The sequence below is a fragment of the Isoptericola chiayiensis genome (assembly GCF_013149805.1).
In the GTDB taxonomy this organism is placed as follows: Bacteria; Actinomycetota; Actinomycetes; order Actinomycetales; family Cellulomonadaceae; genus Isoptericola; species Isoptericola chiayiensis.
Genome location: NZ_JABEZT010000005.1, coordinates 81,832 through 139,502, shown reverse-complemented (window position 1 = coordinate 139,502; position 57,671 = coordinate 81,832). Strand labels below are relative to the sequence as shown.

Here is a 57,671-nt window from a genome sequence, read left to right as displayed (position 1 = left end):
GCTCATCGAGGGCCTCCTTGCTGTCGTTGTGCGTCCCCTCGGTCAGGGAATGCCTCAAGAGGGCCGACGGAGTAACAGCCCGAGCAAGTAGATCCTGCGCAAGGGCGAGCGCGACGACGTCGCAGGTACCCCGCACCCGATATCGAACGCCGTACTGCGGGCAGCACGGCGATGCAAGGGCATGACGACAGCACCGACACCCTCGGGCCGAACGTGCCAGAACGCCTACTGCGGGAAACCGATACCGAACGAGCGAGGGCCGCGTGCGATCTACTGCTCGACGGCGTGCAAGGACGCGGTAAAGTCGCGGAACTACGCGGCCCGCCGCCGAGGGCAGCGCGAGTGGGTCTTGCCCAACGCGCTGACCTGCGCGAACGGCGGTTGCGGCAGGACGATCCCGGGCGATCGGGCAAGACATCGGGCAAGGTACTGCTCGCCCGACTGTGCGCGGGCCGCGCGGTCACGACCGCCCGCTGAGCGCTCGTGCGCCCGCAAGGGTTGCGATCGCCCGGTCACCGGCGAGCGCGCTCGTCGCCGGGCGAAGTACTGCTCCGAGGAGTGCGCGCGGCTGGTTCGCCGTGGCCGGTCGTCCGCGCACACGCGTCGCGTGCGAGCGCTCGCGCGCGACCGCCGCGAGCGACGTCGCAACCGTGCGCTGACCTCCCACCTCCAGGCAGTCATCAAGGACGCCGACGAACGCATCCGCCACGTTGAGGCAGGCAGCGCCGCCATCGCGCGGGAAAACGCCGATCTCGCCGAGATCGCTGCTGGACACGAGGCTGCCGCGCGCGACCTCGCCAAGATGCTGTGGCACGTCGCCAGCAACTACGGCGACAGGATCGTCAACCAAGAGCGCGTCCGCACCTACCTCATGCACTACCTGCCTGAGCTCCGCTCGCCCGACTACGTGGAGCCCGAGCCCGCGCCGGATCCCTACGGGAATCCGTGGGGCGAGGGGTGAGCCCGGCTGCGGGCATCGATCGACACGGGTGCAAGAGGTGCGTCCTTGATTCGAGGGACGACGCTCGCCTGGGGATCAGGAGACTCGGGCGACGTCATGCGGCCATGCGTGCGCCGATGTGTCGGTGTGCGCCGATAGGGTCGGGCACATGAATCGTGAGACCCAGAGGGCCGAGCTGCACAAGACCATCTGGAGGATCGCGAACGATCTGCGCGGGTCGGTGGACGGGTGGGACTTCAAGCAGTACGTGCTCGGGTTCCTGTTCTACCGGTACATCTCGGAGAACCTCACCGCCTACCTGAACGCTGGCGAGCACGAGGCCGGCAACGAGGGCTTCGACTACGTCAAGGTCCCCAACGCCGAGGTCTCCGATCCGGACCTGGTGCGCGACATCGTGGCGGAGAAGGGGTTCTTCATCCGCCCGAGCGAGCTGTTCGCCAACGTCCGCGCCCGCGCGCCGCGCGACGCGAACCTGAACGAGACCCTGGAACGGGTCTTTCGCAATATCGAGGCCTCTGCCGTGGGCACCGACGCCGAGGACGACCTCAAGGGGCTGTTCGACGACATCGACGTCAACTCGAACAAGCTGGGCTCCACGGTGGCCAGGCGCAACGAGAAGCTCGTCAGGCTGCTCGACGCGATCGGTGAGCTGAACCTCGGCAACGGGACGTTCTCCGAGAACAAGATCGACGCGTTCGGCGACGCGTACGAGTACCTGATGCAGATGTACGCCTCGGCAGCGGGCAAGTCGGGCGGGGAGTACTACACCCCGCAGGAGGTCTCCGAGCTCCTGGCTCGCATCACCGTGGTGGGCAAGACGAGCGTGAACAAGGTCTACGACCCGGCGTGCGGATCGGGGTCGCTGCTGCTGAAGTACCGCAAGGTGCTCGGCAAGGACGGCGTCCGGCAGGGGTACTTCGGCCAGGAGATCAACCTGACCACCTACAACCTGTGCCGGATCAACATGTTCCTGCACGACGTGAACTACGAGCAGTTCGACATCGCTCATGGCGACACGCTGATCGACCCGGCGCACTGGGACGACGAGCCGTTCGAGGCGATCGTGTCCAACCCGCCCTACTCCATCAAGTGGGAGGGTGACGCGAACCCGCTGCTGATCAACGACCCGCGGTACGCCCCGGCCGGTGTGCTCGCCCCGAAGTCCAAGGCTGACCTGGCGTTCACGATGCACATGCTGTCGTGGCTGGCCGTCAACGGGACCGCGGCGATCGTCGAGTTCCCCGGGGTGCTGTACCGCGGCGGGGCTGAGCGGAAGATCCGCAAGTACCTCATCGACAACAACTACGTCGACGCCGTGATCCAGCTCCCGCCCGACCTGTTCTTCGGCACCACGATCGCGACGTGCATCATCGTGCTCAAGAAGTCCAAGAACGACAACGCGGTGCTGTTCATCGACGCGTCGGCCGAGTTCGTGCGCGGTGGCAACAAGAACAAACTGATCGACGCGAACCAGGCCAGGATCCTCGAGGCGTTCACCGCACGCGAGGACGTCGATCATTTCGCCACGCTCGTCGACAACGAGGCCATCGCCGAGAACGACTACAACATCTCCGTGTCGTCCTGGGTCGAGGCCGAGGACACCCGCGAGGTCGTCGACATCACCGAGCTCAACTCCCGCATCGAGGGGATCGTCAAGCGGCAGGCCGCGCTGCGTGAGCAGATCGACGCCATCGTTGCGGACCTGGAGGGAACGGCGTCGTGAGCATCGAAGTGTCCGTTTCGGATCTGCCCGACGACGGCGGTGGCGGCAAGCGTGTCGAGGCGCCCGACGCAGCGGCGGCCTCGGCTTTCGGTGACATCCGCGCGATCTTGGACGCGGCACGTGGTCGCGTCAAGAAGGTCGTCAACGACGAGATGCTCCTCGCCTACTGGGACGTGGGCCGCCGGATCGTCGAGACCCAGGGCGAGCGTGCCACGTACGGCAAGCAGTTCCTTCGGTACCTGGCCCAGGAGCTGACCGACGAGTTCGGCCCGGGGTTCCGTGAGTCGAACCTGCGCAACATGCGCCAGTTCCACCTGGCGTTCCCGAACCGCTACGCACTGCGTAGCGAATTGAGCTGGACGCACTATCGCGCGCTGATGAGGGTCGCCGACCAGCGCCAGCGCGAGTTCTACGAGCGTGAGGCCGCGCAGTCGGGATGGAGCGCACGCCAGCTTGACCGGCAGATCTCGACCCAGTACTACGAACGCCTGCTCTCGACGCGCAAGGACCACCGCGGTGAGGTCGAGGCTGCCGCCGTCGAACGGAACCCGGCGACGACGGCGGACGACCTGCTCAAAGACCCGTACGTCTTCGAGTTCCTGGGCATCCCCGAAAACCGCAGCGTGCACGAGCGCGATATCGAACAGGGGCTCATCGACAAGCTCCAGGAGTTCCTCCTCGAGCTTGGGCGTGGGTTCTCCTTCGTCGCACGCCAGAAGCGGGTCACCGCCGAAGGCCAGCACTACTGGGTTGACCTGGTCTTCTACAACTACATCCTCAAGTGCTTCGTGCTCGTGGACCTGAAGATCGGTCGCCTGTCCCACCAGGACGTCGGGCAGATGGACTTCTATCGGCGCATCTTCGACGACATCGTCAAGCCGCCCGAGGACAACCCGTCCATCGGCGTCGTCCTCGCCTCCGACAAGGACGAGGCCGTGGCCAAGTACTCGATCCTCGCCGACAACGTCGGCCTCTACGCCGCCAAGTACACGACCTACCTCCCGACGGAGGACGAGCTCCGCGCCGAACTCGAACGCGAACGCCACCTCATCGAGCGGGCCATCGACTGCGAGGAGGGTCAGGGATGACCGACTCAAGCACCTGGGCTGCGGGCACGGACGGCGAGAGTGGTGCGACGGCGTCGCACCACTCTCTGGCGAGCCGTCGGCTTCGTCGAGCAGTTCGATCGTGCGACGGCCGTGGTCGGCCGGCAGCTCACCAGGACGTCGTGTCGATACACATGGTGGCGGCGAGAACTCGGCCACAGGCTGTGGCCGGAACTTCCTGCAGTGCGGAGGACCGACCATGAGTCGCATCGACGACCTCATCAAGCAGCACGCGCCCGACGGCGTCGAATACAAGGCCCTTGGCGAACTGCTTGACTACGAGCAGCCGACGAAGTACCTGGTAGCAACCAAGGACTACGACGACTCATTTCCGACGCCTGTTCTAACTGCGGGGCAGACATTCCTCCTGGGGTACACGGCCGAGACAGAGGGTTTGTACCCGGCGTCGAAGAATTCGCCCGTCGTGATTTTCGATGACTTCACGACCGCGTTTAAGTGGGTAGATTTCGAGTTCAAGGCGAAGTCCTCGGCTATGAAGATGCTCACCCCGAAGATAGGTGTTGACCTGCGCTACGTCTGGTACGCGATGCAGGCGATTCGATACCTTCCCGCCGAACACTCTCGCCAGTGGATCGGAACGTATTCTGCATTCCGTATACCGCTGCCGTCTGTCGAGGTGCAGCGTGAGATCGTGAGAATGTTGGATGCCTTCACAGAGCTGGAGGCTGAGCTGGAGGCTGAGCTGGAGGCTCGGCGGGCGCAGTATGCCCACTACCGGGACTCTCTACTCTCATTCACTGAGAGAGAGAGGGTCAGGTGGGCAACCGTGAGCGAGATTGGCTCCCTCTATGGTGGGCTGACTGGCAAATCCAAGGGCGACTTCACGGATGGCAACGCTCCGTTTATCACTTACCGCAACGTCTTCAGCAACCTTGCCACGAACGTCGCTCCCGCCGCGTATGTAAAGATCGGTCCGGGCGAGCGCCAGACCGAGGTCGCCTTCGGGGATGTCCTCTTCACGGCGTCGTCCGAGTCGCGCGAGGAGGTAGGAATGGCCTCGGCTGTGACGGCTGAGCCGGCTGTTCCGACGTACTTGAACAGTTTCTGTTTCGGATTTCGCCCGAACTCAACGGACGAACTAAACCCGGAATTCGCCAAGCACTTGTTCCGTGCTCGTATTATGCGCGATCAGATCGTCAAGACGGCGAACGGTGTGACGCGCATCAATATTTCGAAAGCTCCTTTCCGCAGGATGGTTGTGCCGCTGCCGGACGCCGAGGTACAGGAGCGGATCGCCGACGTGCTCGACCGGTTCGAGGCACTTGTGAACGACCTGTCCTCCGGCCTCCCGGCCGAGATCGAGGCCCGTCGTGCGCAGTACGCGCACTACCGGGATCGTTTGTTGTCGTTCGAGGAGGCGGCCTGATGGCGCAAGTGATCCCGGTCAACGTTCAGGTTCCAGCGGCGTCGACAGCCCCGCTCGTGGCGGACTTCGTCTCGCACGCCCTCCGAGTCGCGTACGCCGCGCGACGCGACGTCGACCGACTTTCCGGCGACGAGTGGGGCGTGCCCGGCATCTACGTCCTGCTGACGGATGACGGGAGCCACCACCTGTACGTCGGCCAGGCCGTCGACCTGCGCAAGCGCCTCTTGCAGCATCGGTCGAGGCCGAAGTTGCCCTGGGTCCGGGCTGTGGCGATCAAGCGGGACACCTCCCACGGGTTCAACTCCGCCGAGATCGGCTACCTGGAAGGGCGGGTGGCTGCCGAGGTCGCCGCGATCCCGGGTGTCACCGTCATCGAGGGCAGGCGTGACCAGGACACGACGTTGCCTCCGCACATGCTGCTGTCGCTCGATGAGTTGCTCTCGAGCGTGCTCGCCGCTCTCCGCCTCGCAGGCGTGGACACGCACAAGGAGGCCGATGAGCCTGAGGGCAAGACCCTCAGCGCTAGCCGACGCAAGCGGCCGACGGCCAAATACGGCACGGTGGCTGACCTCCTGGCGCTAGGACTCCTGAGGGCAGGGGCTGAGGTGCATCTGAGCCAGGGCGGGCGTTCCGCGAACGGCACGGTGACGACCTCGGGAGAGATCGTGTACGGGGGTGTCTCCTACGCCTCGCCGAGCAAGGCTGCACAGCAGGCACTCGGTTTGCAGTCCTCGAACGGCTGGACCACCTGGCATGTCGGCAACATCAACGGGCCGACGCTCGATTCCCTGCGTGACCAGATCGCGGAGACTGTCGGGGAGGTTGTGGAGTGACGGAGTCAGTCTCGCGGTTCGAACCGATCGCGTTGTCGTCGGAGTCGACGGTGGTCGCGGAGTTTGAGACCGACCCGGCCGAAGCGACGCGGTACCAGTCGGAGGCCGAACTTGAGGCCGAACTCGTCCGGCTGCTGCAGGAGCAGGCGTACGAGTACCTGCCGATCACTTCCGAAGCGGACCTGGTCGCGAACCTGCGCACCCAGCTCGAGGCGCTCAACCGCATCACGTTCAGCGATGACGAGTGGCGGCGGTTCTTCTCGACTGTGATCGCGTCGGCGAGTGATTCGGTGCGGGAGAAGACGGTCCGTGTCCAGGAGAACCACGTCGAGGCGTTCAAGCGGGACGACGGGTCGACCAAGAACATCGCGCTGATCGACAAGGCGCACATCCACAACAACCGGCTGCAGGTGATCAACCAGTACGAGGTCCCCGCCGGTGCGCCGTCGGACGGAGTCCCGGCGCAGCGCGCGAACCGGTACGACGTGACGATCCTGGTCAATGGTCTTCCGCTGGTGCACGTCGAGCTCAAGCGGCGCGGGGTAGACATCCGGGAGGCGTTCAACCAGATCAACCGCTACCAGCGTGACTCGTTCTGGTCCGGGTCGGGTCTGTTTGAGTACGTCCAACTCTTCGTCATCTCCAACGGGACGCTGACGAAGTACTACTCCAACACCGTGCGTGCCGCGCACCTCGACGAGCAGGCGAAGCGCAAGGCGTCGGCGAGGCGCACGTCGAACTCGTTCGAGTTCACGTCGTGGTGGGCGGACGCGACCAACCGGTCGATCACCGACCTGGTCGGGTTCACCAAGACGTTCTTCGCCAAGCACTCCCTGCTGAACATCCTGACGAAGTACTGCGTGCTCACCGCCGACCGCATGTTGCTGGTGATGCGGCCGTACCAGATCGCCGCGACGGAACAGATCCTGACGAGGATCGAGACGTCGTCGAACCAGAAGCGGTTCGGAACCCTGTCGGCGGGCGGGTACGTTTGGCACACGACCGGCTCGGGCAAGACCCTCACCTCCTTCAAGACCGCGCAGCTCGCCTCGAGGCTGGAGGGGCTCGACAAGGTGCTGTTCGTCGTCGACCGCAAGGACCTCGACTACCAGACCATGCGCGAGTACGACCGGTTCGAGAAGGGTGCGGCCAACTCCAACTCCTCCACCGCCGTGCTCAAGCGGCAGTTGGAGGACCCGGGCGCGCGGATCATCATCACCACGATCCAGAAGCTGTCGACGTTCATCAAGCAGAACGCCGGGCACGCGATCTACAGCGGGCACGTGGTGATCATCTTCGACGAGTGCCACCGCTCCCAGTTCGGGGACATGCACACGGCGATCACCAGGGCGTTCAAGCGGTACCACCTCTTCGGGTTCACCGGGACGCCGATCTTCGCCGAGAACGCCGGCACGGGCGGCGCCCCGAAGCTGCGCACCACCGCGCAGGCGTTCGGCGACAAGCTGCACACATACACGATCGTGGACGCGATCAACGACAAGAATGTGCTGCCGTTCCGCATCGACTACATCAACACCGTCAAGGTGCGCGACGGGCTCAGCGACAAGGAGGTCGCGGCGATCGACACCGACGCCGCCCGCCTGGACCCCCGACGCATCCGCAACAACGTCGAATACACCCTGGACCACTTCGACCAGAAGACCCGCCGCAACACCACCTACCGGCTCAAAGATCGGCGGGTGGCGGGGTTCAACGCCCTGTTCGCGACCGAGTCGGTCCAGGCAGCGAAGATCTACTACAACATGTTCGCTCGCGTCCAGGAGGAACGCGGCCTGCCCGACGCCAAACGGCTCAAGGTCGGGCTGATCTTCTCCTACGCCGCCAACGAGTCGCCCTCCGAGGACGCCAGCGGGCTGCTGGGCGAGGAGGAGTTCGAGACCGACGGCCTCGACGCCTTGTCGCGGGACTTTCTCGAGGACGCGATCCAGGACTACAACGACATGTTCGGCACGTCGTTCGACACGTCCGCCGAGAAGTTTCAGAACTACTACAAGGACCTGTCCTTGCGGATGAAGAACCGCGAGATCGACCTGGTCATCGTCGTCAACATGTTCCTCACCGGGTTCGACGCGACCACGATGAACACGCTGTGGGTGGACAAGAACCTGCGCGCCCACGGGCTCATCCAGGCGTACTCGCGGACCAACCGCATCCTCAACTCGGTCAAGACGTACGGCAACATCGTCTCGTTCCGGAACCTCGAACAAGAGACCCAGGACGCGCTGGCGCTGTTCGGGAACAAGGACGCCACCAGCACCGTGCTCCTGGCGCCGTACGCGGAGTACTTCGGCGAGTACGCCGACAAGGTCACCGAGCTGCGCGAGCAGTTCGTTCCTGGTCAGATGCCGGTCGGGGAGCAGGCCGCGAAGGACTTCATCGCCCTGTTCGGCGCGATCCTGCGGCTACGCAACATCCTGGTGTCGTTCGACGAGTTCGCCGGGGCCGACATCCTGTCCGAGCGGGACCGGCAAGACTTCCAGTCCGTCTACCTCGAGTTGTGGAACGCCCGGCGCGGTCGGCAGGCCGCCGAGCGAGAGTCAATCAACGACGATGTGACCTTCGAGATCGAGCTGATCAAGCAGGTCGAGATCAACGTCGACTACATCCTCATGCTCGTCGAGCAGTACCGAGCCGCACGCGGCGACGGCGAGGACTCCGAGATCAAGGCAAGCATCGACCGCGCCATCGACTCCTCGCCGACCCTGCGTAACAAGAAGGACCTCATCGAGGAGTTCGTCGACCGGATCTCCCTCGACGAACACGTTGCCGACGAGTGGCGTGCGTACGTCGCGGCCAAGCGGGAGGCCGAGCTGATGAGGATCATCGCCGAAGAGAACCTCAAACCCGAACCCACGCGCGCATTCATCGACGCCGCGTTCCGTGACGGGGCAGTCCGGGCGACCGGCACCGCGATCACCAAGATCCTGCCACCCGTGTCCCGGTTCGGCCGGGGCGCCGGCGGCGGCCACGGGGCCAAGAAGCAGACCGTGATCGACAAGCTGACCGCGTTCTTCGAGCGGTTCTTCGACCTGGCGTGATGGCGGACGACATGGATCAGATACCCGACATGACGCAGGGCGAGCTCGTGCGCCTCCTCGATCGGCTCACCGCGGCGTGGGAGAACGAGGTCGTCGAGTTCAAGGACGCCAACGACGACTTCTCGACGGACAAGATCGGCAAGTATGTCTCGGCCCTGTCGAACGAAGCGAACCTTCGCGGGGCCGAGGCGGGCTGGCTCGTGTTCGGCGTACACGACAAGTCGCGCACTGTCATCGGCACGGACTACCGTCTCGACCCTGCGCACCTGGACAGCCTCAAGCGGCAGATCGAGCAGGGCGCTGAGCCGAGCCTGACGGCTCCGCCGCGCTCGGTGCGCCGGCCGGCTATCGCTGCGAGACCCCGCGCTTCGCTCGCTCCGCTCGCTGCGCGCCCCCCACCGTCAGGTCAAAGTGGGTGCGGAGGTCGGCGGCGATGGCGAGCTCGACGTCGGATGGCGTGTAGGGCGCCTGTGCGCTCATGCCGGAAGGCTAAACAGGCTCATCCGATCTGAGGGTGTAGCCGTAGTGGGGTGACCGGGTCGGGATGTGGGTCGAGGTCCCCTGATGATGGGGGTTCCTACACCAACCCATCCAGAAGACCTCGACGTGAGCGACGCTACCTTCCACAGCCCTGACCTGACCACGTTCTGCCGCCTCGACGAGCTCGGCCTGGTCGTGACCGGGCAACGTCTGGAGCCCGATCGGGCGGTGCTGGAGTGTCGCGTCGTAGCCCGCGCGAGGACGACGCGTTCTGCCGCGGGTGCGGCGCCGAGGGCGTCGTGCGTGACACCGTCTCGAGGGTGCTCGCGCACGAGCCGTTCGGGTGGCGACCCACGACGCTGCTGATCAGGGTGCGTCGCTACCGCTGCGCGACCTGCCGACGAGTGTGGCGTCAGGACACCACGAGAGCGGCCGAGCCACGGGCGAAGTTGTCGCGGGCGGCGGTGCGCTGGGCGTTGGTCGCCCTGGTGGCCCAGCATCTGACGGTCGCCAGGATCGCCGAGGCTCTGGACGTGTCGTGGGATACCGCGAACGAGGCCGTCCTCGCCGAGGGTCACCGGGTCCTGATCGATGACGACGCGCGCTTCGACGGTGCCCGCGTGATCGGCGTCGACGAGCACGGGTGGCGGCACACCCGCCGCGGGGAGAAGTACGTGACCGTGGTCATCGACCTGACCCCGATCCGTGACGGCACCGGACCCGCCCGTCTGCTCGACATGGTCGAGGGGCGCTCCAAGAGTGCGTTCAAGTCCTGGCTCGCCGCCCGCCCGAAGACCTGGCGCGACGGCATCGAGGTCGTCGCGATGGACGGCTTCACCGGGTTCAAGACCGCCGCGGCCGAAGAACTGCCCGACGCGACCGCAGTCATGGACCCGTTCCACGTCGTGAAGCTGGCCGGCGACGCCCTGGACCGCTGCCGCCGCCGAGTCCAGCTCGATCTGCACGGCCACCGCGGCCGCGCCAAGGATCCGCTCTACCGCGCCCGGCGGACCCTGCACACCGGAACCGACCTCCTCACCGACAAGCAGGCCGTCAGGATCGACGCGCTGTTCGCCAGCGAGGAGCACATCGAAGTCGAGGCGACCTGGGGCATCTACCAGCGCATGATCACCGCCTACCGACACCCCGACCGCGCCCAGGGCCGAACCCTGATGAACGCCGTGATCGACTCGGTGAGCCGCGGCGTTCCCGCCGCGCTGAGCGAACTCGTCACCCTCGGACGGACCCTGACCAAGCGCGCCGCCGACGTGCTGGCGTTCTTCGACCTGCCCGGCACCAGCAACGGCCCCACCGAGGCCATCAACGGCCGTCTCGAACACCTACGCGGCTCCGCCCTCGGCTTCCGCAACCTGACCCACTACATCGCCCGATCGCTCCTGGAAGCCGGAGGCTTCAGACCCCGGCTACACCCTCAGATCGGATGAGCCGCTAAACACGAAATCGTTCGCACATCTACGGGAGATCGCGAGTGGTGCTCTATGCGGCGAACGCCGATCCGCAGATGAGGCAGTAGATCCGCTCTGTCGAGTCCTCCGGCACCTTCAGTGGTTCATTGGGATGGCACGGCGGCTCAACCATCACCATGTCGTCCGGCTCGATCAGCGGATCGGGTGTCTCGATCTCCAAGCTGAACGACGGGTTCGGCTTGTAAGTGAGACCCTTCACGCCCTTGAACATGTCGGCCATAATGTCATTGACAGCCTCGTCGATCGCTCCTCCTGCGTTGCCGTAGCCGTACTCGAGCTGGGCAGGTGTCCACCACGAGTCGAGGCCAGACGGCACGCCGCAGAGCGGACAGAAGTACTGCGTCGCCGGTTCAGCGTTCGGATCGCCTTCATTGTGGCTGAACCACTTGAACTCGCGTTCGCAGGTTGGGCACTCGCGGCGAAGGAAGCCTTCACTGTCGAGGGGGAGGCTCACAGGCACTCGGATCTCTTCGTCCATCGTCGTCATCCGTTCAGATCGAGAAACACGTCTTGGGTGTACTGCTCACCACTATCGGTGCGAGCGGTGATCGTGATATCGAAGGCATCGTCTTTGCCGCCGTTGCCCATAAATCGTCGGTAGCTCATCACGTCGATGGTGACCGAGCGTCCGGCGCCGGGGATCTTGGGGATCGAGGGGTTGCCGCTGGCTCTCATGTCGAGAGCAGCATTTTCCGGGACGGTGAGGATGACATCGTAGGCCGTCTCCGTACCCCGGTTGATCACCTGGAGCTTGTCGATGCGGTTCCCACTCTTGTTGAAGTACTTGAGATCGAAGTCGATCGGCTTCCTGGCTGGCGCCGCGCTCGGCAGGCGTCGCCCGAGTGCGAGGCCGTCTCCAGGCGATGGCGGCGCAGTGAAGTCGCCAGTGGCGTGCCAGTCTGTGCCGGCCAGATCGACGCCACAGCCTGCGGTCTTGAGCCTGTTTGCGAGCGCCTGACGGCTGGCGGTGGAGTTACTCAGCCGGATCGCGTGGCGGCCGGCGACGTCGCTGAACGGGCGCACCTCTCCGACCTCGACGAGCACGGTGCGCTTCGCATCACGACCCAGAGCCATGCCCGCCTCGAAGAGAACGTTGGGCCGAGCCTGTGCTGCGGGCTGGGTCTCGACGTCGCCTTCGCCATTCGCGTAGCGCGGCTGCAAGTAGGCGACCTCGTCGGGAGTCATGAGCACGACGACGGCGGTGGCGTGCTCGAACGCGGCGTCGAGCACCTGGCCGATGTACGGGGACCCCTCGCCCGTCAACTCGACGGCAGCCGTCCACTCCATAGGAGACAGGTTGATACTGCGGAGGAATTCGAACATGGCCTTACGGAGCGCCTCATTGCGTCCGTGCACGACGAAGACCGACCGATTGTCACTCGGGCTGCTCACTGATGTTCTCCTTGCTGGTGGCGGGCTGGCTGCACGGGCTTCCGAGTCTCAAGATCAACGCTACGGGCGTGCTCCGACATCGCCGCTTGCGCGGCTTCTACGCGGCGACGGGCACGAGATCACGCACGAAACTCCGCACATCCTCTGGGTTGAGATCCAGCGCGACGGAGGCATCTCGAACAGTGACCTTGCTAGTCGAGCCGTACATGACCTTGCGGAGGAGCTGGGAGGTCTCGGGGATGATGCCGCCTGGCTCAGATGACCTGTAGCCCTGGTCTGACAGCGTCACGCACATCGTCCGGTACTGCCACTTGTTGAGCAAGTGCAGTTCCTGGAGACGGTGCGTAAGCGCCATCGCGGAGACGCGCCAGTATGACCGTCCGGCGAGGACACGGTCGAGGCTGGCGGCGCGCATCGACTGAGCGAGCACCGCGCTCTTGGGCATGAGGAAACCGGCGGCGAAGCGATTCGCCTCTGCCTCACGTTCCTTGGAGGTGCTCGGGTCCATCTCAATGTCGCTGTGCAAGACGAGATGTCCCAGCTCGTGCGCAGCATCGAATCGCTGGCGTTCACCCGACTTAGACGTATTGAGGAAGACGTACGGCGTTCCATCTCGGAGGAAGCAGAAGGCGTCGATGTCGCTGTACTCGTGTCGAAGCGCAGCGACGCGGACACCCTTGGACTCCAGTAGATGAACGAGATTGGAGATCGGGCGATCACCCAGGTTCCATCGCCGCCGCACGAGTTCGGCGGCTTGCTCTGGCTCGAACTTGTCGAGCGTGGGAATGTCTGCGCCTGGCAACGTAAACCGTGATGCCATGTGCTCGTAGAACTCCACCGTCAGACTTGCAGCGGCGAGCACTGCGTCTCGCCGAGTGGCGGTGGTCTTGCTGAGCTTGCGGAAGCTCGCCGCGTCAGCGGGGACAGCCTCCAGCGGTTCACGCTCAAAGAAGGACGACGGCACGGAGAGCGCACCAGCGAGTTTGGCGATTGACTCGTCACTCGGTGGCCGGTCACCGGTCTCGAAATTGGTGAGCGATCGAGGAGATACGCCGCTCTTCTCGGCAAGCGCAGTCAGCGTTAGCCCAAGGCGCTGGCGCGCCAGCTTCAGGCGTTGTGGGGAGAACATGGTGGGTCGGCCGGTAACTAACGGCGAGGCGTGACGGGCACGTCGAAGTCACCGTCGTCGGGGTTGTCGAAGATCGACAGGTCGCCATCAAGATCTAGGAAGCCGATCAGGATGCGCTCGTCCCACGCCACGACTGCACCGGCCTCCGTCATCTCGGCCGGACGGGAGAACTCCAGGTTGAGGCCACGGTCGGTTCGCTCGTGAACTAGGAACCACAGTGGCGCCTGAGTAGCAGCCGCAACCAAGGCGGAGTCCTGCTCCTCGGCGGGCTCATCGAAGATGGGCAGGACCGCGATCTGCGGGGCCGCCAACGAGTTGCGCGTCGCCTTGCCCTTCTTTCGCGTGCGCGGTGCCTTACGGCGGTCGGGATTGGCCACGTTGGTACCCGAGGCGAGGGTGAACGCGATGAGGGCGTCCGGATGTAGAAGACGAGGCTGGCGCTCGACCCACACGAGCTTCCAGCCCGCATCAGCGAGAGCCAGCGCGAGCTGTTCCATCGTGTCGTGGTAAATGTCCGTGCCCGCGGAAGATGGGAGCGCCATCGCAGTGCGGTTGGCCGCCCTTGACAAGCCAGGACGGAGTGCCGTGTGGAGCGTTTCCGTCGTCAGACCGAAGGCGCTGAGGCGACGCTCGTCACCTTCGCCAGCGGGCAGCGCGATGGTGGCGATGGCCATAGGAGCCTCCATAACTAGGTTGCGCCTTACGCTACCACACATGTGGTCGAATATTGCGCAACACTGGCCCGGCGTGACATGCCGATCGTGTCCCCAACGCGGAGCGGTCTTCACTCGCCCTGCGGTTTGATGTCAGATCGAGTCCAAGAGCGATCAGCCTCGTCTGCACGAAGTCGTAGCGTCGACCCAGGTCAGGACCGACATCGAGCTACCGCAGCGAGCAGCGTACAAGGCCGCAACCGAACCCCACCGCTACCGCCACCCGAAGGGCCCCTGACCAGGTGAGACACCGGTCCGGGGCCCTTCGTCGTTCCCCATGCTCGGTTCTACCTAGACTCGCGGCATGACCAGGAACATGGCGGCCCCGGCTCGACGGCGGAACATCCGGTGGATCTTGGGAACAATCGTCGGGGTCCTGTTCCTCGCTGCCGTTGTCGTTGTTGCACTGCCGCTGCTGCAGTCTTTCGCCTCTGACCTCTGACTCTGGCACCGGGCGAACAGAACCCCCACCCGACATCCCCGTCCCGAGACGGCGAAGGGCGGCCCCGGATCAGTTCCGGGACCGCCCTTTCATGCTCGGGGTTGCTCAGTGCGACGTCAGCTCCTGCTCGCCGTGCTGCGGGGTGTCCCGTCGAACGGCAGCGACGAGCGCGGCGAGCTCCGGGACCACGCGAGCCTCGGCGTCGAGGGCAGTGTCGACCTGGTCGAGCTCGCGAGGCGTGAGCTGGAGGACTCGGTCCCGGAGCAGGACCTCGCGGGCGTGTTCCATCGCGGCCCCGAGCACGAACGCGGACACGTCCTGCTGTTGGGCGGCAGCGGCCTCGCGGATGGTCTCGAGGGCATCGGGTGACAGGCGCATGTGTAGGCGCTCTGACCGCGCGTTTGCGGTAGGCATGGTGACTCCTCAAGTCCGTGATGTACGTCCACTGTACGCATGTGGTGCGTACGCCTCAACCTGGTTCTGTTGACGCGAACGTCGCGCGCAGTTCCTTCGTCGTGAGGAAGAGGCTGAGCTCGTGGTCGAGGAACCGGCGAAAGCCGTGCTTGAGGTAGAAGCAGGCGGCGTCCTCGTGGAGCGCGTGCACGACGACGATCTCGAAGCCGACGTTGTCGGCCGCTGCCAGCAGCCGCTGGAGGGCGTCGACGAGGAGCAGCTTGCCGACGCCCTGACCCTTGTAGTCGTTGTCGACAGCGAGCCGCGCAAGGAGCATCGCCGGCACCGGGTAGCGACGCCTGCGTCCCATCGCTGACTCGCCGTGGGCCGCTGACAGTTCGAAGGTGCGCATGGAGAAGTAGCCGGCGACGCGCTGGGCTTCCTCGTCGAGCAGCAAAGTGGTGCGGACGTTGTCCTTCTTCTCGCTCTGGCCGGCGTAGCGGGCGAGCCATTCGTTGAGCTCCGGTTCGCCGCAGTCGAACGGATGGAGCTTGATGGCTGCCGAGGTGAACGGCCGCGCGATGAGCATCGTCGGTGGTGCCTCTCTGATCGCCAGGACTCGAGCGGACGCCACCCTAGGGCGAGGGAGCGACAGAGATGGGTGAAGGTGGGAGCGGTCGTCGTCGGGTAGCGCAGTTCCTGAGGCAGGCCAGTGGAGAGACAGCAGGCGTCCCCCAGAAATCGCCGTGACGCCAGTAGATTCCCTGTATGTCCGCACCTGAGACCATCAAAGCTCAGAACACTCCACATTTGGTCAGCGCGTGCCAGCTTGCGGGCATCCGGGTCGGTTGGACTCACGGTTGCAGCGCTGGCGCTCGCTGCGTGCTCGAACGCAGGAGATGTGGGACTGATCAACGATTCCGCTGGAATCGTCACGGTCGAGTATGGGGGCGACGGACCCGAGGAAGTCCCGGGAGGCGGCGGCGTGGTCCTCCTCGGAGTTGACGAGTGCTTCGACGGTCCGATCGTCGTGACGTACGAGAGCGGCCACAGTTTCGACCTCTCCGGACCGATCTGCCCCGGCCAGGAACTCCGGATCAAGGCCGAGAGTGCCGAGATCGTGGCGGCGTCCTAGGCAGCCCTCGGAGGGACCTAAAGTGTCGGTGGCTCTGGTAGCGAAGATCTTCCAGATTCTCGGGTCCTTGCCTACGGTGGCCCGAGCACCCGACTCGTGGAGCAGGACAGATGGCAGAGCAGCCCCCGCAGGCCGAGCTGACGGCGTCGACGGCAGACCGGCCGGGCACGTCGTCGCCGCGGGCTCAGCAGGTGGCGAGCGCCGGCCTCGCCGTTCTCGTCCAGTGCGGCTTCGTGTGGATGTTCGTCGGCGAGTGGCTGGCGAACGTGCAGGCGTCCGCCGGCGACCCGGCGCGCCTCTGGCTCAGCGTGGCGACGGCAACCCTGCTCGTCGGCACGGTCGTCGGCGAGGCGGTGCTGCTGGCGCGGCGCCGGCGCGAACCGTCGCAGGTCGCCGTCGTCGCGATGGCGCTGGTGCAGATCGCCTGGTTCGCCGAGTCCTTCTGACCTCGTCCCGGCGGCAGGGTCAGAGCCCGGTGCGCCCGTCCAGGCATTCGCGGAGCAGGTCGGCGTGGCCCATGTGCCGGGCGTACTCCTCGACGAGGTGGATGACGACGTCGCGCACCTCGACGGTGCCGCCCTCGAAGGGGATCTCGCGGTCCAGCTCCTCGGACGCCATGATGTCGTCGGCGGAGTCGACGGCCGCGTGCCAGGACCGCCAGGCGCTGGCCACGCAGTCGTCGGTGCCGATCGCGTCGTCGAAGTCGACGTCGTCGACGCCGGGCCGCTCGAACGGGCCCGGTGCCGAGGAGCCGTCGATGACGCGGGCGAACCAGTGGTGCTCCGAGTTGGCGAGGTGCCGCACGAGGCCCAGCAGGGAGAGGGTCGACGGCGGCACGCTGCGGTGGGCGAGCTGTTCGGCGTCGAGGCCCTCGCACTTCATGACCAGGGTCATGCGGTACCGGCACAGGTACTCCCAGAGGGTCTCCTTCTCGCCCACCGGGTCGATCCCCGTGGTGCGGGGATCCTTCTCCGGTGCTACCCACATGCCCGTCGTCGTCGAACTCACCCGCACAATGTGACGGTCAATCACAACTCACGTCAAGGTCACGAACACAACGATCTGGACACATCCGGCGCGCCGCCCGGTAACCTTCGCGTCCATGGGCCCCACCGCTGCACGTCGCGACGCCCCGTCGTCCGTGTCCGACGGCGGTCCGTGGGCTGGCCAGGGCGGGTTCCCGTGGGCGGCGCCACCGGAGGCGGACGACGCCGCGGACGCGCCGGAGCACGCAGCGGATGCGCCGGATGTCCCGGCCCCGGGCGAGGGGCTGCCGCCGTGGGCGCAGACTCCCGTCCCCACCGAGGCGCCGTCGCTCGACGCCGTCCTCGACGGGTCGGCGCCGGTCGCGGGCACCTTCCGCGACGAGGCACCGACCACCCGCAACCCGTTCGCGCGCGGCACGCGCCGGCCCGCCGTCGCGCGGGGGACGAGCGCGCCGGCCGCGCGTGACGGCGACGCCCGCAGTATCGCCGACCGCACGCGCGCAGGCCGGGACGCCATGCGGCGCGGGGCGTCAGGAGCTGCCGGGGCGATGCGTTCGGCCCGCTCCGTCGCGGGCACCGTGCGCCGTCGTCGGACCTCCGGCCTGTTCTCGCGCCGCTCCACCCTGCTGGGCGCGACCGGCCTGTCGCTCGTGGCGGGCGTCGGGGTCGCGGCCGCCCTGGACGCGGTCACCGGCCCGGCCGAACCGGTCGCCACGGACGCGACGGCCGTGGTCGCCGCACCCGAGGTGTGCGCGCCGGCGCAGGTGGCGTGGTCGCGTGCCGCGGCGGCACAGGTGCAGATGGACGTCGAGTCGCCGGCCAGCCTGCGCAAGGGGTTCGGCACCGCCCGCGAGGCCCTGGCCGCGGTGACCCCGCCGGACGCCGTCGCCACCGAGTGGGCCACCGTGTCCGACTACGTGTCCACTATGGCGGAGGCGACGGCGGAGGCCGAGGACGGCCAGGTGGAGGCGGCTGCGGCGGAAGCGCTCGCGACCCTCGACACCGCGGCGATGACCACGGCGTCCGAGCAGGTCACCGCCTATCTGGCCGACGACTGCGGGTCCTGAACCCGCCGTCGGCCCGGTTCGGGGCGCGGCGTGAGGCCCCTCACGAACCCATGTCACGATTTCCGCGACCCCGCCCGGTTGGGTCACCATGGTGGGATGCTGACCCCCCGTCTGCGCGCCCGCCGAGCGATCGCCGGCCTGGCCGCGCTCACCGGAGTGGCGGTCCTCGGCGCCTGCAGCTCGGACGACGGCGCCACGGAGGCCGCTCCGGAGCCGCAACCCGCCATCTCCATCGACTCCGACCTCGCCATGAACCCCGGTGACGGCGACGGACCCGCACCCTCGCCGGACGTCAGCGAGGAGTGCCTGGAGCTGCAGGAGGTGTGGGCCGAGACGAACCGGTCCCTCGCCGGTATCGACGAGGAGCACCCGCGCGTGCTGGTCGCCGGGTTCCGCGAGGCGCAGCGGGTCTTCACGGCGGCGGAGGCCCCCGAGGACGTGCCCGGCTGGGACGGGATGGGCGACTACCTCGGCACGGCGGTCGGCGCGCTGGCCGACGTCGACACCGACGACGCCGACGAGGTCGCCTCCGTGCTGACCCTGACGTTCTCCGAGTCGGACACGGCGCGCGCCGCCGCCGCGCACAACCAGGTCACCGAGTACCTGGCCGCGGGATGCCGGGGCTGACCTCCCCGCCGTCGCCGGCCGGGGACACCGCCGCGCTGCGTGCGGCCCTGACGGCGTCGGACTACACGGTCGACGGCGTCGAGGACCTGCTCGGCGACCTCGCCTCGGCGGCGCTGCGGCGCGAGCAGACCGTGCCGGCGCGCCGGGTCCTCACGGCCCGGTCCGGCGACCCGCGCGCCACGCTGGCCGCGCTCTTCGTGCTCGGCGCACAGCAGTCCCGTGCCGCCGTGGACACCGCGCTGCCGGGCGTGAGGACGGCCGGGGCCGAGGCGCTCGGCCTGGTGCGCAGCGCCGGGCACGACGACGGCGACCCGGTCCGCGCCGTCGTCGACCTGCGCCCGTACGCCGCGACCGACGCCGGCGGCCCGGTGCAGTGGTGGCTCGCCAGCGACCTCGGCGAGCTGGCCACGAGCCGACGGCTCGCCGCCGACCACGTGCTCGGCGCGGGCGGCGCGTCGACGACGCTGGCGCAGGTCACCGTGCGCGACCGGGTCGGCCGCGTCCTGGACCTCGGCACGGGGTGCGGCATCCAGGCCCTGCACGCCGCCCGCCACGCGGACGCCGTCGTCGGCACCGACATCTCCCACCGCGCCCTGGACTTCGCCCGCTTCAACGTGGCGCTCAACGCCGCCGCGGCGGACGTCGAGCTGCGCGAGGGCTCCATGCTGGAGCCGGTCGCGGACGAACGCTTCGACCTGGTCGTGTCCAACCCGCCGTTCGTCATCACGCCCCGCAGCGGGGCGGCGGGTGCCGCGGTGGCCTCGGCGCTGGGCGAGTTCGAGTACCGCGACGGCGGACGCGCGGCCGACGACCTGGTGCGCGACCTGATCACCGGCGTCGGGCAGGTCCTGGCACCCGGCGGCGTCGCGCAGATGCTCGTCAACTGGGAGCACCGGCGCGGCGAGCCGTGGACCGACCGCGTCGGCGCCTGGCTGGACGCCTCGGGTCTGGACGGCTGGGTGATCGAGCGCGAGCTGCTGGACCCCGCCGAGTACGCCGAGACGTGGATCCGCGACGGCGGCACGACCCCGGAGCGTGAGCCGGACGCCTGGGAGGCCGCCTACGGCGCCTGGCTCGACGACTTCGCGGCGCGCGACGTCGAGGCCGTCGGCTTCGGGCTCGTCACGCTGCGGCGCCCGTCCGACGGCGGCACCCCGGACGGGCGGCTGCGGCGCCTCGAGGAGCACCACGGCACCCTGCGCCAGCCGTTGGGTGCGCACCTGGCGGCCTCGCTGGCCGCCCACGAGTGGCTCGCCGCCCGCGACGACGCCGTGCTCTCGACCGAGCGGCTCGTCGTCGCCGGCGACGTCACCGAGGAGCGGTACCTCACTCCGGGGGCCGCCGACCCGAACGTCGTGATCGTGCGTCAGGGCGACGGCCTGGGCCGCGGCATCCAGGCCTCCACCGGGCTGGCGGCGTTCGTCGGCGTCTGCGACGGCGAGCTCACCGTGGCGCAGATCGTGGGGGCGCTCGCCGCGCTGCTCGACGTCGGGGCGGACGACCTGGCCGCCGAGCTGCTGCCCGCCGTGCGCGGCCTGGTGCGCGACGGGTTCCTCGCCCCCGCCTGACCCGGCGCGGGCTCAGTCCTGCTGCAGGTACTGGTCCGCCCACGCGCTGATGATGCGTCCGGCGCGCTGCGCCTGACCGGGCCGGGTCAGCAGGTGGTCGGAACCTTCCAGGGCGACGAAGCTGCGCGGGTGCCGGGCCGCGGCGAAGATCTTGCTGGCGTTCTCGATGCCGACGGTGCTGTCGGTGGGGGAGTGCAGGATCAGCAGCGGCTTGCCGAGGTCGGCGATGCGGTGCTCGAGGTCCGCGGCCCGCACGTCCTCGACCATCCCGCGCTTGAGGTTGAGCCGCTTGCCGCCCACCTGCCAGACGGCGTTGCCCTCGGCCAGGACCTCGTCGACCAGGTCGTCGTAGTGGTGCTCGGCGTGGCTCGGGTCGAACGGCGCGCACGCCGTGGCCACGGCGCGCACCGACTCGAGCTCGGGGGCCGCGGCGATCGCGGCCGCGCCGCCCCACGAGTGCCCCATGAGCAGCTCGGCCGGAGTGCCGCGGTCGGCCATGAACCGGGCGGCCTGCACGACGTCGGCGACCTTGACGGTGAAGGACCCGTCGCCCCAGTCGCCCTCGGAGTCGCCCAGGCCGAGGTTGTCGAAGCGCAGCACCCCGACACCCTCTGCGGCGAGCTGCTTGCTGATGCGGGCGGCCGCGGGGGAGTCCTTGCCGAGGGTGAACCCGTGCACGAACACCGCCCACCCCCGGACGTCGCCCTCCGGCTCGTCGATGATGCCGGCCAGGGTGGGGCCGGTGCTGCTCGGGAACGTGACACGTTCGCCCATGGTGACTCCTTCCGTCGTCGTACGGCACCATTGGTCCCGGGACACTGTTTCGGGCGCATGTCGGTCCACGCTGCGGACGCCCGGCCGCGGACCCCCATCCCACGAGGGTGATGACACCGATACCATGGCGGTATGGAGATCGACCTCCGGCACCTCCGCCTCGTCTCGACGGTCGCCGCCCAGGGCAGCGTGACCCGGGCGGCGTCGTCGCTCGGCATGGCGCAACCGGCCCTGACCGCCCAGCTCAACCGTATCGAGGAGGCGCTCGGCGGGCCCGTGTTCGTCCGGGACCGCCGCGGCGCGCGCCCCACCCCGCTCGGTGACCTGGTGCTCCGGCACGCCCGCGTGATCCTGCCGGCGATGGACGCGTTCGGCGAGGACGTGCGCCGTCACGTCAGCGGACGCTCCGACGTCGTCTCCTCCCTGCGGGTCGGCACCGTCGCCACGGTGCTGGGCGGCATCTTCCTCAACCGGCTCCGCGCCGAGCTGACCGGGGTGGCGCTCACGTCGTTCACGGCCTGGTCGGCCGACGAGGCCGCCCGGCGGCTGGCCAGCGGCGCCCTCGACCTGGCGCTGGTGGGAGCGTGCGAGAACGAGGTGCTGCCCACCGACGGCGACGTCGTGTGGACCGAGCTGTTCACCGACCCCGTGTTCGTGCTGCTCTCCGAGGAGCACCCGCTCGCGGAGCGGGACGAGATCCCGCTCGGCGAGCTCGCGGGCGAGTACTGGCTGTCGGCGCCGGGCGAGGGCTGCTTCGAACGGTGCTTCGTCGCCGCGTGCGTCCGGTCCGGGTTCACCCCGCGGGAGGTCAGCGAGACCGAGCGGGCCGCCGCCATCGAGCAGGTCCGGGGTGGGCACGCCGTCGGACTCGTCCAGCCGCTGCTCCTCGACGCACCCGGGGTGCAGCCGGTCGCCCTCGAGGACCGGCCGCTGGCGTGGACGCAGTACGTCGGCTGGCGCCGCGACGCCGCCGACCGGTTCGACGGCGAGCTGGTACGCCGGGCCGCCCTGGACGCCCACGCCGAGGCCGTGCACCGCACACCCGCCTACGAGAAGCACCTGGCGAACCGCGAGGGCCTCGCCTCGTAGGACGCCTGCCGGCACGGCATCCCGCTGCGGTCGCGTGCCGCGGCCGCGCTGCGTGACCGCGCGCCGTGGCCACGGGCTCGGTAGCGTGCCGGGCGTGACGGACCGACGGTTCACCTCAGGGCTGCGCCAGCTCGGCCTGCTGCTGGGCGCGTTCCTCGTCGGACTGGCGCTGTTCCTCCTGGTGGCGGTCCTGGCGCCGGACCTCGTGCGCGTCGCCTCCGCCCCGCCGTCAGGGACGTCGGACGAGGCCGCGGCAGCATCGCCGTCCCAGGAGGTCGCGCTCGCCTGGGACGACGGCGCCCAGCAGGCTGCGCCGGGCGGACGGCCGCAGCGCGAGACCGCGACGCCCCGGCCCGGGCGCGACGGCGCGGGCGACGAGTCCCCGCCGGGCGACGCCGGGCGCGAGGGCGAGGCAGGCCCCGCTGACGACGCTGACGATGACGACGGCGACGACGCTGCCGACGCCGAGGACGACGCGGCGTCCGAGGGTGCGGACAGTACGGCGGACGCCTCGACCACGGACACCTCCGACACCTCCGACACCTCCGACACCCCCGCGGACGCCACCGGCACGGCCGACGCCTCGGACGCGCAGGCCGTGCTGGCCCTGGTCAACGCCGAGCGCGAGGCCGCGGGGTGCGGTCCCCTCACCGCCGACCCGCAGCTCGACGCCCTGGCGGGAGAGCACTCCGTCGACATGGCCGAGCACGGTCGTCTCGACCACACCGGGTCGGACGGGCGCACCCCGTGGGACCGGGCGGCCGACGCCGGGATCTCCGGGCTGGCCGCCGAGAACGTGGCGCGCGGGCAGCCGGACGCCGAGGCCGTGGTGGCGGCCTGGATGGACAGCTCCGGGCACCGCGCCAACATCCTCGCGTGCGGGCACACCCGCCACGGGCTCGGGGTGGTCCACGACGCCGGCGGTCCGTGGTGGACGCAGGTGTTCGGCCGCTGACGCCGTCGCCGCCGTTCTGCCGCACCGCCACGGAGCCGCGCACCGGCGTCGGTCGCCTCAGCCCACCAGGACGGCGGTCTCGGGCCGCCGGTAGACGCGTTGGCGGCTGCGCAGCGCCAGGCCGGTCGCCAGGGTGATCGGGCCGAGCCGCCCGAGGAACATCAGGGCGGCGAGCAGGCACTGGTGCCAGGGCTCCAGGCTCGTGGTGATCCCCGTCGACAGCCCGGTCGTGGTGAAGGCCGACACCACCTCGAACAGGACCCGGTCGAGGGGGAGGCGGTCGGGGGAGGTGGAGACGGCGATCGCGAAGGTCGCGGCGGCCACCAGGGCGATGGCCAGCAGCGCGACGGTCAGGGCGCTGCGCAGGCTGCCCACGCGGACCCGACGGTCGAACACGGTCACGTCCGCGTCGCCGCGCAGCTCGGACCAGATGATGAACGCCAGCAGGGCGAACGTGCCGACCTTGATGCCGCCCGCCGTCCCTGCCGTGCCGCCCCCGATGAACATCAGGACGTCGGTGAAGAACCACGTGCCGTGGTTGAGCGCGGAGGTGTCCACCGAGTTGAAGCCGGCGGTGCGGGGCATGACGGACTGGGTGAACGCCGCGAGCATCTTGCCGGGCACGTCGAGCGGGCCGAAGGTGCGCGGGTTGGCCCACTCGACGGTGAGGAACACCAGGGTGCCGACCACGAGGAGCACCCCGGTGGTGATGAGGGTCAGCCGGGCGTGGACGCTCCACCGGGCCCACACGAGCAGCGCGGGCCGGTGGCCGGCCAGGCGCTTCTGCCGGGCCAGCTTGGTCAGCTCGAGCAGCACGGGGAAGCCGATGCCGCCCACGACGACGGCGGCGCAGATCGGCAGGCACACCCACGGGTCGGTGACGAACCGCATCAGGGAGTCCGGGTAGAGGGAGAAGCCGGCGTTGTTGAACGCGGACAGGCTGTGGAAGGCGCCGGACCAGGCCGCCTCCCCGAGGGTCGCGCCGTAGCCCACCACGAACCGGGCGGTGAGCACGACGGCGAGGAGGAGTTCGGCGACGACGGTGAACACCAGCGCCCCGAGCAGGACGCGGCGGACGTCGCCGAGGCCGACCGTGTGCGTCGACTCGGCGGCGACGAGCCGGGAGCGCAGGCCCAGCCGCCGGGTCAGGACCAGGCCGAGCAGGGAGGCGACGGTCATGACGCCGAACCCGCCGATCTGGATGAGCGCGAGGATCACGGCCTGGCCGAACGGGCTCCAGAAGGTGGCGGTGTCCACCACGACGAGCCCGGTGACGCACGCCGCCGACGTCGCGGTGAACAGCGCCTCGACGAACGACGCTCGCTGCCCGGTGGTCGAGACCGGCAGCAGCAGCAGCGCGGTGCCGGTGGCGATCGCGACGAGGAACCCGGAGGCCACGACCTGGGCGGGGCGCCGGGGGCGGGCCGCCGGGTTGTGCCCGGACCGCTGCGGCCCGCGGGGCGGATCGGAGGGTGACGATGCCACGAACCACGAGTGTGGCACCGGCGCCGCGGGGCGTCCTGCGCAACGCCGCGCCGCACGTCAGCGGATCTTCGCGAGCACCCGCATCCCGGCGAGGGCGACGCCGCGGCCGTGGTTCGTCAGCACGACGACGGCGTCCCCGACGTCGGGCCGCAGGCACAGCACGGACCGGTACCCGCCGGTGCCGCCGGAGTGCCAGATCATGCGGTCGCCGCGCGGGCGCTCGCCGTCGGTGAACGTGCGCTGCCATGCGAGCCCGACGTGCGGGGCGTGCTGGGCGAGCGCCAGGCGGACCGCGGCACCGAGCTGGTCGGGCGGGTCGAGGTGCGCCCGCGCCCAGGCGAGCTGGTCGGTGACGGTGGACAGCAGGGCGCCGGCGCCGGGCAGGGCGTCGAGGTTCCACGCGGGTGCCTCGCTGCGTCGGCGGAAGTGTCCGACGGCGGTGCGTGCGGCCTGCTCGGGCGTCGCCCCGGCGCGGGTGCCGGTGTCGCCCAGCCCGAGCGGTGCCGTCACCCGGGACCGGACCAGCTCGGCCCAGGTGGTGCCGGCGTGGCGGGCCAGGGCGATGCCGAGCAGCCCGAACCCGCTGTTGGAGTAGGCGGGCCGGCCGGTGCCGGGGGTGCGCTTCAGGCGGCCGGCGGCGATGCGGGTCAGCAGCACCTGCTCGGTGTCGTTCCGGTACGGGTCGATGCCGCGCAGCATCTCGAGGGTGCCGACCGTCCCGGAGATGTGGACGCGGGGCAGTCCCGAGGTGTGGGTGGCGAGATGCTCCAGGGTGACCGGCGTGCCGTCGCGGCCCAGGCCGGCGACCTCCGGGACGAGCTCGCCGACGGGGGTGTCGAGCCGGAGCTCTCCCGCGACGACGGCTCGCGCGAGCGCCAGGGCCGTGAACGTCTTGGTGATCGACCCGATCTCGAAGCGGGTGCGGGCGTCGGGGGCCGGGCCGTCGAGCAGGCTCCGGTGCCCGACGCCGTGGGTGGTGACGGCGCCGTCCGGCGCGAGGTACCCGAGCGCGATCCCGGCACGACGTCGGCCCCAGCGGCGGGCGGTGTCGGCGAGCAGGGCGGGGACGTCGGTCATGGTCGGAGTGTCCTCAGAGATCTCCGGGCAGGTGGTCGGGGCCGCCGAGCACGGTGGCCAGGATCGCCAGGATGGCGGACCGGGTCGCCGCGGGCAGGTCGACGACGTCGGGCTCGAGCAGCCACTGGGTCTGCAGACCGTCCATGACGCCGATGACGGCGCTGGCGGCCTGGTCCGCGTCGGCGCGGGTGACCTCGACGTCCTGGTCGGCGGCGATGGCGAGGATCGCGGCGGAGATGTCGCCGCGCAGCACCTCGAACCGGCGCCGGGCCCGTTCGGCGGCGGGGTGGCCGTCGGTGACCGCCTCGCCGGTCAGGACGGTGTAGGCCTGGACGATGCCGCGCCGGTCGGCGTTGAGCCGCGCGGTCCTGACCAGGTGGCGGAAGAGGTCGGCGCCGCCCGGGATGTGCTGGCCCTCGAGGTGCTCGACGTCGACGCGGTCGCGGTAGTCGAGCACCTCCCACAGGAGCTTGTCCTTGCTGCCGAAGTGGTGCAGGACGCCGGCGTGGGTGATGCCGACCTGCTCGGCGACCTCGGCCAGGGATCCGGCGCGGTAGCCCTTGGAGCCGAAGACGCGGGCGGCGGCGGCGACGATCTCCTCGCGTCGTTCGGCGCGGGGCACTCGGCGGGCCCGGACGGGGTGCGGGGCGTTCGTCATGTCGTCACCATACTGTGATCCGGGCTACTTACTGACAAGTCAGTAAGTGTGATCTACTGTGACCCGACGCACAGCCGCGCCAGACAGGAGAACCGCGTGTCACTGCAGACCGCTACCGCGAGCACCGCCGTCGAGGAGGCCCTCGACGACCTCCTCGCCCGACTCTCGCCCGCCGAGAAGTGCTCGCTCGTCGTCGGTGCCGACATGTGGCGCACCCGGGCCGTGCCGCGGATCGGGCTCGAGTCCGTCGTCATGTCCGACGGACCCGTCGGGGTCCGCTCGCCGTACGACGACGCCCCCTCGGCGATGCTGCCCGCACCGTCCGCGCTGGCCGCCACCTGGGACGTCGACGTCGCACGGCAGGTCGGCCGGCTGTTCGCCGCCGAGGCGCGCCGCCACGGCGTGCACATGGTGCTCGCCCCCCAGGTCAACCTGCAGCGCACCCCCGTCGGCGGCCGGCACTTCGAGTGCTACAGCGAGGACCCGCACCTCACCGCGCAGGTCGCCGTCGGCGTCGTCACCGCCGCCCAGGACGACGGCGTCGCCATGTGCGTCAAGCACTACGTCGCCAACGACTCGGAGACCGACCGCACCCGCTACCTCGCCCGCGTCGACCCGCGCACGCTGCGCGAGCTCTACCTCGCCCCGTTCGAGCGGCTGGTCGAGGCCGGCGCCTGGAGCGTGATGGGCGCCTACAGCGGCGTCGACGACGGCACCACCGCCGCGCCCGCCCTGGAGCACCGGCCGCTGCTGACCGGCGTCCTCAAGGACGAGTGGGGGTTCGACGGGCTCGTCGTGTCCGACTGGGTGGCCACCCGCTCCGTCGCACCCGCCGTGCGCGGCGGCCTCGACCTGCAGATGCCCGGACCCGACGGCGCCTGGGGCGACGGGCTCGCCGCCGCGCTCGCCGCCGGTGACGTCACGGAGACCGAGCTCGACGACAAGGTGCGCCGCCTGCTCCGGCTCGCCCACCGCGTCGGCCGCCTCGCGCTGCCCGGCACCGACGCCGCCACCCCGGCCGACGCCGCCACCCCCGCCGCGCCGGCGGTCGGCAGCCCGTTCGCCGTGCCGGAGGCGCGCGAGACGTTCCTGCGCGAGCTCGCCGCCCGCTCCGCCGTCGTCCTGCGGGACACCGCCGGCCTGCTGCCGCTGCCCGGTGCCGAGACCCGCGAGCCCCTGCGCGTCGCCCTCCTCGGTGCCGCGGCCGTCGACCCCTTCTTCCAGGGCGGCGGGTCCTCGTTCGTCGTGCCCGACCGGCTCTCCTACCCGGCCGAGGCGCTGGCCGCGGCCCTGCCCCACGGCTCCCGTGTCGAGACGGTCGCCGGTTCGCGCGCGCTGCGCAACCCGCCCGCCCTCGACCCGGCCCGGTGCACGGACCCCCCGGGCGACGCCGGCGTGCGCATTGAGGTGCTCGACGCCGCCGGTGCGGTCCGGCGTCGCGAGACCCGGGCCGCCTGGGACGGGTGGCTCACCGACCTCGGCCCCGACGACGCCACCGTGCGCCTGACCACGCGGATCGCCACACCCGAACCGGGCCGGCACGAGATCGGCGTCGGCACCGTGGGGGTGCACCGCGTCGTCCTCGACGGCGCCGAGATCTCGGCGAGCGACGTCGTCGCCACCGAGGACGTCATCCTCGCCTCCCAGCACAACCACCCCGTCGCCGTCACCGCCGCCGTCGAGGGGCCGACGGCCGAGCTCGTCGCCGAGCTGCAGGTGGTCCACCCCGTCGGCTACGACCGGTTCGTGCGCGCCCAGCTCGTGCACCGCCGACCCGGCCCGTCCGCCGAGGACGAGCTCGTCGCCGCCGAGCAGGCGGCACGCGCCGCCGACGTCGCCGTCGTCGTCGTCGGCACCACGCACGAGGTCGAGTCCGAGGGGTTCGACCGCACCGACCTGGCCCTGCCCGGCAACCAGGACGAGCTCGTCCGCCGCGTCGTCGCCGCCAACCCGCGCACCGTCGTCGTCGTCAACGCCGGCGCCCCCGTGCTGCTGCCGTGGCTCGACCAGGTGCCCACCGTGCTGTGGGGCTGGCTCGCCGGGCAGGAGGCCGGCGCGGCGCTCGCCGACGTGCTCACCGGCGTCACCGAACCGTCCGGGCGCCTGCCCTGGACGTTGCCGGCCCGCGGCGAGGACGTCCCCGTGCCGCACGCCGTGCCCGTCGACGGCGTCGTCGACTACGCCGAGCAGCTCGACGTGGGCTACCGGGCCTGGGAACGCCGGCGTGCCGCCCACGACGGCACCGGCGAGAGCGCCGGCCCGGCACCGGCGGCACCGTTCGGCCACGGTCTGGGCTGGACCACGTGGGACTACGAGGAGGCGGCCCTGGTCGCGCCCGCGGCCGTCCCCGACGACGGCGAGCCCGGGCTGCGCGTCCACGTGCGCCTGCGCAACACCGGCACCCGTCCCGGCCGCGAGGTCGTGCAGGTCTACGTCGAGCCGCCGCCCGGGACGACCGACGTCGACCCCGACCGTCCGGTCCGCTGGCTCGCCGGGTTCGCCGTCGTCGACGCCGGACCCGGCGCCACCGCCGTCGCCGTCGTCGAGGTGCCCGCCCGGACGTTCCGGTCCTGGGGCCCCGACGGCTGGGCCACCCCCGGCGGCACCTACCGCCTGCGCGTCGGGCGGTCCGTGCAGGACCTGCGCCACGAGATCCCCGTCCACGTCACGTCCGGCACCCCCGCCGGGCGTTGACACCACCCGAAGGAACCGCTCCCATGAGTACCCGTGCAAGGAGGCACACCGTGAGAATCCGCAAGCTCTCCGCCACGTTCGCCGGAGCCGCCGTCGTCGCGATGCTGGCGACGGCGTGCGGCGGCGGTGGCGACACCGACACCAGCACCGACACGACCGAGGGGCAGACCGAGGCCGCCGCCACCGGCGAGGTCCTCACCGTCGGGATGCCCAACGGCACCCAGACGGAGAACCAGTCGCCGTTCGCGACCGGATCGGCAGCCCTGTCGCTCGGCTACGCGTTCGTCATCTACGAGCCGCTGATGATGGTCAACGACGCCAAGCCCGCCGAGGACCCGCAGCCCTGGCTCGCCGACTCCATCGAGTGGAGCGAGGACTACACCCAGGCCGTCATCACCCCGCGCGAGGGCGTCACCTGGTCCGACGGCGAGGCGTTCGACGCCGAGGACGTCGCCTTCTCGATCCAGCTCCGCCAGGACCACGAGGGGCTGAACACCTCCGCCCTGCCGATCGAGTCCGTCGAGTCCGACGGCACCACCGTCACCGTGACGTTCGGGGCGCCGCAGTACGTCAACACCGCGAAGCTCGCCGACATGCTGATCGTGCCCGAGCACCTGTGGGCCGGCGTCGAGGACCCCACCACCTTCACGAACACCGAACCGGTCGGCACGGGCCCCTACACGCTCGAGTCCTGGACGCCGCAGGCCGCGACCGTCGTCGCGCGGGACGACTACTGGGGCGGCGACCTGTCCGTGCCGGAGATCCGCTACTCGTCCTACAACGACAACAACGCCCTGACCACGGCGCTCACCACCGGTGAGGCGCAGTGGGGCTGGACGTTCATCGCGGACTACGAGAACGTCTACATCGCCGCCGACCCGGAGCACTACCACCAGTACGCGGCCGCCGGGCTCGGCATCGACGCCCTGTTCCTCAACAACGAGGAGAAGCCGTTCGACGACGTCGCCTTCCGCCGGGCGCTCAACATGGCGCTCGACCGCCGGTCGATCACCGACGTCGCGACCTCCGGCGTCAACCCGCCCATCACCAGCGTCACCGGCCTGCCGCTGCCCGCCGGCGACGAGTTCCTCTCCGACGCGTTCGCCGGGGAGGAGCTCGCCGCGGACGTCGAGGGAGCCAAGCAGGTCCTCACCGACGCGGGGTACACGGGCGTGGGCGAGTCGCTCGTCGACCCCGACGGCGAGCCCGTCACGTTCGAGCTGACCAACCCGGCCGGCTGGAACGACTACCTCACGGCCCTCGACCTCATCAAGAACGCCGCGGCCGAGCTCGGCGCCGAGGCCACCGTCCAGCCCGCCAACGCGGACGGCTGGTTCGCCGACATCATCCCGCCGGGCAACTTCGACGCCACGCTGCACTGGACCGACGGCGGCGCCACCCCCTGGGACCTGTACTCCAACATCATGGACGGGGCCCAGTACGCACCGCTCGGGGAGCCGGCGACGTGGAACTTCGGCCGCTACCAGGACGAGGAGGTCACCGAGGCGCTGGCCACCTACGCCTCGACCACGGACGACGCCGAGCGCACCGAGGCGCTGGCCACGATCCAGCAGCACTTCGTCGAGGACGTGCCCGCCATCGCGATCTGGGCACGACCCGCCACGGCGCAGTACTCCAGCCTCAACTACACCGGCTGGCCCTCCGAGGAGGACCCGTACAACCAGCCGCAGCCGACCGGGTCGCAGGCGCTGCAGATCCTGCTCAACCTCGAGCCGGCCGCGGACTGACGCAGCACGCGGCGCGACCGGCGGAGCAGCTCCGCCGGTCGCGCCGTCCCTCCGACCCCCCAGGTGAACGCATGCGCACCCCCGCCACCGACGCCCCCCGTCCGGTACCGGCCGCCGACGACGGCACGCCGGTCCTCCAGGTCACCGGCCTGACCAAGCACTTCCCGGTCCGCGGCCGCCGCGGCGCCGTCGTCCACGCCGTCGACGGCGTCGACCTCACGCTGCACCGCGGCGAGGTCCTCGCCCTGGTCGGCGAGTCCGGGTCCGGCAAGTCGACGATCGCGCGCCTGCTGGCCCAGCTCATGCCGCGCACGGCCGGGACGCTCGAGCTGCACGGCACGGACGCGACCGTCCGGCGCCGGCGCGGCTTCCGCGCGTACGTCCGGCGCGTCCAGATGATCTTCCAGGACCCCTTCGGCTCCCTGAACCCCGTGCACACCGTGCGGTACACCCTGTCGCGCAGCGTGCGCATCCACCAGGGCCGCGGCCTGCGCGGCGCCGAGCTCGACGCCGCGCTGCGCACCCTGCTCGACCGGGTGCGGCTCAGCCCCACCGAGCGGTACATCGACAAGTTCCCGCACGAGCTCTCCGGCGGCCAGCGGCAGCGCGTCGCCATCGCGCGGGCGCTCGCCGCCGACCCGGAGGTGCTGCTCGCCGACGAGCCGATCTCCATGCTCGACGTCTCGATCCGGCTCGGCATCCTCAACCTGCTGCAGGACCTGCGCGACCGGCTCGACATCGCCATCCTCTACATCACGCACGACATCGCCTCGGCGCGCTACTTCGCCGACCGCACGGCCGTGATGTACGCCGGGCGGGTCGTGGAGACCGGGGACAGCGAGTCGGTGACGCAGGACCCGAAGCACCCCTACACCCAGCTGCTCATCCGTTCGGCGCCCGACCCGGACGACCTCGAGGCACGGGCCCGCGGGGCTCGCGGCGAGGCCCCGAGCCTCGTCGACCCGCCGGCCGGGTGCCGGTTCAACCCCCGCTGCCCGTTCGCCACCGACCTGTGCCGCACCGAGACGCCCGAGCTGATCGACGTCGCCGACGGCCGCGGCGTCGCGTGCTGGGGCTACTCCGACCGTGCAGACCGTCCGCGGCTCGGCGACGTCCTGGACGCCTACGGCCGCCGTGCCGACGAAGGAGGGACCCCGTGAGGTTCGCCGTCCGCCGCACGATCTTCTACCTCATCACCGCCTGGGCGGCGGTGACCATCAACTTCCTCATCCCGCGCCTGATGCCCGGCGACCCGGTGACCGCCCTCATGGGGCGCATGCAGGGCCGGATCGACTCCAACGCCGAGGAGTCCATCCGGGTGCTGTTCGGCCTCGACACCGGCGCCTCGGTCTGGCAGCAGTACGTCGACTACTGGGGGCTGCTGCTGCGCGGCGACCTGGGCCTGTCGTTCACGTTCTTCCCGACGCCCGTGTCCGAGATCGTCCAGCAGGCCCTGCCGTGGACGATCGGCCTGGTCGGGGTGGCGACGATCATCTCCTTCACCCTCGGCACCGGCATCGGTGTCGCGATCGGGTGGCGGCGAGGGACCTGGGCCGACGCCCTGCTGCCGATCACCACGTTCTTCTCGGCGGTGCCCTACTTCTGGCTCGGGCTGATCGCCATCACCGTGTTCTCGGTGACGCTCGGCTGGTTCCCGTCCTCGGGCAGCTACGACCGCGGCCTGGTGCCCACCTGGTCGTGGGAGTTCGTCGGGTCGGTGATCTACTACGGGTTCCTGCCCGCGCTGACCGTGGTGCTGTCCTCGATCGCCGGCTGGATCCTCGGCATGCGCAACATGCTCGTGACCGTGTCCTCCGAGGACTACGTGACGGTGGCGCACGCCAAGGGGCTGCCGGAGCGCCGCGTGATGGTCGGCTACGCCGCCCGCAACGCGATCCTGCCGCAGGTGTCCAACTTCGCCCTGTCCCTCGGGTTCGTCGTCGGCGGCACCCTCATCATGGAGATGGTCTTCTCCTACCAGGGCATCGGGTACACCCTCTTCCAGGCCGTCAACACCCAGGACTACCCCCTGATGCAGGGCTGCTTCCTGGTCATCACGCTCGCCGTGCTCGGGGCGAACATCATCGCCGACTTCGTCTACGCCGCGCTCGACCCGCGCGCCCGTCAGGAGGGGTGACCCATGGCCCAGGACACCACGTTCACCGAGGAGCAGGCCGCGCCCGAGCGCGCCGTCGAGCACGACGTCGACGACCCCCGCCGGGCCAAGCGGTTCCTGTTCCTGCGCAACGGCAAGGCGCTGACCGGTCTCGGCATCCTGCTGTTCTTCGGGATCCTGGCCGTCGTCGGCCCGTGGATCGCCCCGTACGACCCGAACCAGGTCTCCGCGGACCTGCTGCAGCCGCCGTCCTGGTCGCACTGGCTCGGCACCGACCACACCGGCCGCGACATCCTCTCCCAGATCGTGGTGGGCACCCGCGGGGTGCTCGTCGTCGGGCTGATCGCCGGGGTGTCGGCCACGGTGCTCGGTGTGATCGTCGGCGTGACCGCCGGGTTCATCGGCGGCATGGGTGACGAGACCCTCTCGGCGCTGTCGAACGTGTTCCTCGTCATCCCGCAGCTGCCCCTGATCATCATCATCGCCGGGCAGCTCCCCACCGCCGGCGGCGTCACCGTCGCCCTGGTCATCGGCATCACCGGCTGGGCGTGGGGAGCCCGCGTCATGCGTGCCCAGACGCTGTCCCTGCGCAAGCGGGACTTCGTCGAGGCGGCGCGGGCCAACGGCGAACGCACCTGGCGGCTCGTGCTCGCCGAGGTGCTGCCGAACCTGACGGCCATCATCGCCGCCGGGTTCGTCGGCACGGTGACCTTCGCCGTCATGTCCCAGGTGACCCTGGCGTTCATCGGCATCACGCCCGTGTCCGACTGGAACTGGGGCACCATCCTGTTCTGGGCGCAGAACAACCTCGCGCTGCAGCGGGGCGCCTGGTGGTGGTTCGTCCCGGCCGGTCTGTGCATCGCCCTGCTCGGCATGGCGCTGACCCTCGTCAACTTCGGCATCGACGAGTTCGTCAACCCCCGCCTGCGCAGCACGGGCATGAACGCCCGGCTGCTGCGCCGCCGTCGGATCCGCCCCCGCATCGGCTTCACCCCGGTGCTGCGCACGCCACCGGACGGCCGGCCCGACGTCGGCACCACGGCCCGCACGACCCGCAAGGAGCGCTCATGACCGCCTCGACCCTCGACGTGCCCGCCCCCACCGGGACGGTCGGCGAACCCGTGCTCGAGATCGAGAACCTCTCGGTCGACTACGGGTACACCGACGACGCGACCCACGTGCTGCGGGACGTCTCCCTGACGCTGCACCGCGGCGAGGTCCTCGGCCTGGCGGGGGAGTCGGGCTGCGGCAAGTCCACCCTGGCCTACGCCGCCACCCGCCTGCTGCCCCCGCCCGGGCTGATCACCTCCGGCAGCGTCCACTTCACCGGCCGCGACGGGCAGCGCACCGACGTGCTGCGCCAGAGCGACGCCGAGCTGCGGGCCTCGCGCTGGCAGGACACCGCGATCGTGTTCCAGGGCGCCATGAACTCCCTGAACCCCGTGTACCGGATCGGGCGGCAGATCGCCGACGGCATCCTGGCGCACCGGCCCGGGATGCGGCGCAAGGAGGCCTGGGACCAGGCCGCGTCCCTGCTGGAGATGGTCGGCATCAACGCCGACCGGCTGCGCGACTTCCCGCACCAGCTCTCCGGCGGCATGCGTCAGCGCGTGATGATCGCGATGGCGCTCGCGCTGGACCCGCAGGTGCTCATCATGGACGAGCCGACCACCGCGCTCGACGTCGTCATGCAGCGCCAGATCGTCGAGGAGATCGCCGACCTGCGCGAACGCCTCGGGTTCTCCGTCGTCTTCATCACGCACGACGTGTCGTTGCTCATCGAGATCGCCGACCGCATCGCCATCATGTACGCCGGCGACATCGTCGAGGACGCGGGTGCCCAGGACGTCTACCGGCGGCCCCGGCACCCGTACTCCGCCGCGCTGCTGCACTCGTTCCCGCCGCTGCGCGGCGAGCGCCGCGAGCTGACCGGCATCCCCGGGTCGCCCCCGGACATGCAGAAGATGCCGCCCGGGTGCCCGTTCGCACCGCGCTGCGCCCACGTGACGGACGTGTGCCGGCAGGTCCGCCCGGTGCTGGGCCCGACGGCGCTCGCGGACCGGGGCGGCCGCGAGGCCGAGCGCTCGGTCGCCTGCCATCTGCACGATGCCGACCTGGAGGGCATCGACGGGACCCTCCCCGCGGACCTGGCGCGCTGACGGCGGTGCGGGTCGGCCGGGCCGGGCCCGGCGATCCCGTCCCCGGAACGCACCGGCCGTCCACGTGATCGTCACACGAACTGGTTACGCTGACCTGCATGAACGGCGACACCCGGGAGATCTCCGCCGCGACACCCGCTGCCGGTGACGCGGGGCCCGGTCCTGCGGCGGTCGCGCCGCAGCCTGCCGCCCCCCGGACCGTGCCGCCCGGCGCCCCGCAGCGACCGGCGCCGTCGGTGCCCGTCGCCCGCGTCCCCGCCCCGCCGCGGCCGCAGGTGCGCGTCGGCGCCCAGGTGACGGCCGCCCTCGTCGCCCTGGTGGCGGCGTTCGGCGTGTGGGCCACCTACCGCGTCTTCGTGACGACCGTGCCCGGCCAGCGGCTCGACGAGCTGGCCCGCGACGGCGCGCTGTACGGGCAGGACAGCCTGTGGCAGGTGGCCGAGCCGGTGCTCGATGTCGTCTCGGTGTCGTTCGTGGTGCTCGGCGTCGGGGTGGCGATGGCGGTCGCCCTGGTGCGGCGGCGCTGGGTGCTCGCGCTGCAGGTCGCCGTGCTGGTCGGGGGAGCCAACCTGACCACCCAGGTGCTCAAGCACCAGCTCCTCGAGCGTCCGGACCTGATGCCCAGCGTGTGGAACACGGGCAACACGCTGCCCTCCGGCCACACGACGGTGGCGGCGTCGGTGTCGGTGGCGCTGCTGCTGGCCACCCCGCGCGCCTGGCGCCCCGTGGTGGCGCTCGCGGGCGCCGCGTACACCGGGGCGACGGGCGTCTCCACGCTGGTGGGCCAGTGGCACCGGCCCTCGGACGTGGTGGCGGCCCTGCTGGTGGTGCTGGCCTGGGGTGCGCTGGTGTGCGCCACGACGCCGGCGAGCTCTCTGGACGTGGCCCCGCGGCGTCGTCGGCTCCCGTCGGGCGAGCCCCGGCGCACCGCCTTCGCGACGCCGGGGTCCTCGGTGGTGGCCGGGCTGATGCTGCTCGCGGCGACGGCGGCGGGGGTGCTCGCGGGTGCCGGGGGGCTACGGCTCCTGGAGGGGGCGGACGTCGGGGTGTCCGACGACGTCGCCGCCTATGCGGTGGGCGTCCTCGGGACGGTGGCGGCCACCGCGGTGACCTTCGCGCTGCTCCTGCTGCTGCGGCAGGCGACGGCACGCCCTCGCTGATCTCCCTCCGGTGACCGTGCGCGGTCACAGTCGCGTAACGACGCTTGATCCCTCTTGTCACGCGGACGAAACCCTGGGCTATGCTGTGACCGTTCACAGTACGGATCGCGCCATGGCGGCGCGGCAGGAGGCAACGCAGCACCATGGCCGTCACCGGCACCTGGCCCACCGGCCGCACCCTCGGCTACGGGGGTGACTACAACCCCGAGCAGTGGCCCCGGGAGACCTGGGACACCGACGTCGAGCTGATGGCCGAGGCCGGCGTCAACTTCGTCAGCGTCGGCATCTTCGCCTGGGCCATGCTCGAGCCGCGCGAGGGCGAGTACGACTTCGCCTGGATGGACGAGCTGCTCGACCTGCTGCACGCGCACGGCATCATGGTCGACCTCGCCACCCCCACCGCCGCCCCGCCCGCCTGGTTCTACGCGACCTACCCCGAGGCCCGCGTCGTCACCCGCGACGGCGTCCCGATGGGCCCGGGCTCGCGCGGCGCGTGCTCGCCGTCGCACCCGGCCTACCGCGCCGCGGCCCGCACCATCGCCGGCCGCATCGCCGAGCGCTACGCCGACCACCCCGCCGTCGTCATGTGGCACGTGCACAACGAGTACGGCGCCCCCGTCGGCGAGGACTTCTCCGACGCCGCGGTCGCGGCCTGGCGCACCTGGCTCCAGGACCGGTACGGCACCCTTGACGCGCTCAACGACGCCTGGGGAACCCTGTTCTGGGGCCAGGTGTACGGCGAGTGGGAGCACGTCCAGGCCCCCGGCCCGACGCCGGCCACCGTCAACCAGGCGCAGCAGCTCGACTACGCCCGGTTCACCGACCACCAGCTCCGCTCGCTGTTCGTCGCCGAGCGTGACGCCATCCGCGAGCACTCCGACAAGCCGGTCACCACCAACTTCATGGCCAACGAGTGCCCCACCACGGACCTGTGGGCCTGGGCGCGCGAGGTCGACGTCGTCTCCAACGACCACTACCTCACCGCGGCCGACCCGCGCGGCCACGTCGGGCTGTCCCTGGCCGCCGACCTGACACGTTCGGTCGCCGACGGCACGCCGTGGATCCTCATGGAGCACTCCACCTCCGCGGTGAACTGGCAGGGCCGCAACGTCGCCAAGCGCGCCGGGGAGATGGCCCGCAACTCCCTGACCCACGTCGCGCGCGGCGCCGACGTCGTCGGCTTCTTCCAGTGGCGGGCCTCCCGGTTCGGCGCCGAGAAGTTCCACTCCGCGATGCTTCCCCACGCCGGCACCGACTCGCGCGTGTGGCGCGAGGTCGTGGCGCTCGGCCAGGATGTCGCCGCGCTCGCCGAGCTGCAGGGGTCCACCGTGCGCGCCGACGTCGCGATCCTGTGGGACACCGAGTCGTTCTGGGCCCAGGACCTGCCGTGGCGCCCCTCGGACGACCTGCGCCACCGCGAGCGGGTGCGCGCCTACTACGAGCGGCTCTGGCGCGACGGCCTCACCGTCGACTTCGTCCACCCCGACGCGGACCTGTCCGGCTACCGCCTGGTCGTGGCACCGGCGTCGTACCTGATGACCGCCCGCTCCGCCGCGAACCTGACACGCTACGTCGCGGCCGGCGGGACGCTGGTGGTGTCCTGCTTCGCGGCGGTCGTCGACGAGCACGACGCCGTGCACCACGGCGGGTACACCGCGCCGCTGCGCGAGGTGCTCGGCCTGCGCGTCGAGGAGTTCCTGCCGCTGCGCGCCGGGGAGTCCGTCGCGGTGGAGTGGACGCACGACGGCGCGACGGCGGACCTGACGGCGCCGTACTGGGCCGAGGACCTCGCGGTCGAGACCGCGCAGGTCGCCGCCCGGCACGCCGACGGCCCGGCCGCCGGGGAGCCCGCGGTCACCCGGCACGCTCACGGCGACGGCACGGCCTGGTACGTGTCCGTCCCGCTCGGCACCGCGGACCTCGCCCCCGTGCTCGGCGCCGCCTACGTCGACGCCGGGCTGACGCCGTCCGACCTGCCCGAGGACCTCGAGGTCGTCGTGCGCCACGGCGACGAGGCCGACTACGTCGTCGCGATCAACCACACCGACGCCTCGGCGACGCTCCCCGGCGTCACCGGGACCGAGCTGCTGACCGGCGCCGACGCCGCCCCGCAGCTCACCGTGCCCGCCGGTGGTGTCGCCGTCGTGCGGACGACGCCCGCCCCGCGGGACGAGCCGGCCGCCGCCGTCGTCGGAGGTGACCCGACCCCCTGACCGTCCCGCACCCCCTCCCGACGCCGTCGGGCAGGGAACCGCTCGATCAGAATCCTGAGCGCCGCTCAGGTCGCAGTGTCGCGAACCACGCCCGGAAGGCATCGCGGCCCCGTCCGGAAGGAAGAACCATGCGCAAGACCACCCTGTCGGTCGCCGCCGTCGCGGCGGTCTCCCTCCTCGCCGCCTGCGGCGGGGGCGAGACCGAGCCCGCGGAGACCACCGAGGACACCGCGGCGGCCGAGGAGTCGGCCGCCCCCGAGGCCTCGGGCAACCTCGTCATCTGGTCCGACGAGGAGCGCGCCGAGGCGATCGAGACCGCCGCCGAGACCTTCACCGCCGAGACCGGCGCCGAGGTCGAGGTCGTGACCAAGAACTTCGAGGACATCCGTGCGGACTTCCTCGCCCAGGTCCCCACTGGCGAGGGCCCCGACCTGACCATCGGCGCCCACGACTGGCTGGGCTCGCTCATCGTCAACGGCGTCGTCGACACCGTCGACCTCGGCGCCACCGTCGACGAGTTCGAGGACGTCGCCATCGAGGCGATGACCTACGACGGCCAGCTCTACGGCCTGCCCTACGCCCAGGAGACCGTCGCGCTCATCCGCAACACCGAGCTCGCGCCGGACCCCGTGCCGGCCACCTGGGACGAGATGATCGCCGCCGGCGAGGAGACCGGTGCCGACCTGCCGTTCGTCATCAACACCGCCGGCGCCGACGGCGATGCCTACACCTACTACGCGTTCCAGACGTCGTTCGGTGCGCCGGTGTTCGAGCAGAACGCCGACGGGTCGTACACGACCGAGATCGGCATGGGCGGCGACGGCGGCTACGCCTACGCCGAGTGGCTCGCGGAGAACGGCCAGGGCGGCGAGGGCCTGCTCAGCACCGACTGGACCTACGACATCGCCAACCAGGAGTTCGCCGACGGCAACGCGCCGTACACGGTCGCCGGCCCGTGGGCCATCCCGACCTACACCGACGCCGGCATCGACGTCGCCGTCGAGCCGGTCCCGGCCGCCGGGGACGAGACCGCCGCGCCGTTCGTCGGCGTCCAGGGCTTCTACCTGTCGGCCCAGAGCGAGAACAAGCTGCTCGCCACGAGCTTCCTGACCAACTACATGGCCACCCCCGAGGCGATGCAGGCCATGTACGACGCCGACCCGCGCATCCCGGCCCTCACCGCGACCGCCGAGGCCGTGGCCGAGGACCCGATCGTCGCCGGCTTCCTCGCCGCCTCCCAGAACGGCGCCCCGATGCCGTCCATCCCCGAGATGGGCGACGTGTGGGACCACTGGAACGCCGCCGAGGCCGCCCTCATCGCCGGTGACGCCGAGCCGGAGGCCGCGTGGGACAAGATGCTCGCCGACCTCGACGCGACGCTGAACGGCTGACCGTCCCCTGATCCGGGCGGGGGCACCTGACCACCTCGGTGCCTCCGCCCGCCCCACCCCGACCCGGCACGACGGCACCCCGCCGCCGGCCCCCTCCGGAGGATCGATGTCGACCGACACCACCGCGGCTCCCGTGCGGGACTCGCACGCCCGTGCCTGGGAGGGCACCGGCTGGGGCTTCGCCGTGAAGCTCGTGCTCATGGCGGCCGTCAACGCGATCGGCCTCTACGTCGCCTGGTCCGCCTGGGACGTCGATCAGTGGGGCGTGCTCGTCGCGTCGCTCGCGCTCGTCGTGGTCGCCGACGTCGTCTACTTCTCCCGGCGCCGGATCGCCGGCAAGTACCTCTACCCCGGCCTGGTGTTCCTGCTCCTCTTCCAGGTCTTCACCATGGCCTACACGCTGTACGTGGCCACCACGAACTACGGCACCGGCCACAACAGCACCCAGGAGCAGGCCGTCGAGGCGCTGCTCATCCAGAACGAGCGCCCCGTCGACGGCGCCCCCACCTACCCCCTGACCATCGTGCGCGACGGCGAGGACCTGGGATTCGCCGTCGTCGACGACTCCGGGCAGGTCCTGGTCGGCACGGCGGACGAACCGCTGGCCCCGGCCGACGACGCCGTCGTCGACGGCCAGGTGGTGACGTCGCTGGACGGGTTCGAGGCGGTCGACCTGCCGACGCTGCTCGCCGACCCCGCGCTGCAGGAGGACGTCCTGGAGCTGCGGGTGCCGACGTCGGACGACGCCGACTCCGGCTCCTACCGCACCCGCGAGGGCACCCGCGCCACCGTCTACGCCTCCTCCCTGGACTGGGACCCCGAGGCGGGGACGATGACGGACACCACCACCGGCACGGTCTACACGGCCGACGGCGAGACCGGGCAGTTCGTCGCCGAGGACGGCTCGACGCTCCCGGTCGGCTGGCGCGTGGGCGTCGGGTTCGACAACTTCACCAAGGCGTTCACCGACGACGACTACTCCGGTCCGTTCTGGAAGATCACCGCGTGGACGTTCGCGTTCGCCTTCCTGTCGGTGGGTCTGAGCTTCCTGCTCGGGCTGGCGATCGCGCTGCTGTTCGACGACAAGCGGCTGCGCGGCCGGGCCGTGATGCGCACCCTGTTCATCCTGCCGTACGCGTTCCCGGTGTTCCTGTCCGCGCTGCTGTGGCGCGGCATGCTCAACTCGAACCCCGACTACGGGATCATCAACAGCCTGTTCTTCTTCGGGCAGCGCATCGAGTGGTTGACCGACCCGTTCCTGGCGAAGGTCGCGATCATCGGCGTCAACCTGTGGCTGACGTTCCCGTACTTCTTCCTCGTGTGCACCGGGGCGAAGCAGTCGCTGCCCAGCGAGCTGTCGGAGGCCGCCCGGATCGACGGCGCCGGCCCGTGGCGGCACTTCCGCGCCATCCAGCTCCCGCTGCTGCTGATCTCGACGACGCCGCTGCTCATCTCGAGCTTCGCGTTCACCTTCAACAACTTCGTCATCGTCTACATGCTCACCGGCGGCGGGCCACGGTTCACCGACACCTCGGCGCCGCTGGGGCACACCGACATCCTCATCACGATGATCTACCAGATCTCCGGGGTGCAGGGCGGCAGCGCCGACTACGGCCTCGCCAGCGCGCTGTCGATCCTGGTCTTCCTGGTGGTCGGCGGGATCTCCGCCGTCGCCTTCCGCCGCACCCGCAAGCTCGAGGAGGTCCTGTGATGTCGACGTCCACCGACCAGGGACGCACCGTGGTCCCCGACGCCTCCCGCGCGCGCACCCGCCGTCGTCGCTGGTGGGCCGAGGTGGGCTGGAAGTACCCGCTCGCCGCGCTCGTCGTGTTCTACGCGGCGTTCCCGCTGGCGTACGTGCTCTCGGCGTCGTTCGCCTCGTCCGGGACGCTGACGGGCAGCACGCAGCTCTTCCAGGAGTTCTCGGGCGAGAACTACGCGGCGTTGAGCAGCACCCAGTTCTGGCAGTGGGCGGCCAACTCCATGGTGATCGCGCTGAGCGTCGTGGTCGGCGCCGTGCTCATGGGCGCCGCGGCGGCCTACGCGTTCAGCCGGTTCCGGTTCACCGGACGCCGGCTGACCCTCGGGACGCTGCTGATCATCCAGATGTTCCCGCAGATGCTGGCGTTCATCGCGATCTTCCTGCTGCTGCTCACCCTCGGCGACGTGGTCCCGCAGCTCGGGCTGAACTCCACGCTGGCGCTGATCTGCGTCTACCTGGGCGGGGCCCTCGGGTCGAACACGTTCCTCATGTACGGGTTCTTCAACACGGTGCCACGCGAGCTCGACGAGGCCGCGAAGATCGACGGCGCCACGCACGCCCAGACGTACTGGACGATCATCGTGCGGCTGGTCACGCCGATCCTGGCCACGGTGGCGCTGCTGACCTTCGTCGCGACGTTCGGCGACTTCATCCTGTCGCGCATCATCCTGACGTCGGAGTCCAACTGGACCCTCGCGGTGGGCATGTACGGCTGGGTGTCCGACCAGCTCAACGCCAACTGGGGCCTGTTCACCGCCGGCGCCGTCATCGCGAGCCTTCCGGTGCTGCTGCTCTTCCTGTTCCTGCAGAAGTACATCGTGGGCGGCCTGACCGCCGGGTCCGTCAAGGGCTGAGCGGTCCGCGGGACGTCGGCGCCGCCGCCGTCCCGCGGACCCTGCCCGTCCTGATCACCGTCGATCGAGAGGAATGCCATGCACAGCGCATCGCGCGCGGGTTCTGCGCGCCGCACACTGGGAGCGGTCACAGGGGTGGTGCTGGCCGGGAGCGTCCTGGTGACGCCCACGGCCACCGCCGCCGACGCCGTCGACCCGGGAGTCGACGGCCCGGCCGCCGGCGGCCCCGTCGAGGCCGGCATCACCGTCGAGCAGGTCGAGGGTCTGGCCGAGGACTTCGACCTGGGCGTCGACGTCTCCTCGGTGCTGTCCCTGGAGGAGTCCGGCGTCGTCTTCCGCGACGCCTCCGGCGAGCCCGCCGACCTGTTCGACGTGCTCGCCGACGCCGGCGTCACCGACGTACGCGTCCGCGTCTGGAACGACCCGTGGGACGCCGACGGCAACGGCTACGGCGGCGGCAACACCGACGTGCCCCGCGCCGTCGAGATCGGGCAGCGCGCCACGGCCGCCGGCCTCGGCGTGCTCGTCGACCTCCACTACTCCGACTTCTGGGCCGACCCCGCCAAGCAGCACGCCCCCAAGGCCTGGCAGGACCTCGACGTCGACGGCAAGGTCGCCGCGGTCGGCGACTTCACCACCGACGCGCTGACCGCCTTCCGGGACGCCGGTGTCGACGTCGAGACCGTCCAGGTCGGCAACGAGACCAACAACGCCGTCGCCGGGGTGTCCGCTTGGGCCGACCGCGCCCGGATGTTCTCCGCCGGGAGCGCGGCCGTGCGCGACGTCCTCCCCGAGGCCCGCGTGGCCGTGCACTTCACCAACCCCGAGACCGCCGGGCGCTACGCCGGGTACGCCGCCCAGCTCGACACCCACGGCGTGGACTACGACGTCTTCGCGTCCAGCTACTACCCGTACTGGCACGGGTCACTGGACAACCTCACGGCCGTGCTCGACGACGTCGCCGACAGCTACGGCAAGGACGTCATGGTCGCCGAGACCTCCTGGGCCCGGACGCTCGCCGACGGCGACGGCCACACCAACACCATCCAGACGGACTACCCGCAGTACCCCACCAGCGTGCAGGGGCAGGCGACCGAGGTGCGGGACGTCGTCGCCGCCGTCGCCGCCGTGGGCGAGGCCGGGACCGGCGTCTACTACTGGGAGCCGGCCTGGCTGCCCGTCGGACCGCCCGAGGAGTGGGAGACCAACCAGCAGCTCTGGGAGGAGCACGGCTCGGGCTGGGCCACCAGCTTCGCCGGGGAGTACGACCCGGAGGACGCCGGCCAGTGGTACGGGGGGTCGTCCTGGGAGAACCAGGCGCTGTTCTCCTACGACGGCCGGCCGCTGGAGTCGCTGAACGTCTTCTCCTACGTGCGCACCGGCGCCGTCGCGCCGCGCGAGGTCACCGGGGTCACGCCTGCCGAGGTGCGGCTCGTCGAGGGCGAGCCGGTCGAGCTGCCCGCCGCCGTCGACGTCGCGTACAACGACGGGTCGGTCGAGTCCCAGGCCGTCACGTGGGACGCCGACGACGTCGCGGCGATCGGGGCGGTCGGGGCGTACGACGTCGCCGGGGTCACCGACGCCGGCCTCGACGTCGGGCTCACCGTGCTGGTCCAGGTGAAGAACTACCTGACCGACCCGAGCTTCGAGGCCTGGGGCGAGGCGTGGACGATCACCGGGACCGGTGCGGCCGTCGAGGAGACCGCCGACTCCGCCGACCAGGACCGCTCGGTGAAGTTCTGGGCCGGCGAGGACTACGCGTTCAGCGTCTCGCAGACCATCACCGGGCTGCCGGCGGGGGAGTACCGCGTCTCCGCCACCACACAGGGCGGCGACGGGGCGGACTCCGACGTGCGGGTGCTGCGGCTGGAGTCCGCGGCGGGCTCGGCCGAGGCGCCGCTCGCCCTGGCCGGCTGGCAGGCGTGGGACACCGCGACCACCGGTGCGGTCACCGTCGGCAGCGACGGCACGGCGACGGTCACGGCGTCGTTCGAGCTGGTCGGTGGCGCGTGGGGCACGGTCGACGGGTTCGTCCTCGAGCGGGTCGGGGACACGCCGCCGCCCGCCTGGTCGGGCTCGACGGCGTACGACGCCGGAGACCGGGTCTCCCTCGACGGCCGCGTCTTCGAGGCCACCTGGTGGACCCGTGGCCAGGAGCCGGGTGCCTCGCAGTGGGGCCCGTGGCAGGAGATCGCGACCGCCGACGACGGCACCGCCGTCTGGACGTCGTCGCGGATCTTCACCGCCGGTGACGTCGTCGTGCACGACGACGTGACGTACGCCGCGCAGTGGTGGACCCGCAACCAGGAGCCCGGCGACCCGCACGGCCCCTGGGAGCCCCGGGGCTGACCCCGACTCGCCTCCCGCCGAGATCGACGTACCCGTATCGAGATCGACGCACCGTACGTCGATCTCGATACGGGTACGTCGATCTCGGCGGACGGGCGCGACGGCGGCGGCACTGCTCGGTAGAGTGCCGCCGTCGTCGTCCGTGTCGTACCGTGTCAGGACCCGGCGCCCCGCCGGACCGCGGCCGCCGCCGCACGACGCACGACGCCGCACCCCGGAGAACCCTCGGAAAGCAGGAACGGATGCCTCAGGCCCGCAAGCTCGTGATCGTCGAGTCCCCGACCAAGGCTCGCAAGATCCAGGGCTACCTCGGCGACGACTACGTCGTCGAGGCCAGCGTGGGCCACATCCGCGACCTCCCGCAGCCTTCGGACCTGCCGGCGGAGATGAAGAAGGGGCCGTACAAGAAGTTCGCGGTCGACGTCGACAACGGGTTCGACCCCTACTACGAGGTCTACGCCGACAAGAAATCCAAGGTGCGCGAGCTGAAGTCCGCGCTCAAGGGCGCCGACGAGCTCTTCCTCGCCACCGACGAGGACCGCGAGGGCGAGGCCATCGCCTGGCACCTCATCGAGGCGCTCAAGCCCAAGGTGCCGGTGCACCGCATGGTGTTCCACGAGATCACCCGCGAGGCCATCACCCGCGCCCTGGAGAACACCCGCGAGCTCGACCAGGACCTCGTCGACGCCCAGGAGACCCGCCGCATCCTCGACCGCCTCTACGGCTACGAGGTGTCCCCGGTGCTGTGGCGCAAGGTCCGCCAGGGGCTGTCCGCGGGGCGTGTGCAGTCCGTCGCGACGCGGCTCGTCGTCGAGCGGGAGCGTGAGCGCATGGCGTTCGTGCCCGCCGACTACTGGGACGTCACCGGGTCGTTCGCTCCCACCGCCGGGGACGACGCCGGCCAGTTGTTCTCCGCACGCCTCACCGGTCTGGGCGGGGACCGCGTCGCCGCCGGCCGCGACTTCGACGACCTCGGCCGCCTCAAGGTGCGCACCGGCGTCGCGCACCTCGACGAGGCGGCGGCGACCGCCGTCGTCGCCGGGCTGGACGGCGCCGACTTCGCGGTGCGGTCGCTGGAGACCAAGCCGTACTCGCGCAAGCCGGCCGCACCGTTCACCACCTCGACGCTGCAGCAGGAGGCCTCGCGCAAGCTGCGCATGGCCTCGCGTGCCACGATGCGCACGGCGCAGGCGCTGTACGAGAACGGTTACATCACCTACATGCGGACCGACTCGCCCGCGCTGTCTGCCGAGGCCACGGACGCCGCGCGCCGGCAGGCCGCCGAGCTGTACGGTGCCGAGTACGTGCCCGGTGCGGCGCGGATGTACGCCTCCAAGAACAAGGGCGCCCAGGAGGCGCACGAGGCGATCCGCCCCGCGGGAGACTCGTTCCGCACGCCCGCCCAGGTGGCCGGCGAGATCTCGGGCGACCAGTTCAAGCTGTACGAGCTCATCTGGAAGCGCACCGTGGCCTCCCAGATGGCCGACGCGAAGGGGTCGACGGCGTCCGTGCGCCTCGGCGCGACGCTCGGCTCCGCGGCGGGGGACCACGCCGGGTCCGACGCCGTCTTCTCGGCGTCCGGCACCGTGATCACGTTCCGCGGGTTCCTCGCCGCGTACGAGGAGTCCAAGGACGTCGAGACGCCGGAGGGCGGGGGCGCCGCCCCGTCCGGGCCCAAGGAGACGCGCCTGCCGCGCATGGCCGAGGGCGACGCGCTGGCCGGCACGGACCTGGCCGCGGACGGGCACAGCACCTCGCCGCCCGCCCGGTACACCGAGGCGTCGCTGGTCAAGGCGCTGGAGGAGCGCGGCATCGGCCGCCCGTCCACGTACGCCGCGACGATCTCCACGGTCCAGGACCGCGGCTACGTGCGCACCAAGGGCCAGGCCATGGTGCCCACCTGGTTGGCGTTCGCCGTCGTGCGGCTGCTCGAGGAGCACTTCACGTGGCTGATCGACTACGACTTCACGGCCGAGATGGAGGCGGACCTCGACCAGATCGCCGCCGGTGAGCGGGAGCGGGTCGGCTGGCTGACGCGGTTCTACTTCGGTGACGGCTCGGGCGACTCGGAGGGCTGGGGTCTGCGCGACCTGGTGGCCGACCTCGGCGAGATCGATCCCGTGGCGATCAACTCCGTCGAGATCGGCGAGGGCATCCGGGTGCGGGTCGGGCGCTACGGCCCCTACCTGGAGGACCTGAACGCCGAGCCCGACAAGGAGGGCAAGGCGCCGCGTACCTCGGTCCCCGAGGACATCGCGCCCGACGAGCTCACCGTCGCCAAGGCGCGCGAGCTGCTCGCCGCCGGGGCCGACGACGGCCGCGTGCTCGGCGTCGACCCGGACTCGGGGAACGAGATCGTGGCGAAGAACGGCCGGTTCGGCCCGTTCGTCACCGAGAAGCTGGACCTGCCGGAGATCGACCCGGACCTGTCGGCCGCCGCGAAGAAGAAGGCGAAGGCCGCCCAGCCCAAGCCCCGCACGGGTTCGCTGCTGAAGTCGATGGCGCTGGACACCGTGACGCTCGAGGACGCCCTGAAGATCCTGTCGCTGCCGCGCGTGGTCGGCACGGACCCGGAGTCGGGCGACGAGATCACCGCCCAGAACGGCCGTTACGGGCCCTACCTGAAGAAGGGCACCGACTCGCGCTCGCTGGAGTCCGAGGAGCAGCTCTTCACCCTGACGCTCGACGAGGCCCTGGCGATCTACGCCCAGCCCAAGCGTCGCGGCCGGGCCGCCGCGGCGCCGCCGCTGAGGGAGCTCGGCGACGACCCGAACTCGGGCAAGCCGATCGTGGTCAAGGACGGCCGGTTCGGGCCGTACGTGACCGACGGCGAGACCAACCGCACGCTGCCACGCGACGCCACGCCGGAGTCGATCACCGCCGAGCGGGCGATCGAGCTGCTCGCCGAGAAGCGGGCCCAGGGTCCGAAGAAGCGCAAGGCGCCCGCCAAGAAGAAGGCCCCCGCCAAGAAGTCGACGGCCAAGAAGTAGCCGCGGCGCCCGGGGCGGCGGGTCAGTCGTCCCGGCGCTCGACGACGTAGCTGTGGCCGTCGGGTCCGGTGACGCGTTCGTAGGTGCCGCGCAGGCGCGCCTCGCGGGCCAGGTCCTCGGCGGTCGGGGGCACGGGCGGCGTCCGGCGGATCGACGCCGGGCCGAAGATCGGCAGGAACGTCTCGGTGAACCGCATGCCCCACGTGCGGTCGTCTCCGGGGCGGCGACGGAACAGTCCCACGATCACTCCTTGGCGGACCAATGATTGGTAGGCCAACTATATCTGCGCGGGCCCGGCACGCCTACCCTGGGCCCATGGACCGTCCCGAGGATCCCCTGGCGCTCGAGGCGCAGGTCTGCTTCGCGTTGTCGGCCGCGGCGCGCGCGATGGTCGCGCTGTACCGACCGGTGCTCGAGCCGCTCGGCCTCACCCACCCCCAGTATCTGGTCATGCTCGGCCTGTGGGAGGACGCGGGGGCGGGCCGGACGACGACGGCCACCGACCTCGCCGACCGCCTCCTCCTCGACCCCGGCACGCTCTCCCCGCTGCTGCGGCGGCTGGAGGAGCACGGCCTGCTGGCGCGGCAGCGCTCGCGCAGCGACGGTCGCGTCGTCGAGGTGCACCTCACCGACGCCGGCACCGACCTGCGCCGGGCAGCCGTCGAGGTGCCGGGGAAGGTCGTCGCGGCGTCGGGCCTCGAGCTCGACGAGCTCGAGCGGGTCCGGGCGGCGTCCGCGGCGGTCATCGCCGCCGCCCACAGCGACCGCGCGGATACGGTGGGGCTATGACCGACCCCACCGCCGCCGTCGACCCGTCCGACTACGCCGCACGCCTGACCTCCGCCGACCTGGGCGCCACGGTGCCCGACCTGCTCGCCGCCCCCGCGATCCGCTGGGGCGTCATCGGTGCCGGGAACATCGCCGGCTCGTTCTCCGACGGGGTGCGCGACCGCACCGCCGCGCGGGTGACCGCCGTCGGCTCCCGCTCGGTGGCGAAGGCCCAGGAGTTCGCCGACGCCCACGCGCCCGGAGCGCGGGCGCACGGGTCCTACGAGGACCTGGTCGCCGACGACGAGGTGGACGTCGTCTACGTCGCCACTCCGCACTCGCACCACCTGGAGCACACGCTGCTGGCGATCGAGGCGGGCAAGCACGTGCTCGTCGAGAAGCCCTTGACCCGGTCCGTCGCCGAGTCCCGCACACTGCTCGACGCCGCCCGCGACGCCGGGGTGTTCTGCATGGAGGCCGTCTGGACCCGGTTCCTGCCGCACATCGCGGCGATCCGCGGGGCGATCGCCCGCGGCGAGATCGGCGAGGTGCGCACCGTGATCGCCGAGTTCGCGATCCAGAAGGAGTACGACCCCACCCACCGGCTGTTCGCCCCGGAGCTCGCCGGCGGCGCCCTGCTCGACCTCGGCATCTACCCGATCACGCTGGTCCACGACCTGCTCGGGGCGCCCGACACCGTGCTGGCGCACGGCACCCATGCCCCCACCGGCGTCGACGACCACGTCAGCATGATCTTCGGCTACGACTCCGGCGCGCAGGCCGTGCTGCACACCTCGTCACGCGTCCCGGGCGTCGCGGGAGCGCGGATCATCGGCACCCGGGGCCACATCGAGATGCCCGGCGGGTTCTTCACCCCCACGGGCTTCGAGGTGGTGCGCGACGACGGCACCCGCTGGTCGTTCACGTCCCCGGCGGAGGAGGGCAAGGCCTACGAGGCCGCCGAGGTCGCGCGCTGCGTGACGGCGGGGCTCACCGAGAGCCCGCGGATGCCCTGGTCGGACACGCTCGAGGTCATGGGCATGCTCGACGACGTGCGCGCCACGCTCGGGGTCGTCTACCCGGGCGAGTGACGGCGCGGTGACCGGGCGCCGTCGGCCCTGCTCCGCTCAGCGGGTCAGGCGGCGGCCGGTCACCTCGGACGGCGTGATGCGCACCCAGACGTTCTTGCCGTCGTCGACGAACGGGATGATGCCGATCGCCTCGGCCTGCGCCAGGTCGGCATCGGTCTCGAGCATCTCGGCGGTGCCCTTGACGACCACGCTCACGGCGGCCTGCTCGGTCCACTCGTCCGCCTCGAACGCGACCCGGGAGTTCACCACGAGCTCGACGAGCTTGCTGCCCGGCTTCGTCACGAAGTACACGTGCCCGTCGGCCACGCCGAACGACACCGGGAAGATCTCCGGATCGCCGCCCGCGGCGGTCGCCAGGCGTCCCACGGGACGGTCGGCGAGCACCTCCCAGCACTCCTCGGTCGTCAGCGTCGTGATGGTCGCCTGCCCGGTCATCGTGGCCTCCTTCGCTGGTGGTACCTCCCATCCTGGCCCGTCTCGGGACCCGGCGCGCGGTGGTCGGCGCCGATGCGACGAACTCCACAACCCCGCCAGGTCCCGCCCGTGTGGGCACCCCCGGCTAGGGTGTGGCGCGTGAGCAGCGCACCCGGGTACTTCGTGTCGTTCGAGGGCGGCGACGGCGCCGGCAAGTCGACCCAGGCGCGGCTGCTCGGCGCGTGGCTCGAGGAGATCACCGGCCGGGAGGTCGTCCTGACCCGGGAGCCGGGCGGCACCGCGCTCGGCCGCGAGATCCGGCGGCTGGTCCAGCACGGCGAGCACGTCGACCCGCGGGCCGAGGCGCTGCTGTACGCCGCCGACCGCGCGCACCACGTCGCCACGCTCGTGCGTCCCGCGCTGGAACGCGGTGCCGTCGTCATCACCGACCGCTACCTCGACTCGTCCGTGGCCTACCAGGCCGGCGGTCGCGAGCTGGCCGAGGCCGACGTCGAGGGGCTGTCGCTGTGGGGCACCGGAGGGCTGCTGCCGGACGTCACCGTGCTGCTCGACGTCGATCCCGCCGTGGCAGCGTCGCGCCGCACCGGTGACCCCGACCGTCTGGAACGGGCCGGCGACGAGTTCCACCGGCGCACCCGGGACGCGTTCCTGCGCCGCGCCGCCGCCGCGCCGGGTCGCTGGCTCGTCCTGGACGGCTCCGGCGCGGTCGACGACGTCCAGTCGCAGATCCGGGTCGACCTCGCCTCCCGGCTGGGTCTGACGCCGGGACTCGTCGCCGGCGAGGGGGCCTCGTGAGCGTCTGGGACGACGTCGTCGGGCAGCCCGAGGCCGTCGGTGTGCTGCAACGGGCCGCCGCCGACCCGGCCGCGATGACCCACGCATGGCTGCTGACCGGTCCGCCGGGGTCCGGTCGTTCGGTCGCGGCGCGCGCGTTCGCCGCGGCGCTGCAGTGCACCGGCGGCGGGGCTCCGGACGGCGTGCGCGGGTGCGGTCGGTGCCAGGCGTGCCGCACCACGCTCGCCGGCACCCACCCGGACCTGACCGTCGTGGCCACCGAGAAGGTCGTCATCCAGATCCGCGAGGTGCGCGACCTGATCGCCACCGCCGCGCGCACCCCCTCCGTCGGGCGCTACCGGGTCATCCTCGTCGAGGACGCCGACCGCATGGCGGAGCGCACCACCAACGTGCTGCTGAAGGCCGTCGAGGAGCCGCCGCCGCACACCGTCTGGGTGCTCTGCGCCCCGTCCGTGCAGGACGTGCTGCCCACCATCCGGTCCCGGTGCCGCGGCGTCGTGCTGCGCGTCCCGCCGCCCGACGCCGTCGCCGACCTGCTGGTGCGCCGCGACGACGTCGAGCCCGACGTCGCGCTGCAGGCCGCCCGCGCCGCGCAGTCCCACGTCGGGCTGGCCCGTCGGCTCGCCCGCGACCCGGAGGCCCGCGCCCGCCGTGCGGAGGTGCTGGACGTCGCCCGCCGCGTCCGGGGCGTCCCCGACGCGGTGCTCGCCGCCGCCGAGCTGGTCGACGTCGCCAAGGCGGAGGCGGCCGCGGCCACCGTGGAGCGCGACGCCGCCGAGAAGGCCGAGCTGCTGCGCGCCCTCGGCGTCGCCGAGGGCGAGACCCTCCCGCCCAAGCTGCGCTCCCAGCTCAAGCAGCTCGAGGACGACCAGAAGCGCCGCGCCACGCGACGCCAGCGCGACGTGCTCGACCGGTCGATGGTCGACCTGCTGTCGCTGTACCGCGACGTGCTGGTGGTCCAGCTCGGCGCCGACGTCGAGCTGGTCAACAGCGAGCACGCCGGGACGGTGCGCGCCCTGGCGCGGGACTCGACGCCGGAGCAGACGGTGCGGCGCATGGACGCCGTCGGGCAGGCTCGCGAGCGTCTCGAGGGCAACGTGGCGCCGCTGCTGGCGCTGGAAGCGATGACGGTGGCGCTGCGGCCGCAGGGTTGAGCACGGAACCTCCGGGCCCACGGAGAAGGTTCGGTGAAGAGTGCACCGACGGCGCCGCCCGGGCCGGTAGGTTGGCCTGGTGATTTCACCCGCTGGATCTTCGCGACGTCCGTCTGCCCGCTCGACCGCACAGCGGCTGGGTGCCGTGGTGGCGGCCGTCGCGCTGCTGGCGGCCTGCACGGCCCAGGTGCCGGAGAAGTCGGCGACGCCCGTCGAGGACGCCACGGGTGCGGCGACGGGTGCCGAGAGCGCTCCCGAGGGTTTCGAGGAGTTCTACGGGCAGGACCTGGAGTGGGAGACCTGCCGCAGCGGGTTCGAGTGCGCCACGGCGACCGCCCCGCTGTCGTGGGGCGACCCCGAGGCCGGCAGCATCGAGCTGGCGCTGATGCGCAGCCGCGCGTCCGGCGAGAAGGTCGGCTCGCTGCTGGTCAACCCCGGCGGGCCGGGCGGGTCCGGCGTCGACTACCTCGAGTCCGCCGTCGAGACGTACGGCGAGCCGTTGCGGGAGTCGTTCGACGTCGTGGGCTTCGACCCGCGCGGCGTCGAGGACTCCTCGGCGGTGGAGTGCTACGGCGACGCGGAGAAGAACGAGTACCTCGCCGAGGACTTCGACCTGTCGACCGAGCAGGGGCTGGAGGACGCGCGGCGGTCGAGCGCCGCCTGGGCGGAGGCGTGCGGCGAGAACACCGGTGAGCTGCTCGGCGAGGTCGACACGCAGAGCGCCGCCAAGGACCTGGACATGCTGCGCGCCGCCCTCGGCGACTCCCAGCTGCACTACCTGGGCTTCTCCTACGGCACGAGCCTGGGTGCCACGTACGCGGGGCTGTTCCCGGACCGGGCGGGTCGGCTCGTGCTGGACGGCGCGATCGACCCGACGCTGGACGACGGCGAGATGTCCGAGGGGCAGGCCGTCGGGTTCGAGAACGCCCTGCGCGCGTACGTCACCGACTGCCAGGCGGGGCAGGACTGCCCGCTGACGGGCTCGGTGGACGAGGGCATGCAGCAGGTGCGCGGCGTGCTGGATGCCGCCTATGACCGCCCGTACCCGACCAGTGGCGAGCGTGAGGTGACCCAGTCGCTGGCGTTCTACGGCGTCGCGGTGACCCTGTACGCCGAGCAGAACTGGCCGATCCTGACCCAGGCGCTCGACGAGGCGATCAACGCCGGCACCGGTGACACGCTGCTGTACCTCGCCGACTTCTACAACGACCGCAACGCCGACGGCTCCTTCTCGACGAACTCGACCGAGGCGTTCAGCGCCGTGAACTGCCTGGACAGCCGCAGCAGCGACGACGTCGACGAGATGCGCGCCCAGGCCGCCGAGATCGAGGAGGCGGCGCCGACCATGGGCACGTTCTTCACCTACGGCGGCCTCGCCTGCGCGTCCTGGCCGTACCCGGAGGTCGAGCAGGAGTACGACGTCGCGGCCCCCGGTGCCCCGCCGATCGTGGTCATCGGCACCACGAACGACCCGGCCACGCCGTACGTGTGGTCCGAGGGCATGGCCGACACCCTCGAGTCCGGCGTCCTGGTCACCTACGAGGGCGAGGGGCACACCGCCTACGGCCGGTCGAACGACTGCATCGCCGGCGCCGTCGAGGACTACCTCGTCGAGGGCACCGTGCCGGAGGACGGCCTCACCTGCTGACCCTCCGCGGTGGGCCAACCTCCCGCGAGGTAGGCAACGTTCCCGCGGGGTAGGCAAACCCGCCGCGAGGTAGGCAACTTCTCGGCGAGGTAGCGCGGCATTCGCTGTGACGGATCCGACGACGGCGGAGCGCGGGATCCTTTTGGAGGTCCGGCACGAGGTCGGGTACTGTAGGCGCGCCCGTTGAACGTGGTCGACGTCGGTCGGTACGTGCAGGGGCTCGCCGCCTTAGCTCAGTCGGTAGAGCGGTTCACTCGTAATGAACAGGTCGTCGGTTCGATTCCGACAGGCGGCTCAGCGTGCGACAGGCCCGGAACCTCTCTGGTTCCGGGCCTTCGTCGTTCCCGTGCGCACGGTGCGAGCAACGGCGCCTCGACGCATCGTGGGTGCCATGGCACTGCACTCGTCGGACACCCCGACCTTCCTGGACTTCGAGCGGCTCGCGATCGCCCCGCTCTACGCGCGCCCGCGGGCGACGCACGGCATGCCCTCCGAGACCGTCCCGGACGACGGGATGGACCCGTCGGTCGCCTACAGCATGATCCACGACGAGCTGATGCTCGACGGGAACTCGCGCCAGAACCTGGCCACGTTCGTGACGACGTACATGGACCACGAGGCGAGGCTGCTGTTCGCGGAGACGTCCGACAAGAACATGATCGACAAGGACGAGTACCCGCAGACGGCCGAGATCGAGGGCCGGTGCGTGCGGATGATCTCGGACCTGTGGAACGCTCCCGACGGCGAGAACGCGACGGGCACGTCGACGACGGGTTCGAGCGAGGCGGTGATGCTCGGCGGTCTGGCGCTGAAGTGGCGGTGGCGCGAGCGGCGCCGGGCGGCGGGGGAGCCGACGGACCGCCCGAACCTGGTCATGGGGATCAACGTGCAGGTCGTGTGGGAGAAGTTCTGCCGGTACTGGGACGTGGAGCCGCGGTACGCGCCGATCGAGGAGGGTCGGCTCCAGCTGAACGCGGAGGAGGCGCTGAAGCTGGTGGACGAGAACACCATCGGCGTGGTCGCCATCCTGGGGTCCACGTTCGACGGGTCGTACGAGCCGGTGGAGGCCATCGCGTCGGCGTTGGACGAGCTCGCCGCCTCGGGAGGTCCGGACGTCCCGGTCCACGTCGACGCGGCGTCGGGAGGGTTCGTCGCTCCGTTCATCGACCCGGACCTGCGGTGGGACTTCCGGGTGCCGCGGGTGCGGTCGATCAACGCCTCGGGGCACAAGTACGGGCTGGTGTACCCGGGGGTGGGATGGATCGTCTGGCGCACCCCGGAGGACCTGCCCGAGGATCTCGTGTTCCACGTGAACTACCTCGGCGGGGACATGCCGACGTTCGCGCTCAACTTCTCCCGCCCGGGTGCGCAGGTGATCGCCCAGTACTACAACCTCGTCCGGCTGGGTCGGGAGGGCTACCGGGAGATCCAGCAGGCCTGCCGGGACACGGCGACGTACCTGTCGGGCTCGATCGCGCAGATGGGGCCCTACGAGCTGCTGTCCGACGGGTCAGAGCTGCCGGTGTTCTTCTTCCGGCTGAAGCCCGAGGTGTCGAACTACACGGTCTACGACGTCTCGGCGAAGATGCGGGAGCGCGGGTGGCAGGTCCCGGCGTACACGCTGCCGGAGAACCTCACCGACGTGTCGGGACTGCGGGTCGTGGTCCGCAACGGGCTGTCGCGCGACATGGCCGAGCTGTTCCTCGCGGACCTGGCCCGGTCCACGGAGTTCCTCGAGAGCCTGGAGACCCGCCTGCCGCACGACCCGAGCCACACGGAGTCGTTCCGGCACTGAGTCGCGGCTCTGGCCGCTGGTCGGAGAGGCCGCGGCGACGAGGCTGGGGCCGCCCGGCGCGATGCGGGCGTCAGGGCGTTGCCGTCGGCTCCGGCTGCCGCGCGCGGAACTGTCCTGTCGCGGCGAGCACCGCGACCAGCGCCAGCGGCACGATCCATCCGCTCCAGCCCAGGATCGTGGCGTGCGTGGTGTCCACGGTGGTGCCGGCGGCGACGAACAGCAGGTGCATCCCGGCGGCCGCGTTGAGCGCGCCGTGCGCGAGGGCCGGTGCCCAGACGTTGCCGCTGCGGATCCGCAGCCACGAGAAGACGGCCCCGACGACGGTGCAGAACCCGACCATCATCACCAGCGCGAGCAGCGGCGACGCGTCGGGGTAGTTGTAGCCGAGCAGCACCAGGGGTGCGTGCCACAGCCCCCAGATCAGTCCGGAGACGACGACGGCGGCCGCGGTGCCGTAGCGGTCGACGAGCGTGGGCAGCAGCCAGCCTCGCCAGCCGATCTCCTCGCCGAGGGCGGGCACGGTGTTGATCACGGCACCGAGGACGATGCTCGCGAGCTGGGCGATCACGAGCACCTGCACGGGGATGTCGAGCGGCGCCCCGCCGACGGCCGCGAGCTGGGCGTCGAGCGTCTCGCGGAACCCGGAGAACTCGACCAGGTCCGCCTCGTAGAGGCCGAGCACCGAGGCGACGGGCAGCGCCACCGCGACCAGGGCGACGGGCACGACGAGCGCGATGCCCAGCCAGCCGAGGAAGCGGCCCCACGGGCGCACGGGCGTCAGGCCGAGGGCCCGGGCGAGCGGACGTCGCTCGACGAACCGCACCACCACGAGCGCGGCCAGCGCCGGGGTGAACATCATGGCGACGGCCAGGACGGGCAGCAGGGGCTCGTCGATGCCGTCGCCGAGCCAGAGCGGCAGGGCCACCAGCCAGGAGACGCCGAACGAGATCCCCAGGTATGTCCACAGCGCGCGCATGGGTGGCAATGTACCGGCCCCGGTAGGCTGCCGGGCATGCCTTGGACGTTCGGCCGACGGCGGCCCACCACCTATCTGCTGGGGGACGCCGTCGACCCGTACCCGGCGCAGGCGCCGGAGTCGGTGCGGGGCCGCGCGCTGCGCATCACGGAGATCGGCGAGCCGGTGCTGCACACCCCGGCGCGGACGGTGGAGCGGTTCTCCACACCGGAGCTCGCGCGGCTGGTGGACGACCTGTTCGCCACGATGGACGTGGCCCAGGGGGTCGGCCTGGCGGCCCCTCAGGTGGGGGTGGACCTGCGGGTGTTCGTCTACGACGTCACCGACGACCGTGGGGACCGGCACGTCGGCCACGTGGTCAACCCCGAGCTGACGGTCGACACGTCGGCCGAGCTCGTGACCGAGGACGAGGGCTGCCTGTCGGTACCGGGCGCGTACGAACCGCTGGCGCGGCGGGAGGCGGCGACGGTGCGGGGCGTCGACCTGCACGGCGGCCCGGTGGAGCTGCACGGCACCGGGTTCCTGGCCCGCGCTTTCATCCACGAGTGCCAGCACCTGGACGGCACGCTCTACTGGGACCACCTCTCGAGCGAGCTGCAGCAGGACGCGCTGCGGCAGCGGGATGCCGAGCGTGCCGACGTGCTGGCGACGCGCCGGGAGATCGCGATCGAGCTGGGCAAGCGTCCGGCCGACTACCCGGCGGCGCCGGCCGGCGGACGCTAGCCGGGGTCGGCGGGCGTCGGGGACGACGACGGACCTCAGCCGCCGTGTCGTCCGCGCCAGGCCACGACGCCCCCCACGGCGACGCCGACGGCCGCGAGCCCGAACCCGATGACGGCCCACATCTGCCCGCGCAGGGCGGTGTCCTCGGCGTTGCCGGTGCTCTCCGCGGCGGCGCCGGCCGCGACGGCGGGGGCTGCGGACGACGGGCTCGGCGACGGTTCCGGCGTCGGGGTGACCGGTGCCGCGGAGCTCGCGGTGGGGGAGCCGGACGGCGTGGGCGTCGCCGAGGAGGGGCTCGGGGACGGTGAGGGCGATGGCGGGGCC

The 57,671-nt window shown here is 71.0% G+C and carries 50 protein-coding genes, 1 tRNA gene and 1 pseudogene (2 of these 52 only partly in view); 36 read left to right on the top strand and 16 right to left on the bottom strand.

The genetic code is table 11. The features are described 5' to 3' along the window. Positions 1 to 6: the beginning of a helix-turn-helix transcriptional regulator gene (locus HDG68_RS11160; RefSeq protein ID WP_216648330.1), read on the bottom strand. The gene continues 225 nt to the left of window position 1, outside the view; the window shows 6 of its 231 coding nt (coding positions 1–6); the start codon lies at positions 4 to 6; its stop codon lies off the left edge, out of view. A 601-nt stretch (positions 7 to 607) separates the two neighbouring features. Between HDG68_RS11160 and HDG68_RS11155 the strand changes: the two genes are divergently transcribed. The 8 genes and pseudogenes from HDG68_RS11155 to HDG68_RS11120 all read left to right on the top strand — a co-directional run bounded on the left by HDG68_RS11155 (position 608) and on the right by HDG68_RS11120 (position 10,994). Further along, complete coding sequence (locus HDG68_RS11155; RefSeq protein ID WP_172152088.1) at positions 608 to 961, top strand: hypothetical protein; 354 nt, start codon at positions 608 to 610, stop codon at positions 959 to 961. A gap of 148 nt (positions 962 to 1,109) precedes the next feature. Beyond that, complete coding sequence (locus tag HDG68_RS11150) at positions 1,110 to 2,684, top strand: type I restriction-modification system subunit M (protein WP_172152086.1); 1,575 nt, start codon at positions 1,110 to 1,112, stop codon at positions 2,682 to 2,684. Continuing rightward, positions 2,681 to 3,772: a PDDEXK nuclease domain-containing protein gene (locus tag HDG68_RS11145; RefSeq protein WP_216648329.1), complete on the top strand. Its 1,092-nt coding sequence runs from the start codon at positions 2,681 to 2,683 to the stop codon at positions 3,770 to 3,772. The genes HDG68_RS11150 and HDG68_RS11145 overlap by 4 nt, the downstream gene beginning before the upstream one ends. A gap of 217 nt (positions 3,773 to 3,989) precedes the next feature. Then, positions 3,990 to 5,177 carry a restriction endonuclease subunit S gene (locus HDG68_RS11140; protein WP_172152084.1) on the top strand — a complete coding sequence of 396 codons (1,188 nt, stop codon included), beginning with the start codon at positions 3,990 to 3,992 and terminating at the stop codon, positions 5,175 to 5,177. Further along, complete coding sequence (locus HDG68_RS11135) at positions 5,177 to 6,010, top strand: restriction system modified-DNA reader domain-containing protein (RefSeq protein WP_172152082.1); 834 nt, start codon at positions 5,177 to 5,179, stop codon at positions 6,008 to 6,010. Before HDG68_RS11140 ends, HDG68_RS11135 begins: the two co-directional genes overlap by 1 nt. Next, a complete protein-coding gene (locus HDG68_RS11130; RefSeq protein WP_172152080.1) occupies positions 6,007 to 9,069 on the top strand; it encodes a type I restriction endonuclease subunit R, EcoR124 family in 3,063 nt (1,020 codons plus the stop codon). Before HDG68_RS11135 ends, HDG68_RS11130 begins: the two co-directional genes overlap by 4 nt. Beyond that, complete coding sequence (locus HDG68_RS11125; protein WP_216648328.1) at positions 9,069 to 9,581, top strand: ATP-binding protein; 513 nt, start codon at positions 9,069 to 9,071, stop codon at positions 9,579 to 9,581. Before HDG68_RS11130 ends, HDG68_RS11125 begins: the two co-directional genes overlap by 1 nt. Before the next feature lie 94 nt (positions 9,582 to 9,675). After that, positions 9,676 to 10,994 (top strand): annotated as a pseudogene (locus tag HDG68_RS11120) (ISL3 family transposase). A gap of 52 nt (positions 10,995 to 11,046) precedes the next feature. Here HDG68_RS11120 and HDG68_RS11115 read toward each other — a convergent pair. The 6 genes from HDG68_RS11115 to HDG68_RS11090 form a co-directional block, all read right to left on the bottom strand. Beyond that, positions 11,047 to 11,523, bottom strand: coding sequence for a hypothetical protein (locus tag HDG68_RS11115; RefSeq protein WP_216648327.1), 477 nt, complete (start codon positions 11,521 to 11,523; stop codon positions 11,047 to 11,049). Then, positions 11,520 to 12,428, bottom strand: a complete 909-nt coding sequence (locus HDG68_RS11110) for a TIR domain-containing protein (protein WP_172152078.1) — start codon at positions 12,426 to 12,428, stop codon at positions 11,520 to 11,522. The genes HDG68_RS11115 and HDG68_RS11110 overlap by 4 nt, the downstream gene beginning before the upstream one ends. A 97-nt stretch (positions 12,429 to 12,525) precedes the next feature. Then, positions 12,526 to 13,557 (bottom strand): helix-turn-helix domain-containing protein, encoded by a 1,032-nt coding sequence (locus HDG68_RS11105; protein WP_172152076.1) that lies wholly within the window; start codon positions 13,555 to 13,557, stop codon positions 12,526 to 12,528. 17 nt (positions 13,558 to 13,574) lie between these two features. Then, complete coding sequence (locus tag HDG68_RS11100) at positions 13,575 to 14,231, bottom strand: hypothetical protein (protein ID WP_172152074.1); 657 nt, start codon at positions 14,229 to 14,231, stop codon at positions 13,575 to 13,577. Positions 14,232 to 14,817: 586 nt separating this feature from the next. Next, positions 14,818 to 15,090 carry a type II toxin-antitoxin system TacA family antitoxin gene (locus HDG68_RS11095; RefSeq protein WP_172152072.1) on the bottom strand — a complete coding sequence of 91 codons (273 nt, stop codon included), beginning with the start codon at positions 15,088 to 15,090 and terminating at the stop codon, positions 14,818 to 14,820. 91 nt (positions 15,091 to 15,181) lie between these two features. Then, complete coding sequence (locus HDG68_RS11090) at positions 15,182 to 15,694, bottom strand: GNAT family N-acetyltransferase (protein WP_172152070.1); 513 nt, start codon at positions 15,692 to 15,694, stop codon at positions 15,182 to 15,184. Between the two features lie 312 nt (positions 15,695 to 16,006). Between HDG68_RS11090 and HDG68_RS11085 the strand changes: the two genes are divergently transcribed. Together HDG68_RS11085 and HDG68_RS11080 are read left to right on the top strand one after the other, a co-directional pair. Next, entirely contained in the window at positions 16,007 to 16,240 is a 234-nt protein-coding gene (locus HDG68_RS11085) for a hypothetical protein (RefSeq protein ID WP_172152068.1), read from the top strand. Between the two features lie 110 nt (positions 16,241 to 16,350). Continuing rightward, positions 16,351 to 16,686: a hypothetical protein gene (locus HDG68_RS11080; protein WP_172152066.1), complete on the top strand. Its 336-nt coding sequence runs from the start codon at positions 16,351 to 16,353 to the stop codon at positions 16,684 to 16,686. Between the two features lie 19 nt (positions 16,687 to 16,705). Here the strand turns inward: HDG68_RS11080 and HDG68_RS11075 are convergent, their stop codons facing one another. Continuing rightward, the gene (locus HDG68_RS11075) at positions 16,706 to 17,227 is read right to left on the bottom strand and encodes a DinB family protein (protein WP_172152224.1); all 522 of its coding nucleotides are present in this window, start codon (positions 17,225 to 17,227) and stop codon (positions 16,706 to 16,708) included. A gap of 115 nt (positions 17,228 to 17,342) precedes the next feature. Between HDG68_RS11075 and HDG68_RS11070 the strand changes: the two genes are divergently transcribed. The 3 genes from HDG68_RS11070 to HDG68_RS11060 all read left to right on the top strand — a co-directional run bounded on the left by HDG68_RS11070 (position 17,343) and on the right by HDG68_RS11060 (position 20,488). Further along, a complete protein-coding gene (locus HDG68_RS11070; protein ID WP_172152064.1) occupies positions 17,343 to 18,293 on the top strand; it encodes a hypothetical protein in 951 nt (316 codons plus the stop codon). Positions 18,294 to 18,389: 96 nt separating this feature from the next. Then, complete coding sequence (locus HDG68_RS11065) at positions 18,390 to 18,920, top strand: hypothetical protein (protein ID WP_172152062.1); 531 nt, start codon at positions 18,390 to 18,392, stop codon at positions 18,918 to 18,920. After that, complete coding sequence (locus HDG68_RS11060) at positions 18,908 to 20,488, top strand: DUF7059 domain-containing protein (protein ID WP_172152060.1); 1,581 nt, start codon at positions 18,908 to 18,910, stop codon at positions 20,486 to 20,488. Before HDG68_RS11065 ends, HDG68_RS11060 begins: the two co-directional genes overlap by 13 nt. Before the next feature lie 12 nt (positions 20,489 to 20,500). Here HDG68_RS11060 and HDG68_RS11055 read toward each other — a convergent pair whose 3' ends face one another. Continuing rightward, the gene (locus HDG68_RS11055; RefSeq protein WP_172152058.1) at positions 20,501 to 21,262 is read right to left on the bottom strand and encodes an alpha/beta hydrolase family protein; all 762 of its coding nucleotides are present in this window, start codon (positions 21,260 to 21,262) and stop codon (positions 20,501 to 20,503) included. A 132-nt stretch (positions 21,263 to 21,394) separates the two neighbouring features. On the opposite strand from HDG68_RS11055, the gene HDG68_RS11050 reads away from it, so the two are divergent. After that, positions 21,395 to 22,351, top strand: coding sequence for a LysR family transcriptional regulator (locus HDG68_RS11050; RefSeq protein WP_172152056.1), 957 nt, complete (start codon positions 21,395 to 21,397; stop codon positions 22,349 to 22,351). 94 nt (positions 22,352 to 22,445) lie between these two features. After that, on the top strand, positions 22,446 to 23,306 hold the full coding sequence (locus tag HDG68_RS17565) for a CAP domain-containing protein (protein ID WP_216648326.1): 861 nt from the start codon (positions 22,446 to 22,448) through the stop codon (positions 23,304 to 23,306). 57 nt (positions 23,307 to 23,363) lie between these two features. Here the strand turns inward: HDG68_RS17565 and HDG68_RS11040 are convergent, their stop codons facing one another. Genes HDG68_RS11040 through HDG68_RS11030 form a run of 3 tightly spaced genes read right to left on the bottom strand, consistent with a single transcriptional unit; the run spans position 23,364 to position 26,526 of the window. After that, entirely contained in the window at positions 23,364 to 24,791 is a 1,428-nt protein-coding gene (locus HDG68_RS11040; RefSeq protein ID WP_172152052.1) for a potassium transporter TrkG, read from the bottom strand. 57 nt (positions 24,792 to 24,848) lie between these two features. Continuing rightward, positions 24,849 to 25,868: a serine hydrolase domain-containing protein gene (locus HDG68_RS11035; RefSeq protein WP_172152050.1), complete on the bottom strand. Its 1,020-nt coding sequence runs from the start codon at positions 25,866 to 25,868 to the stop codon at positions 24,849 to 24,851. A 13-nt stretch (positions 25,869 to 25,881) separates the two neighbouring features. Then, positions 25,882 to 26,526: a TetR/AcrR family transcriptional regulator gene (locus tag HDG68_RS11030; RefSeq protein ID WP_172152048.1), complete on the bottom strand. Its 645-nt coding sequence runs from the start codon at positions 26,524 to 26,526 to the stop codon at positions 25,882 to 25,884. A gap of 96 nt (positions 26,527 to 26,622) precedes the next feature. Between HDG68_RS11030 and HDG68_RS11025 the strand changes: the two genes are divergently transcribed. The 13 genes from HDG68_RS11025 to topA all read left to right on the top strand — a co-directional run bounded on the left by HDG68_RS11025 (position 26,623) and on the right by topA (position 47,962). After that, positions 26,623 to 29,220, top strand: coding sequence for a beta-d-glucosidase (locus HDG68_RS11025; protein WP_343037542.1), 2,598 nt, complete (start codon positions 26,623 to 26,625; stop codon positions 29,218 to 29,220). Between the two features lie 50 nt (positions 29,221 to 29,270). Continuing rightward, the gene (locus HDG68_RS11020) at positions 29,271 to 30,968 is read left to right on the top strand and encodes an ABC transporter substrate-binding protein (RefSeq protein ID WP_172152046.1); all 1,698 of its coding nucleotides are present in this window, start codon (positions 29,271 to 29,273) and stop codon (positions 30,966 to 30,968) included. A 71-nt stretch (positions 30,969 to 31,039) separates the two neighbouring features. Next, a complete protein-coding gene (locus HDG68_RS11015) occupies positions 31,040 to 32,128 on the top strand; it encodes an ABC transporter ATP-binding protein (protein ID WP_172152044.1) in 1,089 nt (362 codons plus the stop codon). Further along, positions 32,125 to 33,105, top strand: a complete 981-nt coding sequence (locus tag HDG68_RS11010) for an ABC transporter permease subunit (protein ID WP_172152042.1) — start codon at positions 32,125 to 32,127, stop codon at positions 33,103 to 33,105. The genes HDG68_RS11015 and HDG68_RS11010 overlap by 4 nt, the downstream gene beginning before the upstream one ends. A gap of 3 nt (positions 33,106 to 33,108) precedes the next feature. Continuing rightward, complete coding sequence (locus tag HDG68_RS11005) at positions 33,109 to 34,155, top strand: ABC transporter permease (protein ID WP_172152040.1); 1,047 nt, start codon at positions 33,109 to 33,111, stop codon at positions 34,153 to 34,155. Continuing rightward, positions 34,152 to 35,243 carry an ABC transporter ATP-binding protein gene (locus tag HDG68_RS11000; RefSeq protein WP_172152038.1) on the top strand — a complete coding sequence of 364 codons (1,092 nt, stop codon included), beginning with the start codon at positions 34,152 to 34,154 and terminating at the stop codon, positions 35,241 to 35,243. Before HDG68_RS11005 ends, HDG68_RS11000 begins: the two co-directional genes overlap by 4 nt. 98 nt (positions 35,244 to 35,341) lie before the next feature. Then, complete coding sequence (locus HDG68_RS10995; RefSeq protein WP_172152036.1) at positions 35,342 to 36,403, top strand: phosphatase PAP2 family protein; 1,062 nt, start codon at positions 35,342 to 35,344, stop codon at positions 36,401 to 36,403. 143 nt (positions 36,404 to 36,546) lie between these two features. Beyond that, on the top strand, positions 36,547 to 38,616 hold the full coding sequence (locus tag HDG68_RS10990) for a beta-galactosidase (protein WP_172152034.1): 2,070 nt from the start codon (positions 36,547 to 36,549) through the stop codon (positions 38,614 to 38,616). A gap of 128 nt (positions 38,617 to 38,744) precedes the next feature. Next, positions 38,745 to 40,007: a sugar ABC transporter substrate-binding protein gene (locus tag HDG68_RS10985; protein WP_172152031.1), complete on the top strand. Its 1,263-nt coding sequence runs from the start codon at positions 38,745 to 38,747 to the stop codon at positions 40,005 to 40,007. Positions 40,008 to 40,113: 106 nt separating this feature from the next. Next, the gene (locus HDG68_RS10980) at positions 40,114 to 41,718 is read left to right on the top strand and encodes an ABC transporter permease subunit (protein ID WP_172152029.1); all 1,605 of its coding nucleotides are present in this window, start codon (positions 40,114 to 40,116) and stop codon (positions 41,716 to 41,718) included. Further along, positions 41,718 to 42,623, top strand: coding sequence for a sugar ABC transporter permease (locus tag HDG68_RS10975; protein WP_172152027.1), 906 nt, complete (start codon positions 41,718 to 41,720; stop codon positions 42,621 to 42,623). The genes HDG68_RS10980 and HDG68_RS10975 overlap by 1 nt, the downstream gene beginning before the upstream one ends. Before the next feature lie 159 nt (positions 42,624 to 42,782). Beyond that, entirely contained in the window at positions 42,783 to 44,972 is a 2,190-nt protein-coding gene (locus HDG68_RS10970) for a glycosyl hydrolase 53 family protein (protein ID WP_343037541.1), read from the top strand. 242 nt (positions 44,973 to 45,214) lie between these two features. Further along, the gene (topA, locus tag HDG68_RS10965) at positions 45,215 to 47,962 is read left to right on the top strand and encodes a type I DNA topoisomerase (protein WP_172152023.1); all 2,748 of its coding nucleotides are present in this window, start codon (positions 45,215 to 45,217) and stop codon (positions 47,960 to 47,962) included. A 22-nt stretch (positions 47,963 to 47,984) separates the two neighbouring features. On the opposite strand, the gene HDG68_RS10960 is transcribed toward topA, so the two are convergent. After that, positions 47,985 to 48,203 (bottom strand): hypothetical protein, encoded by a 219-nt coding sequence (locus HDG68_RS10960; protein ID WP_172152021.1) that lies wholly within the window; start codon positions 48,201 to 48,203, stop codon positions 47,985 to 47,987. Between the two features lie 74 nt (positions 48,204 to 48,277). On the opposite strand from HDG68_RS10960, the gene HDG68_RS10955 reads away from it, so the two are divergent. After that, positions 48,278 to 48,751, top strand: coding sequence for a MarR family winged helix-turn-helix transcriptional regulator (locus HDG68_RS10955; protein ID WP_172152019.1), 474 nt, complete (start codon positions 48,278 to 48,280; stop codon positions 48,749 to 48,751). Continuing rightward, positions 48,748 to 49,821 (top strand): Gfo/Idh/MocA family protein, encoded by a 1,074-nt coding sequence (locus HDG68_RS10950; protein ID WP_172152017.1) that lies wholly within the window; start codon positions 48,748 to 48,750, stop codon positions 49,819 to 49,821. Before HDG68_RS10955 ends, HDG68_RS10950 begins: the two co-directional genes overlap by 4 nt. A gap of 36 nt (positions 49,822 to 49,857) precedes the next feature. Here HDG68_RS10950 and HDG68_RS10945 read toward each other — a convergent pair whose 3' ends face one another. Beyond that, positions 49,858 to 50,256, bottom strand: a complete 399-nt coding sequence (locus HDG68_RS10945; RefSeq protein WP_172152015.1) for a pyridoxamine 5'-phosphate oxidase family protein — start codon at positions 50,254 to 50,256, stop codon at positions 49,858 to 49,860. A 138-nt stretch (positions 50,257 to 50,394) separates the two neighbouring features. Here HDG68_RS10945 and tmk point away from each other — a divergent pair, with 138 nt between their 5' ends. From tmk to gad, 5 genes are all read left to right on the top strand, one after another. Next, on the top strand, positions 50,395 to 51,051 hold the full coding sequence (gene tmk, locus HDG68_RS10940) for a dTMP kinase (protein ID WP_343037540.1): 657 nt from the start codon (positions 50,395 to 50,397) through the stop codon (positions 51,049 to 51,051). Then, complete coding sequence (locus tag HDG68_RS10935; RefSeq protein WP_172152011.1) at positions 51,048 to 52,205, top strand: DNA polymerase III subunit delta'; 1,158 nt, start codon at positions 51,048 to 51,050, stop codon at positions 52,203 to 52,205. Before tmk ends, HDG68_RS10935 begins: the two co-directional genes overlap by 4 nt. Positions 52,206 to 52,353: 148 nt before the next feature. After that, positions 52,354 to 53,853 (top strand): alpha/beta hydrolase, encoded by a 1,500-nt coding sequence (locus tag HDG68_RS10930; RefSeq protein ID WP_343037539.1) that lies wholly within the window; start codon positions 52,354 to 52,356, stop codon positions 53,851 to 53,853. Positions 53,854 to 54,075: 222 nt separating this feature from the next. Beyond that, positions 54,076 to 54,148, top strand: a tRNA-Thr gene (locus tag HDG68_RS10925). A 96-nt stretch (positions 54,149 to 54,244) separates the two neighbouring features. Then, entirely contained in the window at positions 54,245 to 55,648 is a 1,404-nt protein-coding gene (gene gad, locus HDG68_RS10920; RefSeq protein ID WP_172152009.1) for a glutamate decarboxylase, read from the top strand. A 70-nt stretch (positions 55,649 to 55,718) separates the two neighbouring features. Here the strand turns inward: gad and HDG68_RS10915 are convergent, their stop codons facing one another. Further along, positions 55,719 to 56,624, bottom strand: coding sequence for a CPBP family intramembrane glutamic endopeptidase (locus HDG68_RS10915; protein WP_172152007.1), 906 nt, complete (start codon positions 56,622 to 56,624; stop codon positions 55,719 to 55,721). Between the two features lie 36 nt (positions 56,625 to 56,660). Between HDG68_RS10915 and def the strand changes: the two genes are divergently transcribed. Further along, a complete protein-coding gene (gene def, locus HDG68_RS10910) occupies positions 56,661 to 57,347 on the top strand; it encodes a peptide deformylase (RefSeq protein ID WP_172152005.1) in 687 nt (228 codons plus the stop codon). Between the two features lie 35 nt (positions 57,348 to 57,382). On the opposite strand, the gene HDG68_RS10905 is transcribed toward def, so the two are convergent. Next, a protein-coding gene (locus HDG68_RS10905; RefSeq protein WP_172152003.1) for a hypothetical protein crosses the window boundary here: on the bottom strand, positions 57,383 to 57,671 show its 3' portion. The gene runs 509 nt beyond the window's last position; the window shows 289 of its 798 coding nt (coding positions 510–798); the start codon falls outside the window, past its right edge; the stop codon is at positions 57,383 to 57,385.

Coding starts and splice junctions, on each gene's coding strand:
- HDG68_RS11030 (WP_172152048.1), bottom strand. CDS start 26,526: ATGACGAACGCCCCGCACCCCGTCCGGGCCCGCCGAGTGCCCCGCGCC.
- HDG68_RS11105 (WP_172152076.1), bottom strand. CDS start 13,557: ATGTTCTCCCCACAACGCCTGAAGCTGGCGCGCCAGCGCCTTGGGCTA.
- def (WP_172152005.1), top strand. CDS start 56,661: ATGCCTTGGACGTTCGGCCGACGGCGGCCCACCACCTATCTGCTGGGG.
- HDG68_RS11100 (WP_172152074.1), bottom strand. CDS start 14,231: ATGGCCATCGCCACCATCGCGCTGCCCGCTGGCGAAGGTGACGAGCGT.
- HDG68_RS10990 (WP_172152034.1), top strand. CDS start 36,547: ATGGCCGTCACCGGCACCTGGCCCACCGGCCGCACCCTCGGCTACGGG.
- HDG68_RS10915 (WP_172152007.1), bottom strand. CDS start 56,624: ATGCGCGCGCTGTGGACATACCTGGGGATCTCGTTCGGCGTCTCCTGG.
- HDG68_RS11140 (WP_172152084.1), top strand. CDS start 3,990: ATGAGTCGCATCGACGACCTCATCAAGCAGCACGCGCCCGACGGCGTC.
- HDG68_RS11050 (WP_172152056.1), top strand. CDS start 21,395: ATGGAGATCGACCTCCGGCACCTCCGCCTCGTCTCGACGGTCGCCGCC.
- gad (WP_172152009.1), top strand. CDS start 54,245: ATGGCACTGCACTCGTCGGACACCCCGACCTTCCTGGACTTCGAGCGG.
- HDG68_RS11005 (WP_172152040.1), top strand. CDS start 33,109: ATGGCCCAGGACACCACGTTCACCGAGGAGCAGGCCGCGCCCGAGCGC.
- HDG68_RS11090 (WP_172152070.1), bottom strand. CDS start 15,694: ATGCTCATCGCGCGGCCGTTCACCTCGGCAGCCATCAAGCTCCATCCG.
- HDG68_RS10950 (WP_172152017.1), top strand. CDS start 48,748: ATGACCGACCCCACCGCCGCCGTCGACCCGTCCGACTACGCCGCACGC.
- HDG68_RS11065 (WP_172152062.1), top strand. CDS start 18,390: ATGCTGACCCCCCGTCTGCGCGCCCGCCGAGCGATCGCCGGCCTGGCC.
- HDG68_RS11115 (WP_216648327.1), bottom strand. CDS start 11,523: ATGACGACGATGGACGAAGAGATCCGAGTGCCTGTGAGCCTCCCCCTC.
- HDG68_RS10945 (WP_172152015.1), bottom strand. CDS start 50,256: ATGACCGGGCAGGCGACCATCACGACGCTGACGACCGAGGAGTGCTGG.
- HDG68_RS11095 (WP_172152072.1), bottom strand. CDS start 15,090: ATGCGCCTGTCACCCGATGCCCTCGAGACCATCCGCGAGGCCGCTGCC.
- HDG68_RS11055 (WP_172152058.1), bottom strand. CDS start 21,262: ATGGGCGAACGTGTCACGTTCCCGAGCAGCACCGGCCCCACCCTGGCC.
- HDG68_RS10955 (WP_172152019.1), top strand. CDS start 48,278: ATGGACCGTCCCGAGGATCCCCTGGCGCTCGAGGCGCAGGTCTGCTTC.
- HDG68_RS11150 (WP_172152086.1), top strand. CDS start 1,110: ATGAATCGTGAGACCCAGAGGGCCGAGCTGCACAAGACCATCTGGAGG.
- HDG68_RS11135 (WP_172152082.1), top strand. CDS start 5,177: ATGGCGCAAGTGATCCCGGTCAACGTTCAGGTTCCAGCGGCGTCGACA.
- topA (WP_172152023.1), top strand. CDS start 45,215: ATGCCTCAGGCCCGCAAGCTCGTGATCGTCGAGTCCCCGACCAAGGCT.
- HDG68_RS10985 (WP_172152031.1), top strand. CDS start 38,745: ATGCGCAAGACCACCCTGTCGGTCGCCGCCGTCGCGGCGGTCTCCCTC.
- HDG68_RS11070 (WP_172152064.1), top strand. CDS start 17,343: ATGGGCCCCACCGCTGCACGTCGCGACGCCCCGTCGTCCGTGTCCGAC.
- HDG68_RS10980 (WP_172152029.1), top strand. CDS start 40,114: ATGTCGACCGACACCACCGCGGCTCCCGTGCGGGACTCGCACGCCCGT.
- HDG68_RS11075 (WP_172152224.1), bottom strand. CDS start 17,227: ATGTGGGTAGCACCGGAGAAGGATCCCCGCACCACGGGGATCGACCCG.
- HDG68_RS11000 (WP_172152038.1), top strand. CDS start 34,152: ATGACCGCCTCGACCCTCGACGTGCCCGCCCCCACCGGGACGGTCGGC.
- HDG68_RS10995 (WP_172152036.1), top strand. CDS start 35,342: ATGAACGGCGACACCCGGGAGATCTCCGCCGCGACACCCGCTGCCGGT.
- HDG68_RS11015 (WP_172152044.1), top strand. CDS start 31,040: ATGCGCACCCCCGCCACCGACGCCCCCCGTCCGGTACCGGCCGCCGAC.
- HDG68_RS11060 (WP_172152060.1), top strand. CDS start 18,908: ATGCCGGGGCTGACCTCCCCGCCGTCGCCGGCCGGGGACACCGCCGCG.
- HDG68_RS11080 (WP_172152066.1), top strand. CDS start 16,351: ATGGCAGAGCAGCCCCCGCAGGCCGAGCTGACGGCGTCGACGGCAGAC.
- HDG68_RS11035 (WP_172152050.1), bottom strand. CDS start 25,868: ATGACCGACGTCCCCGCCCTGCTCGCCGACACCGCCCGCCGCTGGGGC.
- HDG68_RS11125 (WP_216648328.1), top strand. CDS start 9,069: ATGGCGGACGACATGGATCAGATACCCGACATGACGCAGGGCGAGCTC.
- HDG68_RS10975 (WP_172152027.1), top strand. CDS start 41,718: ATGTCGACGTCCACCGACCAGGGACGCACCGTGGTCCCCGACGCCTCC.